Here is a 55,205-nt window from a genome sequence, read left to right as displayed (position 1 = left end):
CGATCCCGGTGCCGAGCAGGGCCCCGGCCGCCGCCGTCACGGCGACGACGGCCGGGGTGACCCGCAGTCGGACGAGGGTCGTCACTTGGCGCTGACGACCAGCGTCTTGACCACCTTGTCGTGCCAGCCCTGACGGCGCTGGTTGTCGAACAGCGGCGAGAGGTAGCACAGCAGGATCCAGATGTAGCCAAGGCACGGCACAATCCACGGACCGAACATCGTGCCGACCCGGCCGAAGCCCTTGCCAATGCCGGGAATCTGGCCGTTGTCCTCGCGGACCACGCGCACACCCATCGCCATCTTGCCCAGCGTGGCGCCCTTCATGCCGAGCATGATCGCCTCGTAGATGCACTGGAGCACGACCAGGATCACCGGGGACAGGAATGCGATGGTGAAGAAGCCCAGGCCGGCGGCCGCGGCCGCGTTGGGGTCTCCGACGTACTGCCCGGTGGTCGCGTCGTAGTGGTACTGGCTCTGGATACTTGCTGCCGCTCCGGTCGCCGCGGCGCTGATGATGAAGAACATGATGATGGCGAACGGGATGCCGACGACGAAGTTGTCGATCAGGCGGGCCAGGAAGCGGCTGCCCATCGACGCGAGAGGCACAGTGCCCACGCCCGGGATCTGGACGTAGATCCCACCAGCCTGGTACTGCAGGGGCTGGCCGCCGTAGGGCTGCTGGCCGTAGGCCGGCTGCTGCCCGTAGGGCTGCTGCGGCGTGCCGTAGGGCGGCGACTGCTGGCCGTACTGCTGCTGGTTCGGGTCGTACGGCTGCTGCGGCTGAGCCCCGTATCCCGGCTGGTTGAAACCAGGCGGCGGAGTCTGCGGCTGCTGCCCGTAGGGCTGCTGTCCGTACTGCGGCTGCTGGCCCTGGTTCGGGTCGAAGCCGGGGGGCGGTGTGGTCACTACATACTCCTGGACTGGGGTTTACCTGCCAAAGCGCACGAACTATAGGGCGCGTTACGGGTGGACCCCGGGCATTTCACGCAACTCGCGGCCAGTTCTTTATCGAGCCGCGTCGTTCCGCCCCTTGGGGCAGCCTAGAAGCCCAGACGGCGGAGCTGTTTGGGATCCCGCTGCCAGTCCTTGGCGATCTTCACGTGCAGATCGAGATAGATCCGCGAGCCGAGCAGGCGCTCGATCTGGCGGCGGGCGGTGGTGCCGACCTGCTTGAGGCGCTCGCCCTTGTAGCCGAGGATGATCGCCTTCTGGCTGGTGCGCTCCACGAACAGGTTGGCGTGCACGTCGATCAGGTCGTCGCGGCCCTCGCGCGGGCGCATCTCCTCGACCACGACGGCGATGGAGTGCGGCAGCTCGTCGCGCACACCCTCCAGCGCGGCCTCCCGGATCAGCTCGGCGACCAGGGTGGCCTCCGGCTCGTCGGTCAGCTCGCCGTCCGGGTACAGCCGCGGTCCCTCGGGCAGCCGGGCCACCAGCAGGTCGGCCAGCGTGTCGGTCTGGAAGCCGTCCTGGGCCGAGACCGGGATGAGCTCGGCGAAGTCCATCACCTTCTGCAGCGCCAGCAGCTGCTCGGCTACCTGCTGCTGGGGCACCAGGTCGGTCTTGGTGACGATGCCGATCACCGGCGTGCGCTTGCCGATCTTGGCCAGCTCCGTGGCGATGAACTTGTCGCCCGGGCCCACCTTCTGGTCGGCCGGCACGCACAGGCCGACCACGTCCACCTCCGACCAGGTCTCCATGACCAGGTCGTTGAGCCGCTGGCCGAGCAGCGTGCGGGGGCGGTGCAGGCCGGGCGTGTCCACGATGATCAGCTGCGCGTCCGGGCGGTGCACCACGCCGCGGATGGTGTGCCGCGTGGTCTGCGGCTTGCTGGACGTGATCGCCACCTTGGCCCCGACCAGCGCGTTGGTCAGCGTCGACTTGCCGGCGTTGGGCCGTCCGACGAAGCAGGCGAAACCGGAACGGTGCCCGGCAGGGGTGCTGTCGCTGGTCATCGTCCCATTCTCGCTGGTTGCCCCGGACGCGCTCAGTGGGGGCACCGCTGCCCGTGGGAAAGCGATGTGCAGAGAGCCCCGCGCCTAGACGACGGCGCCGCTGGGGTCGGCCACCAGGACGTACGCCGACGCGGTGAGGTCGCGGACGGCCGCCAGCGACTCGTCGTCGACCTTGCCGGCCTCGGTGACGACGGCGGCGGCCTCCAGGCCGAGAGCGCCGCTGGCGACAGCGGCGGCGACAGCGGCCTGCAGCGCGGTCAGACGAAGCGACGGGAGGGCCACCGTGCAGGCTGCGTAGGTGCGGCCGCCGGTGTCACGGACCGCGGCGCCCTCGGCGGCGCCGGTGCGGGCGCGGGCCGACCGGGCCAGGGTCACGATCTTGGCGTCCTCGGGGTCCAGCTCAGGCACGGTCGCCGTTCCTCTCACGTTCGCCGCGCCGCACCACCACAGTCGTGATGCGCACCCGGCCTCTGTTGTCCTTGCCGCCCTCGGCCCGCAGCCGCAGGCCCTCGATCTCGGCCTCGGCGCCGGGCAGCGGCACCCGGCCCAGCCGCTGGGCCAGCAGCCCGCCGACGGTGTCCACGTCCGAGTCGTCCAGCTCCACGTCGAACAGCTCGGCCAGGTCCTCGACCGGCAGCCGGGCGCTGACCCGGTAGCTGTCCTCGTCGAGCTGCTCCACCGGCGGCTGCTCGTCCTGGTCGTACTCGTCGGTGATCTCGCCGACGATCTCCTCCAGGATGTCCTCGATGGTCAGCAGGCCCGCGGTGCCGCCGTACTCGTCGACGGCGATGGCCATGTGGTTGTGCGAGACCTGCATCTGCCGCAGCAGGTCGTCGAGCCGCTTGGTGTCGGGCACGAAGCTGGCCGGGCGCATCAGGTCCTTGACCGACTGGTCGATGGGCTGCTGCGCGCCGCCCTCGACCGAGGCCCGGGCCAGGTCCTTGATGTTGACCACGCCGAGCACGTCGTCGACGCTCTCGCCGATCACCGGGATGCGGCTGTAGCCGGTGCGCAGGGACAGCGCCAGCGCCTGCCGGACCGACTTGGTCAGCTCGATCCAGATGATCTCGGTGCGCGGCACCATCACCTCGCGGGCGATGGTGTCGCCCAGCTCGAAGACGGAGTGGATCATCTCCCGCTCGTCCTCGTCCACCACACCGCGCTCGCCGGCCAGGTCGACCAGCTCACGCAGCTCGACCTCGGTGGAGAACGGGCCTTCGCGGAAGCCGCGACCGGGTGTGATGGCGTTACCCACCAGGATCAGCAGCCGGCTCAGCGGCCCGAGCACCCGGCCCAGCACCCGCACCGGCCCGGCGGCCAGCAGCATCACACCGTACGGATGCTGGCGGCCGATGGTGCGCGGCCCGACGCCGATCAACACGTACGAGACGACGACCATCGCCACGCCGGCCACCAGCAGCGCCACCCAGCCGGTCGCGATGGCCTGCAAGCAGAACGCCGTGATCAGCACGGTGGCCGACAACTCGCAGCCGAGCCGGAGCAGCAACAGCAGGTTGACGTGCCGGGGCCGGTCCTCGATCAGCAGCTGGAGCTGCCGGGCGCCGGCGCGGCGCTGCCGCACCAGCTCCTCGACCCGCGCCTGGGACACCGTGCCCAGCGCCGCGTCGGCGCCGCCGAACGCGCCGGCCAGCAGCACGAGCGCGATCGCGCACAACAGCATCGGGACGGCCTCGGAGCTGACCAGACCGTCGCCCATCAGCCGGCGTCGGTGTCCGGCGCGGGCTTCTCGTCTTCCTCGGCCAGGCCGACGGCGCCCAGCACGCGGTCGTCGTTGCTGCGCTGCGCGGCGGCCCGGGTGGCCGACTCCTTGGCCTCCCGGTAGTCGGCCAGGATGCGGTTCTGGAGTGTGAACATCTCCCGCTCCTCGGCCGGCTCCGCGTGGTCGTAGCCCAGCAGGTGCAGCACGCCGTGCACGGTGAGCAGGTGCAGCTCGTCCAGCAGGGCGTGGCCGGCCTTGCGGGCCTGGTCCTTGGCGAAGGCCGGGCACAGCACGATGTCGCCGAGCAGCGCCGGGCCCACGCCCGCCGCGTCGGGGCGGCGGGCCGAGTCCAGCTCGTCCATCGGGAAGGCCATCACGTCGGTCGGACCGGGCAGGTCCATCCAGCGCTCGTGCAGGTCGGACATCACGTCCAGATCCACGAGCAGCACGGAGAGCTCAGCAAGGGGGCTGACGCCCATCCGGTCCAGCGCGAAGCGGGCGACGGCGACGATGCTGGCCTCGTCGACGCCGACGCCGGCCTCGTTCGCGATCTCGATACTCACGGGCCCTATCGTCCCCGGCCACCCTGTTCGGCCCTGACACCGGGTCCGGCGTCCTGGACGTGCTGCCACTTGTCGTAGGCGTCCACGATGTCGCCGACCAGGCGGTGGCGCACCACGTCCTGGCTGGTCAGCACCGAGAAGTGGATGTCCGGCACACCGGCCAGGATCTCCTGCACGACCCGCAGGCCGCTGCGCTGGCCGCCGGGCAGGTCGACCTGGGTGACGTCGCCGGTGACCACGATCTTGGAGCCGAAGCCGAGCCGGGTCAGGAACATCTTCATCTGCTCGGGCGTGGTGTTCTGCGCCTCGTCCAGCACCACGAAGGCCTCGTTGAGGGTGTTGTGCGTGAGCAGGTAGTCCTCGGTGACGTACAGCGAGTCGGCCGCCGCCACCTGGATGCAGACCGCCTCGGTCCGCCCGGCCGGTTCGATGCTGTCGATGAACCGCATCGGACGGCCGCCGCCATTGTTGTCGGCGTACTTCTGACGCTTACGGGCCAGCCGGAACGGCTCGACACCGGCGGGAAGGCGGATGTCGACGACGTACGTGTCATGGCGATGGCCGACCAGCCGGCCCTTCGCCAGCCCAGGCCGGCGTCCCGCAGCGGGCCGGCAGCGGACGTACGCGACCCCACCGAGCGAACGGACCAGGCCGATGACGTCGTCCTTCAACGTGGGCGACGTCGTCGTGTAATGGATCCGGCAGGTTCGATCGCGTTGGGTGACCGGGCCACCGTCCGAGTCCAGCAGCCCCTGCAGGACCGCGAGGCGGACCTCGGCGGCGTTCCGCAGGTAGACGTCGGGAATGAACGTGGAGTTGGAGCGGGCGCCGAGCAACGCCAACTCGCGAAGCGCCCCAGTGACCGGGTTCTCCAAAGTGATCACTTCGCCCGGCTGGCGCACGCGGTTGAGGGTGTAGTCCACCCCGCCCCGGTGTCGAACGCGCACGCCCGGTAGCGCGGCTTCCAGCGCGATCGCGAGTTCTTCGTCGTCAGTGGCGAAGGACGGCGTGGTCGAACCGGTCAGACATCCGTCGCCGAGCAGCAGACCCAACGCGTACGGATCCATCGGCACGGACTGCTCGGGATGGCAAACCGGCGCGGTCAGCATTGGCAGCTCGTAACGACGGGCATGCGCGGCGCGGAGGTTGCCGATCATCTCCTTGGTCTCGAGGACCCGCCACGGCTTGCCCCGACGCTTGTCCGACGCCGTCCTGACCGTCCACAGGTGGTCGGCGCAGCACAACGTCGAGGCTCCATCCCCGGCCGTGACCCGATAGATCTCCTTCTCGCCCTGCGGATACACGCCGAGCACGGGCGTTGGTTCCCCGTTCGAACCGATCACGAGGTCACCGACCTGGAGCTCGCCGATGGCACGGAAGCCGTCGGGCGTGAGCACCGGGGTGAAGACCGGTTGCGCCCGGCCACGCATGTAGGCCAGCGGCGCCACCTCGATGGTGCCGGACTGCATCAGCCGCGGGATCGACTCGGGGTCGACCATGTCGTGCAGCGCGTCGTAGAGCGGCCGCAGGTACGGGTCGATCTTGTCGAACAGCGTGCCCGGCAGGAAGCCCAGCCGCTCGCCCGCCTCGACCGCGGGCCGGGTCAGGATGATCCGGCTGACCTGCTTGGCCTGCAGGGCCTGCACGGCCTTGGCCATGGCCAGGTAGGTCTTGCCGGTGCCGGCCGGTCCGATGCCGAACACGATGGTGTTGGCGTCGATCGCGTCCACGTAGCGCTTCTGGTTGAGCGTCTTGGGCCGGATCACCTTGCCGCGCCGGGACAGGATGTCCAGGCTGAGCACCTCGGCCGGGGACTCGGCCTCGCCGCCCTGCAGCATGGCGACGGTGCGGCGGACCGCGTCCGGGCCGACCTGCTGGCCGCCGCGGGCCAGCGTCACCAGCTCGGCGAACACCCGCTCGGCGAAGGCCACGTCGGCCGGTCGGCCGGTCAGCGTGACCTCGTTGCCGCGGACGTGCACGTCGGCGGTGAGCAGCTCCTCCGCGGCCCGGAGACTCTCGTCGCGCGAGCCGAGCAGGGCCAGCACCGCCTCGTCGGGCACGGTGAACCGGGACTGGGCGTCCGTCTCGGCGATGGACGCCGGCGACGAACCGTTCTTGGGTGTTGAGGCGTTCTCCCCGGAACGGGCAGCTCCGCCCTGTGCGCTTGAAGGCACCTGGCCTCGGGCCTGCTTCCTGCGCGGTCGCGCCGTGTCGGTGACTGCTGTTGGCGGTTCCGATGCTAGTCGGGGGCACCGACAGCGCGCATTCAAGTTGACCCTTCAGAGCCGGCCGAAGTGACCCAATTGTTCTCCGCCGAGCACGTGCAGGTGGGCGTGGAAGACCGTGCGGCCGGCGTCCTCGCCCGTGTTGAACACGAACCGGTAGCCGCTGTCGGCGATGCCCTCGGCCTTGGCGATCTCGGCCCCGGCGGTGAGCACCTCGGCCAGCAGCTGCGGGTCGGCGGCGGCCAGCGCGGCGGCGTCCTCGTGGTGCTGCTTGGGCACGACCAGCACGTGCACCTTGGCCTGCGGATTGATGTCGCGGAACGCGAAGGTGCGCTCCCCGTCGTGGACGACGGTCGCCGGGATGTCGCCGGCGACGATCTTGCAGAACAGGCAGTCCGCGGTCATGCCGGCAGGGTAGACGGCACGCCGAGCAGGTCGTCCAGATGCCGGTCGATCGCCGCCAGCGCGACCTCGGGGCTGATTCGCTCCGCGTAGAACACGCAGGCCAGGGTCATGCCGTCGATCACCGCGAGGTAGCGGACGGCCTCCAGGTCGGGGTTGCGGCTCTCGCTCAGCTCGCCGTGCGCGGTGGCCCGCCAGAGCACGCCGGACAGCACCGACAGCAGCGCCTCCCGGTTGTCCCGCTCGGCCCGTTGCAGGCCGGGGTCGACCTGGGCGCGGGCCAGCAGGGCCAGCCACACCTCGACCTCGATGCGGTGCTCGGTGGTCAGCGGCAGCAGGGCCTGCGCGATGCGGCGCAGCACGGTCCGGTTGTCCTGGTCGTCGATGGCCTGCAGCCGGGCCCGGGCCTTGTCGGCCAGCAGCTCCATGGCGAAGGCCAACAGCGAGTCCTGGGTCGGGAAGTAGTGCCGCAGCGAGCCGGTGGACCAGCCGGACTCGGCGGCGACGGCACGCACCGACGCGCGGTGCACACCGTCGGTGCTGATCACCCGCCACACCGCTTCGGCGAGCTCGCGGCGACGGGCCTCGTGATCGACAGCCTTGGGCACTGCACTGTTTTAACACATGTGATATAAATACGCTTGTACTAATACAGTCGTGACACATCAGAGGAGGCGCCGTGCTGCTCACACTCGTGATCGGCTCCGAGGTGGGCTTTGTCGTCCTGCTGCTCGCCGGGCTGGTCGTCCGCTACCTGCTGAAGATGCCCAAGGCCGGCGCGGTGCTGCTGGTGCTGTCGCCGCTGGGCTACGTCGTCGTGCTCGTCGCCGGCGCCATCGACCTGGCCCAGGGCGGCACCGCCGACATCGCACACGTGCTCGGGGCGATCATCATCGGCATCGTGGTCGTCTCCGGCCGCCACCACCTGCACACGATGGACGGCTGGGTCCGACGCAAGCTCGCCCGCGAGCCCAAGCCCCGGGTCAGCGGCTGGGAACACGCCCGCCAGCAGCGCTCGGGCTTCTACCGGCGGGTCGGCGAGTGGGTCGTGGTGATCGCCCTGCTCGGCGGCGGCTACGCGCTCACCGGCTTCGACCCGGTGCGTGGCGCCCAGCTGCTGGGCGGCATGGGGCTGTGGACCATCGTGCTGGGCATCGACTTCTTCTGGTCCTTCAGCTACACGCTGTTTCCCAGCTCGTCGAAGTCGTAGAAACACGAGGCAACAAAAAAACCGTGCCGCAGCGGAGCCTGGGGGTCACTCCGCTACGGCACGGCCGCCGCCGGACCGAGGGGGGAGGTGTCCGGCGGGTAGTCCCAACGTTCTCGTCGAACGTCGGAAATTCTTGGTTGCCAAAGGGTAGACCCTGCTCACGGCTTCGCGCCATACCGGAATCGGGCCGGGCCCATCTTGATCGCTCTGGTCAGCCCCATCGGGTGGACAAGGCGCCGATCGCTCCCAAAGCGACCGCCGCTGCGGTAGAAGCACGCAACACCGACGGCCCCAGCCGGACCGCGATCGCGCCGGCATCGATCAGCGCGGCCAACTCCTCGTCGCTGATGCCGCCCTCCGGGCCGACGACCAGCAGCAGGTCCCCCTGCGCCGGTAGATCGTCCAGCCGACCGGTGGCGGACTCGTGCAGCACCATCGCCTTGGCCGCGGCGCCGACCAGCTTGGCCAGTTCGGCCGTGGTGACCGGTTCCGCGACCTCCGGAACCCAGGCCCGGCGGGACTGCTTGGCCGCCTCGCGGGCCGTGCTGCGCCACTTGGCCAGCGCCTTCGCGCCGCGGGGACCTTCATCCCATCGGGCGACACAGCGCGACGCCCGCCACGGCACTATCGCGTCGACGCCGGCCTCCGTGGCCAGCTCCACCGCGAGCTCGCCGCGGTCGCCCTTGACCAGCGCCTGCGCCACGACCACCCGCGGCTGCGGCTGCTCGATGTGCGTGCGCTCCAGCACGGCCAGCCGCAGCGAGTCCTTCTCCACGGCCTCGATGCCACAGCGCACGCGACCGCCGCGGCCGTCGGCGAGCACCAGCTCCTCGCCGACGCGCAGCCGGCGCACGGACGCCGCGTGGTGGCCCTCCGGACCGTCCAGCACACCGGCGTCGCCCGTCGGCAGGCCGTCGACGAGGAACACGGGCAGCGTCGTCACCGGCGCGAGTTGCGCAGGCGCGAGAACAGGCCGTGGCCGCGACCGTTGGTCGACGACAGCTCCGGCTCCTCCTCGCCCCGCAGCCCCGCCAGCTCACGCAGCAGCTCCGCCTGCTTGGCGTCCAGCTTCGTTGGCACCTCCACCTGGAGGTGCACGTACATGTCGCCGCGGCCGTCGACGCGGCCCGAGGAGCGCAGCTTCGGCATGCCACGGCCGGTCAGCACCAGCTCCGTGTTGGGCTGCGTGCCCGGCTCGATGCGCAGCTCCTCCGTGCCGTCCAGCGTCTTGAGCTGGAGCACCGCGCCCAGCGCCGCCGTCGTCACCGGGATGCGCAGCGTGCCGTGCAGGTTCGCGCCCTCACGCTCGAACGTCTCGTGCGGCAGCTCGTCCACCTCGACGTACAGGTCGCCGGCCGGGCCGCCGCCGGGGCCGACCTCGCCCTGGCTGGCCAGGCGCACCCGCATGCCGTCGGCCACACCGGGCGGGATCTGCACGGTGATGCTGCGGCGCGCGCGGACCCGACCGTCGCCCGAGCACTGCTGGCACGGGTCCGGGATCACCTCGCCGTAGCCGCGGCAGACCGGGCACGGCCGCGCCGTCACGACCTGACCCAGGAACGAGCGCTGCACCGACTGGATCTCGCCGCGGCCGTGACACGTGTCGCAGGTCTGCGGCTGCGTGTTGGGCGCGCAGCCACTGCCCTGGCAGTGGTCGCACAGCACCGCGGTGTCGACCGTGATCTCGCGGCTGACGCCCGTGAGGCACTCGTCCAGCGTGAGCTCCATGCGCAGCAGGGCATCCGAGCCCGGCTGCACCCGGCTACGCGGTCCGCGGCCCGAGCCGCCGCCCGTCGCCGCGCCGAAGAAGGCGTCCATGATGTCGCCGAGGCCGAAGCCCGCGCCGCCGAACGGGTCCCGCATGCCGGCCCCGCCGCCCCCGCCCGGGCCGCCGCCGAGCGGGTCCCCGCCGAGGTCGACGATCTTCCGCTTCTGCGGGTCGGACAGCACCTCATAGGCGGCCGTGACCTCACGAAAGCGCTGCTGCGCCTGCTCGTCCGGGTTGACGTCCGGGTGCAGCTCCCTGGCGAGCTTTCGGTACGCGCGCTTCAGCTCCTCGGGCGTCGCGTCCTGGCCGACCCCGAGCGTGCCGTAATAATCCCTGGCCACCTTGTTTCCAGTCCTCCTGCCGGATCCCGCGAGGGTCCGGCCCGTTAGCTGTCGGGCTAGCGCCCGGTCAGGATGTCGCCCACGTAGTTGGCCACCGCGTGGACGGCGGCCATGGTGCCCGGGTAGTCCATCCTCGTCGGGCCGACAACGCCCATCCCCCCGAGCAATGTTCCCTTACCGCCATAGCCGATGGAGACCACGGAGGTGCTCCGCAGGTCCTCGGCCTCGTTCTCGCCGCCGATGCGGACCGTCACCGTGGCCGGGTCGCTCACCGCGGCCAGCAGGCGCAGCACCACCACCTGCTCCTCCAGCGCCTCCAGCACCTGGCGCAGCGAGCCCGGGAAGTCCGCCACGTTACGCGTCAGGTTCGCCGTGCCGCCCAGCAGCAGGCGCTCCTCCGGGTGTTCCACCAGCGTCTCGACCAAGACCGTCGAGATCCTCAGCATCGCGTTGCGCAGCTCCGCCGGCACCTGCGCCGGCAGCTCCGCCACCCGGGCCGAGGCGTCGGTCAGGCGCTGGCCGCACATCGCCGAGTTCAGCATGGCCCTGACCTGGGCTGTGCCGTCCTCGTCGATCACGTCGCCCAGCTCCACCATGCGCTGGTCCACCCGGCCCGCGTCGGTGATCAGCACCAGCATCAGCCGGGCCGGCGTCAGCTGCACCACCTCGACGTGCCGCACCGTCGACCGGGTCAGCGTCGGGTACTGGATCACCGCCACCTGCCGCGTCAGCTGCGCCAGCAGCCGCACGCTGCGCCGCAGCACGTCGTCCAGGTCCACCGCGCCTTCGAGGAAGCTGTGGATCGCCCGGCGCTCGGCCGGCGACAGCGGCTTCAGGTCGCTGATCCGGTCCACGAACAGGCGATATCCCTTGTCCGTCGGCACCCGGCCCGCACTCGTGTGCGGCTGCGTGATGTACCCGTCCTCCTCCAGCGCCGCCATGTCGTTGCGCACCGTCGCGCTCGACACCCCCAGGTTGTGCCGGTCGACCAACGCCTTCGACCCCACCGGCTCCTGGTTGGACACGTAGTCCGCGACGATCGCGCGCAACACCTCGAAGCGGCGCTCATCAGCATTCACGCGGCGTCACCTCCCGGCCGGTCGATATCGGTGCTCACGACAAGTTTACGGAGCGCGCCGGACTCAGGACCCACCTGTTGCCGACTTCGCAGTCCAACCGTGGTGCTACCGCCATATGCAGCAGGATGTGCGGCATACTTATGCCATGTCAACTGCGGCACGACGGGAGAGCATTCCGCTCACCGAGGACGACCTGGCCGTCCTGGAACGCCTACTGCAGAGCTCGAGCCTGGAGCGGCGCGCCTTGGAACAGCTGTCCGAGGAGGTCGGCGACTCCAAGGCGGCACTGCTGCACGCACTGTTGGTTGTGGGCATCGACGCCGTGCGGGAACGGGCGCGTGAGGATGGCTACCGCGAACTGATGGCCTCGCAGGACGCCGAGGACAAAGCCGAGATCCGCGCCGCGCGGCACCGTCAGATCGCCAGCTGGGGTGAGGAGTGACCCGGACCCATGGCGGCGTCTCCCGTATCGTCCGTGGCCGCGTGTACGGCGCGCAGCTCGGCGACCTGCCCGAGAAGTACTACCTCGCGGTGTCCAACAACCAGCGCAACCACGTGCTGGACAGCTTTCTCGCCGTACGGCTCACCACGTCGCCGAAGCCCACGCTGGACACGATCGTCGAACTGACAGCCGCGGACTCGCCGTGGACCGGGCGCATCCTGTGCGACGACATCGTGGCGGTGTATCGGGACGAGGTCACGCGCGACATGGGGGCGCTGCGCCAAGCCACCCTGCTGCAGGTGAACCAGGCCCTCCGCAACTCACTCGCGCTTTGAGACACCAGCCCGCAAGGCCACGTGCGCTTCCCACTTGCGCCTTGATGACACATAGGAAGCGCATGTGGCGTCATCGGCCCTTGGCGGAGGGCTCGCTCACGGCAGGAGGCGGTGGACGACGGCGTCGGCGAGTAGTCGGCCGCGGGGGGTGAGGATGCAGCGGCCGGAGGAGAGGGCGGAGGGGTCGAGGAGGCCGTCGGCGGCGCAAGCGGAGGCGGCGGCGAGGCCGGCGGGGTCCAAGGCCGAGGTGGGGAGGCCGGTGGCGAGGCGGAGCTCCAGGAGGACGCGTTCGACGCGGCGGTCCTCGGCCGACAGGGTCTCACGGCCGGCGGCGGGCGAGCGGCCGGCGGAGAGCTCGGCGGCGTACTTGGCGGGGTGCTTGACGTTCCACCAGCGGACGCCGCCGACATGGCTGTGGGCGCCGGGTCCGGCGCCCCACCAGTCGTGGCCCTGCCAGTAGATGATGTTGTGGCGGCACTGGGCCTCCGGCGAGGAGGCCCAGTTGGAGACCTCGTACCAGTGCAGACCGGCGGCCGAGAGGGCTGCGTCGATGGTCTCGTAATACGAAGCGAGGACGTCGTCGTCGGGGGCGGGGAGCTCGCCGCGCTTGACGCGCCGGGCCAGGGCGGTGCCGTCCTCGACGATCAGGGCGTAAGCGGACACGTGGTCGACGCCGGCCGACAGGACGGCGTCGAGGGAGGCCCGAAGGTCGGCGGGGCGCTCCCCCGGCGTGCCGTAGATGACGTCGAGGTTCACGTGCGAGAAGCCGGCGGCGAAGGCCTCGCGGGCGGCGGCGACCGGGCGGCCGGCGGTGTGCTTGCGGTCGAGGACGGCCAACACGTGCGGGGCGGCGGACTGCATGCCCAGGGACACCCGGGTGTAACCGGCGTCACGGATTCCGGCGAAGAACTCGACGGAGGTGGACTCGGGGTTGGACTCCGTCGTCACCTCGGCGCCCGGGGCCAGGCCGAAGGAAGACCGCACGGCGTCCAGAACCGAGGTCAACCCGTCGACGCCGAGCAGGGACGGGGTGCCGCCACCGACGAAGACGGTGTCCGCAGGAGGCGCGGAGCCGAGGACGGAGGCGGCCAGGTCGAGCTCGCGGCGCAGGCCGTCGAGCCAGCTCTGGGGAGAGGCGGAGGACCCGAGCTCCCCGGGCGTGTAGGTGTTGAAATCGCAGTAGCCGCAGCGCACGGCGCAGAACGGCACGTGCACGTAGACGCCGAAGGGGCGGGTGCCCAATCCGGACAGAGCGGATGAGGGCAGGGAGCCGTCGGCGGGGGCGGGATCGGCTACGGGCAGAGCTGAGGGCACACCCCCAGTCTCCCCGACGACGCAGCGCGATCGTCGCGTCACCCGCGGTCATATGTCGGGAACCGCCGCATAGCACTTCACCAGGGCCTACGTGAACCGCGTCCCACCATCCGGTTGGCGGTGGACCACTTCGTGGACGCGTGGCACGCTAGGAAACATGTCTGCGCTGGAACTCCGTCTCGTGGTCCGCCGCCACGTCGACTTCCAGCGCGTCTCCAGCGCGATGTGCGGGCTTTCCGTCAGGTAACCCGTAGCCGTTCGCTCGACCCTCGCCGGCGCGGGACACGCCGGCGATGCGTCCCCCACCACATCCGGGACCTCGTTTCAGCGTGCTCCGTGCCCTGAACCCCGGAGGACGCCAGCATGGTCCCCCCAGCAGCACCCCCGAAGCGCGGTCACGCCCGCCGGGGCGAGGGGCAGTGGGCCCTTGGCTACCGCGAGCCGCTCAACCCGAACGAGCGCAGCAAGAAGGACGACAACCCGCTCAACGTTCGCGCCCGCATCGAGAACATTTACGCGCACGCCGGCTTCGACTCCATCGACCCGGCCGACCTGCGGGGCCGGATGCGTTGGTACGGCCTGTACACCCAGCGCAAGCAGGGCATCGACGGCGGCCGCACGGCCACCCTGGAGCCGGAGGAGCTGGACGACCGCTACTTCATGATGCGGGTCCGCATCGACGGCGGCGCCCTCACCACCGAGCAGCTGCGGGTGCTCGGCGAGATCGGCGAGCTGTACGCCCGGGACACGGCGGACATAACGGACCGGCAGAACATCCAGTACCACTGGATCCGCATCGAGGACGTGCCGGCCATCTGGCAGAAGCTGGAGGCCGTCGGCCTGTCCACCACGGAGGCGTGCGGCGACTGCCCGCGCGTGGTGCTGGGCTCCCCGGTCGCGGGCATCTCCACCGAGGAGGTCCTCGACGGCACGTGGGCCATCGAGGAGATCAACCGCCGCTACATCGGCGACCCCAAGTACTCCAACCTGCCGCGCAAGTTCAAGACGGCCATCTCGGGCCTGCAGGACATCGTGCACGAGATCAACGACGTCGCCTTCGTCGGCGTCGAGCACCCCGAGCACGGCCCCGGCTTCGACCTGTGGGTCGGCGGTGGCCTGTCCACGAACCCGATGCTGGGCAAGCGCCTCGGCGCCTGGGTGCCGCTGGAGGAGGTGCCGGACGTGTGGGAGGGCGTGGTCAGCGTCTTCCGCGACTACGGCTACCGCCGCCTGCGCCACCGCGCCCGTATCAAGTTCCTCATCGCGGACTGGGGCCCCGAGCGCTTCCGCGAGATCCTCGAGACCGAGTACCTGAAGCGGTCGCTGGTCGACGGTCCCGCGCCGGAGGCCCCGGCCCTGCCCATCGACCACGTCGGCGTGCACGAGCAGAAGGACGGCAAGCGCTACGTGGGCGCGGCCCCGGTCGTCGGCCGGGTGTCGGGCTCCATGCTGGTGGAGCTGGCCAAGGCGGCCGAGCGGGCCGGCTCCGGCCGGGTCCGCCTGACGCCGCACCAGAAGGTCGTCGTGCTGGACGTCGCCGAGAGCGATGTCGAGCAGCTGACCGCCGACCTGGACAAGCTGGGCCTGCAAGTCAACCCGTCGCCGTGGCGGCGCTCCACGATGGCCTGCACCGGCATCGAGTTCTGCAAGCTGGCCATCGTCGAGACCAAGCGCCGCGCGGCCGATCTGATCACGGTGCTGGAGGACCGGCTGGCCGACCTGAACTCGCAGCTGGACGTGCCGGTGAGCGTGCACATCAACGGCTGCCCCAACTCCTGCGCCCGGGTCCAGACCGCGGACATCGGCCTCAAGGGCCAGATCGTCACCGACGCGGACGGCAACCAGGGCGAGGGTTTCCAGGTGCACCTGGGCGGCGGCCTCGGCCTCGACTCCGGTTTCGGCCGGAAGCTGCGTGGCCACAAGGTTTCCGCGGCCGAGCTGAACGACTACGTGGAGCGGGTGGTGCGCCGCTTCGTCGAGCAGCGCACCGAGGGCGAGCGGTTCGCGCAGTGGGCGACCCGCGCCGAGGAGGCCGATCTCCGATGACGGAGCGCGCCGTTCCCCTGTACTGCCCGTACTGCGGGGACGAGGACCTGCGTCCCGAGGAGGAACCGCACGCGGCATGGCGCTGTGCCGCGTGCTGCCGGGTGTTCACCGTGAAGTTCGTCGGACTGGTGGTGACCAAGTGAGCACGGATCTCAAGGAGTTCGCCGAGAAGGCGTCGGCCGAGCTGGCCGACGCGACCGCGGCCGAGGCGTTGGCCTGGACGGCGGAGCACTTCGGCGAGTCGTGGATCGTCGCGTCCAACATGCAGGACGCGGTGCTGATCGACCTGGCGGCGCAGGTGAAGCCGGACGTGGACGTGCTGTTCCTGGAGACCGGCTACCACTTCCCGGAGACCATCGGCACCCGGGACGCGGTGGCCACCGTCTACCCGAAGCTGACCATCGTCAACGCGCAGGCCGAGCAGTCGGTGGCCGACCAGGAGGCGGAGTTCGGTCTGCTCAACCAGACCGACCCGAACCGCTGCTGCTTCCTGCGCAAGGTGGTGCCGCTGCAGAAGACCCTGGCCCGCTACGACGCGTGGGTCACCGGCGTGCGTCGGGTCGACGCGCCCACCCGGGCCACCACGCCGATCGTGCAGTGGGACGACCGCAACGGGCTGGTCAAGGTCAACCCGATCGCGCCGTGGAGCGACGACGAGTTCAACGCCTACATCGCCGATCACGGCATTCTGGAGAACCCGTTGGTGAGCGAGGGATATCTGTCCATCGGCTGCGCGCCGTGCACGGCCAAGCCGCTGCCGGGCCAGGACGCGCGCAGCGGCCGCTGGGCCGGCCAGGGCAAGACGGAGTGTGGTCTGCATGGCTGAAACCCTTGCTGTCACTGACAACCTGAACGCCTTGGAGTCCGAGGCGATCCACATCTTCCGCGAGGTCGCGGGCGAGTTCGACCGGCCGGTGATCCTGTTCTCCGGCGGCAAGGACTCCACGCTGCTGCTGCACCTGGCGATCAAGGCGTTCTGGCCGGCGCCGGTGCCGTTCGCGCTGCTGCACGTGGACACCGGCCACAACTTCCCGGAGGTCATCGAGTTCCGGGACAAGGTGGTGGCCCGGCACGGGCTGCGGCTCGAGGTCGCGAACGTGCAGGAGTGGATCGACGACGGCCGGCTCCAGGAGCGCCCGGACGGCACCCGCAACCCGCTGCAGACGGTGCCGCTGCTGGACTCCATCACCGCGCACAAGTTCGACGCGGTGTTCGGCGGCGGCCGCCGGGACGAGGAGCGGGCCCGGGCCAAGGAGCGCATCTTCAGCCTGCGCAACTCCTTCGGCCAGTGGGAGCCGCGCCGGCAGCGCCCGGAGCTGTGGAACCTGTACAACGGCCGGCACCGCCCGGGCGAGCACGTGCGCGTGTTCCCGCTGTCCAACTGGACCGAGCTGGACGTCTGGCACTACATCGAGCGCGAGAACATCGAGCTCCCGCAGATCTACTACGCCCACCAGCGCGAGGTGTACCTGCGCGACGGCATGTGGCTCGCCGAGGGACCGTGGGGCGGCCCGCGGGACGGGGAGACGCTGCTGAGCAAGACCGTGCGTTATCGCACCGTGGGCGACGGCTCCTGCACCGGGGCCGTGGAGTCCACCGCCGCCACCATTGCCGAGGTCATCGCGGAGGTCGCCGCCTCGCGGCTGACCGAACGCGGCGCCACCCGCGCCGACGACCGCATGTCCGAGGCAGCCATGGAGGACCGCAAGCGGGAGGGCTACTTCTAAATGAGCCAGTTGTTGAGGTTGGCCACGGCCGGCAGTGTGGACGACGGAAAGTCCACTCTGGTCGGTCGCCTGCTGTACGACACCAAGTCGGTGCTCGCGGACACGTTGGACGCCGTGCACCGGGCCTCCGCCGACCGCGGACTGTCCACTCCGGACCTGTCGCTGCTGGTCGACGGCCTGCGCTCGGAGCGGGAGCAGGGCATCACCATCGACGTGGCGTACCGGTACTTCGCCACGCCCAGGCGGTCCTTCGTGCTGGCCGACACCCCGGGGCACGTGCAGTACACGCGTAACACCGTCACCGGCGCGTCCACCGCGCAGCTGGGCGTGCTGCTGGTCGACGCCCGCAACGGCGTGGTGGAGCAAACCCGCCGGCACGCGGCCGTGTTGGCGCTGCTGGGCGTGCCGCAGCTGGTGCTGGCCGTGAACAAGATCGACCTCGTCGACTACGACGAGCCCACCTATCGCCGCATCGCCAAGGAGTTCACCGCGCACGCGGCGGAACTGGGCTATCCCGAGGCGAACGTGGTGACCATCCCGGTCTCCGCGCTGGTCGGCGACAACGTGGTGGACCGCTCCGACCAGACGCCCTGGTACGACGGGCCGACCCTGTTGGAGCATCTGGAGACCGTGCCGGTGCACGCGGACGCCGAGGACGCGCCGTTCCGGTTCCCGGTGCAGTACGTGATCCGCCCGCGCACGCCCGAGTTCCCGGACTACCGCGGTTACGCCGGTCAGATCGCCGCCGGCCGGGTCAGCGTCGGCGACCAGATCGTGGTGCTGCCCTCGGGCATCTCCACCACGGTCACCGGCATCGACTCGCCGCAGGGTCCGAAGCAGTCGGCCGATTCCGGCGAGTCGGTGACGTTGTTGCTGGCCGACGATGTCGACATCACCCGGGGCGACCTGATCGCCGCCGCGGCGGCCCCGCCGCGGGTGTCCGACGAGTTCGACGCGACGGTGTGCTGGCTCGGCGACAAGCCGCTGCGGGCCGGTGCGCGGGTGCTTGTCAAGCACGGAGCCCGCACCGTCCAGGCCTTGGTCACCCAGTTGCGAACGCGGTTCGATGAGCAGACCCTGTCCAGTGTCGACGAACCGGAGTCGTTGTCCCTCAACGACATCGGCCGGGTGCTGATCCGCTCGGCGGAGCGGTTGCCGATCGACGACTACGCGGACAGCCGCCGCACCGGGGCGTTCCTGGTGATCGACCCGGCCGACGGCAGCACGCTGGCCGCCGGACTGGTCGGCGCGCCGCTGAACCAGCTGGACCAGACCGACATCACCGAGGCCGACCCGGCCGCCCAGGACCTCGTCTCCCCCGGCCCCTGAAAAGGACTGAACCCCCGTGAAGCGTAGAGCCCTCCTTGCCGCCGGAGTTTCCGCGTTAGCGCTGCTGTCGGCCTGCTCCCGGGCCGGCGGCAGCGACGCGCCCGCCCCGGCCGCGGCCGACCAGGGGCCGGCCACCGAGGTGCACCTCGGCTACTTCCCCAACGTCACGCACGCGGCCGCGCTGATCGGCCTGGAGAAGGGTTTCTTCGCCAAGGAACTGGGCGCGACCAAGCTGTCCACGCAGCAGTACAACGCCGGCCCGGACGAGGTGGGCGCGCTGCTGGGCAAGTCGCTGGACGCCGCCTTCATCGGCTCCGGGCCGGCCATCAACGCCTTCGCCAAGTCCGAGGGCAAGGGCGTGCGGCTGGTCGCCGGGGCCACCTCCGGCGGCGCGCAGCTGGTCGTCCGCGCCGGCATCAACTCCGCCGCCGACCTCAAGGGCAAGACGATCGCCACCCCGCAGCTGGCCAACACGCAGGACATCGCGCTGAAAAAGTGGTTGGCCGCCAACAACCTCAAGGCCGGCGACGGGGCGACCGACGTCAAGGTGACCAACGCCGACAACGCCACCACGCTCGACCTGTTCAAGAAGGGCAGCATCGACGCGGCCTGGGCGCCGGCCCCGTGGTCGTCCCGGCTGGTGATCGAGGGCGGCGCCAAGGTGCTGCTCGACGAGCGCTCGCAGTGGCCGGACGGCAAGTTCCCGACCACGGTGCTGATCGTGCGCACCGAGTTCCTCCAGCAGCACCCGGCCACCGTCGAGGCGCTGATCAAGGGCGAGCTGGACGCGGTCGACTGGGCCGGCTCGAACAAGGCCGACGCCGAGGCCGCGGTCAACGCCCAGCTCAAGAAGCTGACCGGCAAGGCGTTGGCGCAGAACGTGATCGACGACTCGTGGGGGCAGATCTCGCTGACCACGGACCCGATCGCCGCGCAGTTCCCGCAGCTGGCCAAGGACCAGGTGACCGCGGGCGTGGCCAAGACCGCGCCGGAGGTCAAGGGTTTCGCGGACTTCACGCTGCTGAACAAGGTGTTGCAGGCCGCGGGCAAGCCGGCGGTCGACGCCGGTGGACTCGACCAGAAGTGATCCGGACCGGACTTTAAGGCAGGCGAGGACATGACCGCGACGCTGGAGACCTCCGCGATGACCACAGCCGTGCGACTGAGCGGTGTGCACAAGAGCTTCGGCGCCGGCCGGTCGGCCGTGTCCGCGCTGGAGGGGGTGGACCTGTCGGTCGCGCCGGGCGAGTTCGTGTGCCTGCTCGGCGCGTCCGGCTGCGGCAAGACGACGTTGCTCAACCTGGTGGCCGGCCTGGACCGGCCGACCGCCGGCGACATCACGCTGAGCACCTCCCGCCCGGCGGTGATGTTCCAGGAGGCCGCGCTGATGCCGTGGCTGACCGCGGCCCGCAATGTGGAGCTGGCGCTGCGCTTCGCCGGCGTGCGGCGCTCTGAGCGCCGGGAGCGGGCCAGCGAGCTGCTGGAGCTGGTGCGGCTGGCCGGCCTCGGCGACAAGCGGCCGCACGAACTGTCCGGCGGCATGCGGCAGCGGGTCGCGCTGGCCCGCGCGCTGGCCTCGGCGGTGCAGGGTGCGCAGGACGGCTCGCCGGCGCTGCTGCTGATGGACGAGCCGTTCTCCGCACTGGACGCGATCACCCGCGACGTGCTCCAGGGCGAGCTGCTGCGCGTGTGGCGCTCCACCAACACCGCGGTGCTGTTCGTGACCCACGACGTGCGCGAGGCGGTCCGGCTGGGGCAGCGGGTCGTGCTGCTGTCCTCGCGGCCCGGCCGGGTGGTGCGGGAGTGGTCGGTGGACGGGCTGGACCCGGCCGCCCAGGCCGCCACCACCGAGGAGATCAACACCAGCCTGCGCGAGGTGATCAGCAGCCATGCCGCAGCCTGACGTCGTCGACGAGTCGGTCGCGGCGGTCGAGGCGGGCCTGGACGCGCTGGACACACCGACCGAGCGGCGACGGTGGACGTGGCGACGGGCGGTGGCCGTGGTGGCCCCGCCCGTCCTCGCCGTCGTGCTGCTGCTCGTGGTGTGGCAGGCCCTGTGGGCCGCCGCGTTCTGGCCGGAGTACCAGCTGCCCGCGCCGGCCGCGGTGTGGGCGGTGATCGCCGAGAACCTCCAGAACGGGCAGGCCCTCGACGTCCTGTGGAACTCGGTGCACCGTGCGGTCCTCGGCTTCGCCGCCGGCGTGCTGATCGGCACGCCGCTGGGCCTGATCGTGGCCAAGGTGCGCGTGATCCGGGCGGCGATCGGGCCGCTGCTGTCCGGCCTGCAGAGCCTGCCGTCGGTGGCCTGGGTGCCGGCCGCGGTGCTGTGGTTCGGCGTGACGCCGACGACGGTGTACTTCGTGGTGCTGATGGGATCCGTGCCATCGATCGCCAACGGCCTGGTGGCCGGTATCGACCAGATCCCGCCCATCCTGCCGCGCGTGGGCACGGTGCTGGGGGCGTCCCGGCTGGCCTCGGCGCGACACATCCTGCTGCCGGCCGCGCTGCCCGGTTATCTGGCCGGTCTGAAGCAGGGCTGGGCGTTCTCCTGGCGTTCGCTGATGGCGGCCGAGATCATCGCCGTGTCGCCGCAGCTGGGCAAGGGGCTCGGCGCGTTCCTGGAGGACGGCCGCAACCTGAGCGACATGCCGACCGTGATCGCCGCGATCTTCCTGATCCTGTTGGTGGGCATCGGCATCGAGCTGCTGGTGTTCCGTCCGCTGGAGCGCTCGGTGCTGCGGGCGCGTGGACTGAGCGGAGCTTTCTGACGATGACACCGCTGATCGCCGTCGCTCATGGCAGCCGGGATCCCCGTTCGGCCGCGACCGTGCACGAGCTGCTGGACGTCGTGCGGGCGTTGCGGCCCGGCCTGGACGTGCGCGCGGCGTTCCTGGACCTTTCCGCGCCACGATTGACCGACGTGCTGTCGGCGGTGGCCTGGGACGGCCACCGGGAGGCGGTCGTGGTGCCGCTGCTGCTCGGAAGTGCTTACCACGCAAAGGTTGACGTGCCGGCAGCCGCGCGGCACCCGCGACTGTCCATCCGCATCGCGGACGTGCTCGGCCCGGATCCGCGGTTGGAGTCGGCCGCACTGCGCCGTTTGGCCGCCGCCGGCGTGCGCCATGACGACCCGGAAGTCGGCATTGTCCTTGCCGCGGCCGGTTCTTCGCACGCACCGGCCAACGACCTGGTGCGTCGGGTCGCGCGACGCTGGGCCCGTGGCTCCGGCTGGGCCGGCGCGACGGCCGCCTTCGCCGCGGCGGCTGATCCCGGTGTGCCGGCGGCCATCGCGCGGCTGCGGGCCGCCGGCGCCAAGCGCATCGCGCTCGGATCCTGGTTCCTGGCACCGGGTCTACTGCCCGACCGGGTCATCGCGCAGGCCCGGTCGGCCGCGCCGGACGTGACGATCGCTCAGCCCCTCGGCGCCGACATCGACGTGGCCGAGCTGGTGCTGCACCGCTACTCGGCGGCAGCTCTGGGCGCGGTCGGCGTAAGGTCCGCCTGAGCATTGTTCGCCGCCACCAACGTGTAGGCCGCGACTTGCCTTTCGCGACAACGGGTTTCGCTGTGAAGTGTTAAACCTTGTCGGCCTGTTACTCGCGAGTAACGCTGTGATCGTGAACACGTTTCACGTTGACCCCGCAACCACATCGAGGTGGCTCCCGTGACGAAGACAAGCTCGCGTCTGCTGGTTGGCGCGGCCCTGGCGATCGTGCCGCTCCTGGGGCTGGCCGGCGTGGCATCGGCCGACACCCAGGCCGTCAACTACACCTGCCAGGGCAAGGCGGCCGGCCAGACGTCCAACCTGACCCTGCAGCAGAACGTCGACTCCACCGCGCCCGCGACGGTGGCGCCCGGTGGCGCGCTGACCATCACGCTCGCCCCCGGCGTCAACACCGTGCCGACGGCGGCCGGCTCGTTCACCGTCAAGTCGGTGAAGAACATGACGCTGTCCGTGCCGGTGCCCGCCAACGCCACGGTGAACTCGTTCAGCCTTTCCGGCGGCTCCGGCATCGGCAGCGCGACCGTTGCCCAGGTCGGCAACAACATCGTCACCTCGGTGACCGGCCCGATCAACGGCGGCGCGCAGTTCCAGCTGCCCGCGCTGACGCTGAACCTGACCGCCGGCGAGTCCGGCTCCATCACCACCACCCTGGCCGGCACCAGCCTTTCCGACCCGGGTCTGAAGTTCACCACCACCGTGTCGGTGTTCGGCTTCCCGATCGACGCCCCCACGGTGTGCTACCCGAACCCGGCCCCGACGCTGACGACGACCACCATCGGCTGACGGAGTCCGAAAAAAGCGTGTGCCCGGCCGTTCGTGCGGAGGCCGGGCACACGCTTTTTCAGTTCTTTCGGTTGTATATCAGGCGAAGTAGCCGAACAGGTCGACCACCACGTCCACCGAGCCCTGGAAGTTGAACAGGTTGATCGCGCCGCCGTTGGTCGGCACCACGACCGAGTTCGGGATCGTCAGCCCCGGGGTGAAGTTCAGGTTCGACGAAGACGGACGCGCGCCGCTCGACCCGTAGACCGTGATGAAGCTCGGGGCCGTCGGGTTGGTCGCCGTCACGTTCAGCACGAGCGCGCCGGCCGTGCCCAGCGGACCGTTGTTGCCGGCCGCGCCGTTCACGTTCTGGATCGCCACCTGCGTCGACACACCGGAACCGATCGGCACGCCGTTGTTGTTGATCAGGCCGGCGCCCGTGCGGCTGTCGGCCAGGCGGGCCGGGGCCGTCGGGTGGAAGCGCAGGCCGCCACCGGCGTTGGTGTAGTAGCCGAACACGTCCGCGATCACGTCGACGTTGCCGAAGTGGTTCAGGAACGCCACCGTGCCGTCCGCGCCCACCGGGACCGTCACCAGGTTGGCGATGGTCTGGCCCGGCGAGTAGTTCAGGTTGGACGAGTTCGGCGCCGTCGTACCGCCCGGGAACACCGTCAGGAAGCTGCCGTCCGTCGGGTTGGTCGCCGTCACGTTGAGCACGACCGCCGTGACACCCGTGGCCGGAATGCCCGCGGCGCCCTCGATCGGCAGCGTGCGGGTCTGCCCCGTGCCGATCGCGCCGCCGTTGTCCCGGGTGTCCATCAGCCGGGCCGGGCCCGCCGCCTTGTACAGGCTCGCCCCGTCCGTCGAGTAGTAGCCGAACACGTCAGCCACCACGTCCACGTTGCCCGACAGGTTGTAGAAGTCGACGATGCCGCTCGCGGGAACCTGCACCGTCACCAGGTTCGGGACCGTGACCCCGGCGGTGAAGTTCAGGTTCGACGAGATCGGCCGCGGCTGCCCGTCCGGGTACACCGTGAGGAAGCTGCTGGCCGACGGGTTGGTCACCGTCACGTTCAGCACCACCGCGGTCGCGCCGGTGGCCGGCACGCCGCCCACACCCGCCACCTTCAGCTGACGCGTGCCGTTGCCGTGCAGCGTCGTGTTGTCGGTCCGCGTGTCCATCAGCCGCGCCGGCGCCACCGGGCTGTACGCGCTGCCGTCCGGCCCCGCCTTCGCGTTGCAGACCGCCTCGACGACCTGCGGAGCGTGCGGCGTGCCCAGACCCGTGGTCAGGTCATAGCCGGAAGCCGCGTTGTACAGACCCGAGCCGTTGCCCGAGTCCGGCAGGTAGTTGCTGCCGCTCGTGACGTCGAAGAACGTCCCGGCCGGAGCCTGGTACAGCGCCGGGTTGGCAAAGCCCACCGGGCCGGTCGCCGCACAGGCGTGGCTGCTGTCGGCCAGCGCCATGATGCCCGCCCACAGCGGGGCGGAACCACTGGTGCCGCCGATGATCGTCCACTCCCGGTAGCGCTTGCCATCGGGATCGGGATCGGACAGGCCATAGGCGATCAGGTAGCCGGTGTTGCTGTCGGCGATCGCCGCCACGTCCGGCACCTGCCGACACGTGGCGCCGCTCGGCGCGTTGCACAGGTTCTGATAGCCCGGTCCGACCTTGCCGGCCTGGTAGTTGGCCGCACCGCTCAGGTAGCTGACCGTGGAGACGCCACCGCCGGTGCCGCCACCGATGTAGGGGCCCGAGGCCGGCGTGTTCCACACGGACTCGGCGGTGTTCGGGCCGTACTTGCGCGTGCCGCCCACGGACAGCACGTACGGCTGGCCGGCCGGGTCGCTCACGTTCAGCAGGCCCTTGTTGGGCTCCTGAGTGTCGTAGAAGCAGCCGGTCGAGCCCTGGTCACCCGAGGAGGCGACCACGGTCTGTCCCTGCGCGGCGGCCTGCGCGAAGATGTTCTTCTCGACGTTGAACAGCCCCGGCGCGTGCTGCCGGATGTCGTCCTCGCACAGGCCCCAGCTGGTGGAGATCACCTGGGCGGTGTCGTCGTTGACCATCTGCTGGTAGATCTGCGCGCCGATGTTGAGGTCACCGTTGTCCGGGCCCTGGTAGACGTTCACCGTGGCGCCGGGCGCGATGCCGTTGACGTACTCGATGTCCAGTGCCGACTCGATGCCGACGCCGCTGGAGTTCGGCGGCGTGGTCGGGCCGTGGCCCGGGAACGGCAGCTTGTTGACGTTCGAGTGGGAACCCATGCAGCGCTGGAACTCGACGATGTCGTTCCAGTCGAAGTCCTCGAACTCGATCATCGCGACGGTGACGCCGTTGCCGTTGTCGCCGTAGTTGGTCAGCAGCTGGCTGGTGTTGTACGCGTTCGACGAGCCGAGCGAACCCGGCTGCCAGTAGTCGTACGTGTCGAAGTACGGGGGTTGCTGGGACTGCCCGGAGTCCCGGATCTCCGGGCAGACGCTGGGCGTCGCCACGTTCGGCTTCGCGCCGGTCGGCGTGCCCGAGGTCTGCATGGTCTTCGTCGGCGTCGTGTGACTGGCGCTGACCTTGAGCAGGTTGTTCAGGCCCAGCACCGTCGTCACCGATGAAGCGACCGCCGCCGGCAGCTTCGGGGCCGAGGTGTTGGCAAAGGTGGTGCGGCCGTCGGTCAGCTTGTAGCCCGCGAAGTCCACACCCAGCGCCGACTTCGCCTGAGCCACCGTCGCCTTGACCGGGATGCTCAGTCCGTCCGGCGTCGCCGCACCCGGGTTGAGGCCCGCGTCCTTGAGCGCCTTGGTGACCGAGTCGATCGTCTGCTTGGTGGCGCCGAAGACGCCCCCGAACTGCCCCTTGCCGAGATAGTGCTTGTACTGCGGGGACTTCGGGTCCGACACCTGCTGCACGAAGGAGTCCAGCGCCGCCTGGTCACGCGGCGCGAGCGCCACCGACAGGTCGAGCTGGGCGTCCGATGCGGGCGCCGCCGCCGCGACCGCACCGTGTGGAATGGCGGGGGCCTTTCCGACCGCCTGCGGGACTAAGCCCGCCTGGCCGGCCTGCGCCGACGCCATCGGCGCCCCGATAACCGTGAGACTGACTGCCGCGATCGTCGCCGCCCGAAGGCCCCGACGCCACGGTGACCCGGCAGAAGATCTGCCGGCGTCCTTGTCTGACATGCATTCCTCCCTGGAACACGCTGTACGTGAACCCCGACCAAGGAGGAGTTGAGTGAGGGTGTGCACCCCCGTGACTCCCCCTTGACGGCGAGACAGTATCAGTGCAGGACCCGTTGGCGGGGCGGAAAATTCAGATCCTGACGGCTACTTCGGCCGGTGAGCGTCGCCATGTAACGCACGCCCCCTCGCCGGCGATGGGGCGGCCGATCAGCTCCCTGACCAGAGCGCTGGACTGCGTGTCCCCTGCCGTAGCACGCGGTCGACATGCCGGAGGTGGCGGGCGCAAGCCCGCACACCCCCGGACACATGTCGATCAGTCGCCGGCGCCGGCGATCCGCACCACCCGATGCCTCAGCGCAGGATTGTTGATGCTCGTCGGCTCCTGGTCGGACAAATCGTCCTCCGAGAGCCCCAGGCTTCGTGCCAGCACGTAGCCGCCGGCCAGCTCGCGCGATCGCAGCGCGAAGAGCAGACAGTCCTCGCGCGCCACCGCACCTAGCTCGGCGAGGCGCGTATCACCGGCATGGAGTACGTCGATCTCCAGGTCATCCAGGATGCTCGGCAAGCGCATCTCCTCCACCACACGGAACTGCAGATCGATCCGGGTAGCCTGCTTCGAGTCTCGAGGGGAGCGCAACAGCAGGACATTGTGAGTGACCGCAAACGACCACAGCTGAAACTGCCGCTCCAGCGATATCGGAAATACCAGATCATCCATACCAACCACCACTGTCAGTCAAACGGATTAGGTTGAAGCTTGCCTTGAATGTAAAGTCGACATACTTCAAGGCCCCCACCCTATTAAGGAACCATATCTCCAAGTCGGTAGCCGCCTATCTGCCTTACGTTACGAAGAAGCGAACGCCCAACCGCTGCCTGCACCGAGATATCAAATCCATCCATGCCGTCCAGGTGCATTGCCCAGGAAAATCAACCAGAAGCTTGGAGATCTTCATCACCTCAGTCTCCCAGATAATATCAGGATTCATAAGGTCGCGAGCTCCACGGTCCTTGGCGAACTGTTAACAGTACTTTTGAGGCCGAGCGCAATGTGGTCGATAAGTCCACCACAGGGGTCCTCCACCATCGGCGCCATGGCCTTTGCCGTCGGACAGCCCTCGGTGAGTCTGGTGAGGTTGCGGACCTCCTGCGCGAGCGCCGCCTCCGTCGCCTCCGCGTCGACACTGGCCGCTTCGAGGATCGCCTCCAGTCGTTCGGACGCGAATGCGCCGGCACCGGTGGTCCCAAGCACGATCCACGGCAGGAAGGCCTCGCCTTCCGGAATGATGGACAGCGCCATGACGCTGCAAACCAGACTGATCGAGCACAGCATGCCCGCGGTGATGCCGGCCATCACCGCCGAGAACTGCGTCATCTCGTCGACCAGGGGCATACAGCGACAACGACGCGACCGGCGCTCACTTGACCACGTCGAGCTCGCTGGAACTGCCCAACGACGGGTGGAACACGGCGTTCACTGTCGATGGCGTGCGCTCGGCCAACGGCACCGGCGAGAACGGCTGGACCAGCGCCGCCGGGGCAGCCGGTCGCACCGAATGAATCCAGCTGTCCATGATCACCGTGCTCCCGAGCACACAGGTAACGCTGTACCCGCGCGGCGACATTCGGGACGGCAGCGTCGGCTTCCCGAGCAACTTCGTTGTCGAGGGTTCGTCGGACGGCCAGCAGTGGACCCAGCTGGCCAGCGGAGCGGGCACGGCGGTCGCGGGCAGTGGGGCGCGGACGCTGACTTACCCCAGCACCACCGTGAAGTACATCAAGGTCAGCGGCAGCGGGTTCAAGCCCGACAGCCACGGCGACTACTACATGCAGTTCGGCGAGGTCGAAGTGAACTAGTTCCACGGGTGGCGGCCGGGCGAGCAGTCCGGCCGCCACCCCGTTTAGAGTGCGGGACATGGCTGACGAGCTGGTGCACTACGAGGTGCGGCGGGGGATCGCGACGATCACGCTGGACTCCCCGCACAACCGGAACGCGCTGTCCGCGCAGTTGCGACGGGAGCTGCGGGACCACCTGGCGGCCGCGATGGCGGACGATGAGGTGCGGGTGGTGGTGTTGGGGCACACGGGAACGGTGTTCTGCGCCGGCATGGACCTGAAGGAAGCGGGCGGGGCGAGCACCGAGCAGCAGGGTGTGAACGAGTTCCCGGCGATCCTGGAGCAGCTGTGGACCAGCCCGAAGCCGGTGGTGGCCAAGCTGGCGGGCCCGGCCCGGGCCGGCGGCGTGGGCATGGTGGCGGCCTGTGACATCGCGGTGGCGGTGGACACGGCGACGTTCGCCTTCTCCGAGGTGCGCATCGGGGTGGTGCCGGCGGTGATCTCCGTGACGGTGCTGCCGAGGCTGCTGCCCCGCGCGGCGCACGAGCTGTTCCTCACGGGCGAGACCTTCGGCGCGGAGCGCGCGGTCCGTATCGGCCTGATCAACGCCTCGGTGCCGGCGGACGGCCTGGACGCCGAGGTCGACCGCTACACGGAGATGCTGACCCTGGGCGCGCCGAACGCGTTGGCGGCGACCAAGGAGATGCTGCGCGAGCCCCGCACCGGCGACATGGACCAGGACTTCACGGACATGCTGGAGCTGTCGGCCAAGCACTTCGCCGGCGAAGAGGGCCAAGAGGGCATCGCGGCGTTCGTGCAGAAGCGCAAGCCGAGCTGGGTGCCCACTCAGGACAGCTGATACCTGAACTCCGGGTTCTCCTCGACGGCCTGGCCGAGGACGGCGACGATCCGCTCGTACGCGGTCGGGTCGTCGCCGCGCAGCACCTCGTGGTGCCGCCACACGAGGACGTGCTCGCCGGCGGGCAGCCAGGACAGGTCGAGCAGGCAGTCACGCAGCGCGTCGAGGTTGCGGCCGAAGTAGTCCGGGAACGACAACGTCGCCGCGATGCCGTCCAGCGCGGATCCCCGGTCGTGCAGGGCGGTTCCGTCCAGTACGTGCCGCATGCCGGTCATCGTGTCGGATCCACCACCGCGAACGAGTCGTAGTGGTCGTCGGTGTAGTACAGCTCACGTTGGGAGCCGGTGATCAGCCGCCGGCTGGCCCGGTTCTTCGCGCCGGGCGTGTCGACGGTGTACTCGTGGTAGTAGCCGTCCTTGTTGCGCGGCAACACGTTCCCGTTGTTGTGGAACACCACACCGTCGTTCTTGGGGTACGGGAACGGCCCGCCCTTCTGGATCAGCTTCCAGGTGTCGTCGACCTCCTTGGGCAGCGACGACAGCGCCTTGACCGGCAGCCCGGACGACGACCCCGGCACCGCACCGGACGAGCCGGATGGCTTCGACACGGAGGAGGTTGTCGTCGACGGAGCGCCGGTCGACCCGGTGGTCACGTCCCTGATCAGCCAGCCGGCCAGCACGAGCACGATCAGGCCGACCAGGGCGATGGTGATGCGTCGGCGCGATGTCACGCCGGTGAGCCTACGAAGGCCGGCGGGAACCCGCTTCGGCGGCCCGTTCCTTCTCCTCGCTGCCCCACAGCGTCGGCTCCGACCGGTAACGCGGCGCCAACCACGCGGCCAGCCGGTCGACCACGCGCTCGATCAGCCACGCCACGGCCCGCAGAATCGGCAGCAGCACGACCATGACCAGGGCGAACTGAAGCGGGAACCACAGCTGTGCCACCCACAGCTCGATCCCGTCCCAGGTGTTGGCAAGCCAGTCGAGCACCACCTCAGGGTATAGGTTCGGCGTATGTTCGCCGTTTACGCATCCGAGCCGAACCCCGCCGATCCGCTCGCCTCGCTGGTCATCGGCGAGCGTGACACCCCGAACCCGCCTCCCGGCTGGGTCAGCGTCTCGGTGCGCGCGGCCAGCCTGAACATGCACGATCTGTGGACGCTGCGGGGCGTGGGCATCAAGCCCGAGCAGTTCCCGATGATCCTGGGCTGCGACGGCGCGGGCGTGCTGGAGGACGGCACCGAGGTCGTGCTGCACTCGGTGATCGGCGACCCGGACTGGGGCGGCGACGAGACCCTGGACCCCAAGCGCACCCTGCTCACCGAGAAGCACCAGGGCACGTTCGCGGAGACGGTCGTCGTGCCGCGCCGCAACGCCCTGCCGAAGCCGCCCGGGCTGTCGTTCGCCGAGGCCGCGTGCATGGGCACGGCGTGGCTGACGGCGTATCGGATGCTGTTCGTGAAGTCGGGCCTGCGGCCGGGGCAGTCGATCCTGGTGCAGGGCGCTTCCGGCGGCGTGGCGACGGCCCTGATCCAGCTCGGCGTGGCCGCCGGGTTCCGGGTGTGGGCGACGGGGCGCAGCGAGGAGAAGCGGGCCCTGGCCAAGCAGCTGGGTGCGCACGAGGCGTTCGAGTCCGGCGCGCGGCTGCCCGAACGGGTGGACGGCGTGTTCGAGACCGTCGGCAAGGCGACCTGGTCGCACAGCATGAAGTCGCTCAAGCCGGGCGGCGTCGTGGTCATCTCCGGCGCCACCACCGGCGACGCCTCGGCCGCCGAGCTCCAGCGGCTGTTCTTCCTCCAGCTGCGCGTGGTCGGCTCGACCATGGGCACCCGCGAGGAGCTCGGCGACCTGCTCAAGTTCTGCGACCTGGCGGGCGTGCGGCCGCAGATCGGCGCCGAGCTGCCGTTCGAGCAGGCCGGCGACGGGCTCAAGGCCATGCTGGACGGCGACGTCGCCGGCAAGATCGTGCTCAGCCGCTGAAGTCCGGCGGGTCAGCCGAAGCGGCGGCTGACCCGCTCGATCGCCTCGCGGGCCTCACGGTCCAGCCGGGCCACCAGTTCGCCCGCTGGCAGCGCCTCGGCCAGTGGATAGGTCTGGCCGGCCCACAGGTGCACCAGCTCCTCGTCGCCGGCCTTGGCCGCGGCGGCGCGCATGGGCCGGGTCAGGTGGTGGACCTGGGGATAGCCGACCGGGGCGTCGGCGGTGTTCTCGGTGAGGAACCGGTTGACCAGGCCGCGGGCCGGTCGGCCGGTGAAGGCCCGGGTGATGGCCGTGCGCCGGCCGCCTTCGGCGAGGGCCGCCCGATGTGTCGCGGACGTGCCGGCCTCCGGGCAGAGTAGGAAAGCCGTGCCGAGCTGCGCCGCCACGGCGCCAGCCGTCAGCACCGCCGCCACGTCAGCGCCGTGCACGAGGCCGCCGGTGGCAATCAGGGGCAGGTCCGTGACGGCCTGGATCCGGCGAATCAGAGCCAGCAGGCCGAATTCCTCGCCGCCGCCGGGCGAGACGCCGTCGTCAGTCAATGTGCCGCGGTGGGCGCCGGCCTCGAAGCCCTGCGCCGCCAGCGCGTCGACGCCCAGCTGCGCCGCCTGGCGGGCCTCGGCCGGCGTCGTCACCGTGGCGACGATCTGCGTACCGGCCGCGTGCAAGCGCTCCACGTCGGAGGCCGACGGCAGCCCGAACGTGAACGACACCACTGGAACCCGTTGCGCCAGAACGATTTCCAGCTTCGCCGGGTACTCGTCGTCCTCCCAGCGCGGCTCGCCTGCCTCGACGCCCAGCCGCTCCGACTCGGCCGCCACCCGCTGCGTGTAGTCGCCCAGGTCGGGCTTGGTGTCCGTGCCCGGCACGAACAGGTTGACGCCGAACCGGCCACCGGTGAGCGCGCTCGTCCGGACGATCTGCTCGGCCATCGCCCCTGCTGTCAGGTAGCCGCCCGGTGTGAAGCCGAAGCCTCCAGCGTCGACGACCGCGGCGACCAGTTCGGGGGTGGACCCGCCGCCCGCCATCGGGGCGACGATCACGGGGACGCGCAACTGCTCGATCACCCTGCCGAGATTAGTGCGGTGGAGATCAGCGCGGCAGCAGCTGACTGGCTCCGATGACCAGCGAGCCGATGCTCACCAGTGCGAACAGTGTCACCCACAGGCCGCCGGGGACGCCGGTGATCTTGGCCAGCTGGTCCGCGTCCGAGTCCGGGGCGCGGCCCCGCCAGCGCTTGCGCTGCAGCTCGTAGACCGGGCGGACGCCGCCCAGCAGCATGAACCAGGCAATGACGTAGCCGAACACGGCTTGGATGTCGGTCGAGGCGTACCAGGACACCGCGAACACGATGCCGCCCGTGACCAGCACCGACAGCACGCCGAAGGCGTTGCGGATCATCACCAGCATCAACGCCAGCAGCACGATCGCGATCCACAGCAGCAGCGTGATCTTGCCCGCGCCCAGCAGCGCCGCCACGCCCAGGCCCAGCAGCGACGGCGTGACATAGCCGGCCGCGGCCGTCAGCACCATGCCCGGGCCGCGCGGCTTGCCTCTGGTCAGCGTCAGGCCCGAGGTGTCCGAGTGCAGCTGGATCCCCGTCAATCGGCGGCCCGTGAGCACCGCCACCAGGGCGTGGCCGCCTTCGTGCGCGATCGTGACGAGGTTGCGGGTGACCCGCCACACCTGCCACGGCAGCACGCCGACCAAGGCCACCGCGGCGGCGATCAGCACCAGTTCCAGCTGTGGGCTCGGTTGGCCGCCGAGCACCCGGTTCCAGACATCGGTGAGGTCCATCGAAGTGGTGGACGCCCAGGACCCGATCCCGTTGACTCCCGACATGACCTTCTCAGATTTCTCGGTCGCGGACGCGGTGCGGATCGCCACCGACGCGCACGAGGGGCAGATCGACAAGAGCGGCAAACCTTACATCGGGCATCCGGTGCGGGTCATGAACCGGGTCGAGGGCTCGCACGAGCAGATGGCCGCCGTGCTGCACGACGTCATCGAGGACACCCCGGTCACCGCCGAGGACCTGCGGGCCGCCGGCTGCCCCGAGCGGGTCGTCACCGCCGTCGTCGCCCTGAGTCACGAACCGGGCGAGCCGCAGGCCGAGTACCTGGCCCGGGTGGCCGCCGACCCCATCGCCGTGACCGTCAAGCACGCCGACATCGCCGACAACACGTCCGCCGTGCGGTTCGCCGCGCTGGACGAGGCCACCCAGGCCCGGCTGCGGGTCAAGTACGACACTGCGCTGCGACTGCTGGCCTCCTACGCTCGTACCTGACATGAGATGGCAGGAATGGCTCGCAGACTGGGCCCATGAGCACAGCTGAGGGCACCTTCGACATCGACCGCTGGGACGACGAGACCTATCTCGACGCCGACGGCATCAAGCTCGGGCACGTCTCCGTGGCCAAGACCTTTCGCGGCGGCCTGTCCGGCGTCAGCACCGCTCGGCTGCTCACCGCCGGCGGTCCCGTGCCCACCTCCGCCGCTTACGTCGCCATCGAGCGCTTCGTCGGCACCGTGGACGGCGTCGAGGGCTCCTTCGTCCTCCAGCACTCCGCCGTCATGGCCGGCGGTTCCGGCGACATGAGCGTGCGCGTCGTACCCGACTCCGGCACCGGCAAGCTGGCCGGCATCTCCGGCACGCTCCGTATCGACAAGGCCGCCGACGGCACGCACAGCTACCGTCTGGAGTACGAGGTCTGAACCATTGGCGTGAGCCACCCAATGGCCGTCTTCCCCATTTGCGCTGGTCCACGGCACGATCGAGAGGCCGCCCCTCGATCGAGGAGAAGACGTGATGACCAGGATCGCCATCACCGGACACCGAGGGCTCCAGGAGGCCACCCGCTCACTGGTCGACGCCGCCCTGCGGGCCGAGCTCCGCCGCCAGGCCGACGTCGCCCCCCTCGTCGGCGTCAGCTGCCTGGCCGACGGCGCCGACGCCCTGTTCGCCCAGGCCGTGCTGGACGAGGGCGGCTCCCTCGTCGCCGTCCTACCGGCCCAGCGCTACCGCGAGCGCCTTCCCACCGACTACCACCCCACCTACGACGCCTTACTCCAGCAGGCCGCCGAGGTCGTCACCATGGACTACGACCGCCCCGGCCGGGAGGCCTACATGGCCGCCAGCGTCCACATGGTCGACGTCGCCGACCGCCTCGTCGCCGTCTGGGACGGCCGCCCCGCCGCCGGCCGCGGCGGCACCGCCGACGTCGTCACCCACGCCCGCGACCACGGCGTCCCCGTCACCGTCATCTGGCCCGACGGCTGTCAGCGGGACTGATTCAGCCGCCCCAGCAGCTCCGCCGGCGCCATCCGCACCGGGAACGGTCGCTCGGCGTCATGGGCATCCTCGCCCTTGACGTCGGCGACCAGCTCATACTCGCCGCTCTCGGTCAGCTCGAACACGGTCAGCCGCGGGTCCAACGGGTCGATGACCCAGTAGCTCGCCACGCCCATGCGCTGGTAGGCGGCCTTCTTGGTGTTGAGGTCATACAGCGTGGTGCTCGGCGAGAGGATCTCCACCGCCAGCAGCGGGGCCACCGGCAGGTTCTTCTCCGTCAGGTCCTCGTCCCTGGCGACCAGCACGTCGGGCTGAACCTCGGTGTCCTTCGCCGTCCGCACTGCGAATGGGGCGGGCAGCACGTGCAGATCATCGGGGCAGGCCGACTCGAGGCGCACAATCAGCTGCGCGACCATCTTCTGGTGCCTGAACCCGGGCGCCGGGCTCACGAAGAGCATCCCGTCGATGAGCTCGTAGCGACGCCCGTCATCGGGCATCAGCTCCAGGTCCGCCACGGTGAGCGGCCCCGAGGGCGTGTACGCGTCCATGACCGTCATGGTCCCTCCTTTTCCTCACGGGGACCACCTCAGCAGACGCCCCTGACAATCCGGACCGTTGGTCCGCCACCCGAGGCTGCTTCCACCCGTTCGGGTGGCCACAGCCGTCACCGGCCGTCGTCAAGATCCACCGGTTCGGTGCTCAAGGCCGCCCCGGCCGAGACGCGCTACTTCTTGCCCTGGCCGGGCTCCGACTCGAACGCCGCGGACTCAGCCGCCAACCTTTCCGCCGCTTCCCAGGCGGCGGCGTGCAGGGCCTCGTTGCTCTCTCGACGGTCGGCGAACGCCGGGCTGTAGTGGACGACCTGTTTCAGGTCGCCGAGGCTGCGCCTGGTCAGCTCACGCAGCACCTTGATGCAGTCGATCTCGTAACACCCGGCGGCCCGCAGGATGGTCAGGACTTCGTCCACCGTCGCGCCGGCGAGCAACGCACGGCGGCCGTCCTCGACGCACTTGTCGTACCGCGACTGCTCGATCATCGATCCCCCCGGATGTGATGTCTCGCGCGGAAAGCTGCTTACCGCCCCTACCGATTCAGTCCTTTGTGGATAGTCGGGACCCGGTAGGACCGATAACGCTCCGCTGGCCGAGGCCGGCGGAGCGACTGAATTACTGCTTGCCCTTGCCGCCGGAGTCCTCGGTGGAGAGAGCAGCCACGAAAGCTTCCTGGGGGACCTCGACGCGGCCAGATCCAGCACCGTATGCGCCTCTTGCCCCCAACCGGCCCCGCTACTTCTTGCCCTTGCCGCCCGAGTCATCCGTCGAGAGAGCAGCCACGAAAGCTTCCTGGGGGACCTCGACGCGGCCGACCATCTTCATGCGCTTCTTGCCCTCCTTCTGCTTTTCGAGGAGCTTGCGCTTACGGGTGATGTCGCCGCCGTAGCACTTGGCGAGGACGTCCTTGCGGATGGCGCGGATGGTCTCGCGGGCGATGACGCGGGAGCCGATGGCGGCCTGGATGGGGACCTCGAACTGCTGGCGGGGGATGAGCTCCCGCAGCTTGGTGGCCATCTTGGTGCCGTAGCCGTAGGCGGCGTCGCGGTGGACGATGGCGGAGAAGGCGTCGACGGCCTCGCCCTGGAGCAGGATGTCGACCTTGACGAGGTCGGCGGACTGCTCGCCGGACTCCTCGTAGTCCAGTGAGGCGTAGCCCCGGGTGCGGGACTTGAGGGAGTCGAAGAAGTCGAAGATGATCTCGGCCAGCGGCATGGTGTAGCGCAGCTCGACGCGGTCCTCGGACAGGTAGTCCATGCCGCCGAGCTGACCGCGCTTGGACTGGCAGAGCTCCATGATCACGCCGATGAAGTCGCTGGGCGCGATGATGGTGCACTTGGTGATGGGCTCGAAGACCTCGGCGATCTTGCCGTTGACCCAGTCGGACGGGTTGGTCACCACGGTCTCGGCGCCGTCGTCGGAGATGACGCGGTAGACCACGTTGGGCGCGGTGGAGATGAGGTCGAGGCCGAACTCCCGCTCCAGACGGTCGCGGGTGATCTCCAGGTGCAGCAGGCCGAGGAAGCCACAGCGGAAGCCGAAGCCCAGTGCGGCGGAGGTCTCGGGCTCGAAGGTGAGGGCGGCGTCGTTGAGCTGGAGCTTCTCCAACGCCTCGCGCAGCTCGGGGTAGTCGGAGCCGTCCATGGGGTACAGGCCGGAGTAGACCATGGGCCTGGGCTCGCGGTAGCCGGCCAACGGCTCGGTCGCCCCGTGCCGCTCGGAGGTGACGGTGTCGCCGACCTTGGACTGGCGGACGTCCTTCACACCGGTGATCAGGTAGCCGACCTCGCCGACGCCGAGACCGGCGGACGGCTTGGGCTCGGGCGAGATGATGCCGACCTCGAGCAGCTCGTGGGTGGCGCCGGTGGACATCATCTTGATCCGCTGGCGGGGCGTGATCTTGCCGTCGACGACCCGGATGTAGGTGACGACGCCTCGGTAGGTGTCGTACACGGAGTCGAAGATCATGGCCCGCGGCGGGGCGTCGGCCGCGCCGACCGGGGCCGGCACCTTGCGGACGACCTCGTCGAGCAGCTCCCCGACGCCGAAGCCGGTCTTGGCCGACACCCGCAGCACGTCCTCGGGGTCGCACCCGATGATATGGGCGAGCTCCTTGGCGTACTTGTCGGGGTCGGCGGCCGGCAGGTCGATCTTGTTGAGCACCGGGATGACGGTGAGGTCGTTCTCCAGCGCCAGGTACAGGTTGGCCAGCGTCTGCGCCTCGATGCCCTGCGCGGCGTCGACCAGCAGGATCGCGCCCTCGCACGCCTCGAGGGCCCGCGACACCTCGTAGGTGAAGTCGACGTGGCCGGGCGTGTCGATCATGTGCAGCACGTGGTCCTGGCCGTCCAGCTGCCACGGCAGCCGCACGTTCTGGGCCTTGATGGTGATGCCGCGCTCGCGCTCGATGTCCATCCGGTCCAGGTACTGGGCCCGCATTGCGCGTGCGTCGACCACGCCCGTCAGCTGCAGCATCCGGTCGGCCAGGGTGGACTTGCCATGGTCGATGTGGGCGATGATGCAGAAGTTCCGGATCAGCTCCGGCGACGTGAACGTGCTGTCGGCGAACGTGCTCACTGGGGCGGTTCCTCGGGAAAGCGGACGGGGGACACACTCCATGGTCCCATGCGTCCCGGGATGGTCCGTACAGAATAGGGTGCTGGCCGTGTCCGAACACGGTCCGGTTCCCCGTCCCGCCCACGGCGCGGTGACCCAGGTGCACGGCGCCGAGCGCCTGGCCAAGCTCGACTACTCCCCCGACCCGGACGGCCTGGCCGACCCGGGCGAGGTGGTCTGGGCCTGGGTGCCCTTCGAGGACGACCCCGCGGTCGGCAAGGACCGCCCGCTGCTGGTCGTGGGCCGCACGGGCCGCTTCCTGCTGGCCCTGATGCTGTCCAGCAAGCCCCACGAGTCGCAGGACTGGCTGGACCTCGGCGCGGGTGCCTGGGACCAGGACGGCCGCCCCTCGTGGCTGCGCCTGGACCGGGTCTACGAGCTGCACGAGAACGACCTGCGCCGAGAGGGCGCCGTGCTCGCCCCGGACCGCTTCGGCGTCGTCGTCGACGCCCTGCACGCCCGCGGCTGGCGCTGATCCCCACATCACCAGTTGCGGGCGGACGTTCCAACAGCGAGGGGTTCAACGTTGGAAGTTGCACGTCAACTTCCAACGCAGCTTGCAACCACTTCTGGCTGTGTTCACCACGCGGTCGAGCCTCACGTACGGACAGTGAGCACTATCACAGGGCTCACGCCAGGCGGGTGAGCTCCACGGTGACGGTGAGGCCGGCGCCGGCGCCGCCGGTGTAGATGCCCTTGAAGGGGACGACGTCGGCGTAGTCGCGGCCGACGGCGACCCAGACGTGGCGCGGACCGACGGGGATGGCGTTGGTGGGGTCGTAGGCCCACCAACCGCCGGTCCACGCCTCGATCCACGCGTGGCTCTCGCCCTGCACGGTCTCCTTGGCGGCGCCGTCGGCCCGGGTGTGCAGGTAGCCGGAGACGTAGCGGGCGGGGATGCCCATGGCGCGCAGGAGGGCGAGGGTGAGGTGGGCGTAGTCCTGGCAGACACCCTCCCTCGCCTGCCAGGCGTCGGCGGCGGAGCTGTGCACGCCGGTGCTGCCCTGCCGGTAGGTCATCTGGGAATGAACCCAGGAGGCGGCGGCGTGGACGGCGTCGACAGGGGTGAGCCCGCGGCGGAGTTCCCGGGCCTTGGCGGCAAGTTCCCGGTCCCGGGGCACGTAGTCGGTCCAGCCGAGGTACTCGGTGTACCGGTCGAGGACGTCCTCGCCGCGAAGGTCGGTCCAGGTGGCGCCGCCGACGGGGGCGACCTCGCCACCGGTCTCGACGACGGAGGAGCCGATGACGGACAGCTCGGTGTGCGGAGCGTGCAGGTCGAAGGAGGTGACGACGGTGCCCCAGTAGTCGGTGTACCGGTAGGCGCGGGTGGCGGGATGGGTCTCCACGCGGCTGACGACGACGTTCTGCCGCCGGTCGCTGCGCGGGGTGAGCCGAACCTCGTTGTACGACTGGGTGACCGGCGAGGCGTACCGGTACTCGGTGGTGTGCGTGACGCGAAGCCGCCAACTCATGCGCCCACCTCCGTGTTGGTCCACGCGACCCAGGGCACGGAGTGGAAGTACTGCAGCGACACGGCTTCACCGACGTCACGAACGGTGGCCTGCAAGGACTTCAGCCGTCGGGGCAGGTTCTCCATGAGCTCGGAGATGCGCAGGAACTCGAGATCGCTACGGGCCTTGCCGAGCAGCCGGGAGGCCTCGGCAGTGGCGCCGACGCGACGGCCGGGCGCGTGGTCGAGGTGTTCGAGACACTGCTCGGCCTGGGACAGGGCGTGGAACACGGAGCGGGGAAAGAGCCGGTCCAGCAACAAGAACTGGACCACGCGGCTGGCGTCCATGGCCCCACGGTAGGTCCGCAGGTACGTGTCGTGCGCGCCGGCGGACCGCAGCACGGTGACCCAGCCGGGCGAGGAAGCCTTGTCACCGGAACGGGAAAGCAGCAGCCGCACGATCATGTCCACGCGTTCGACGGACCGCCCCAGCACCAGGAACCGCCAGCCGTCGTCGCGGCTCATGGTCGAGTCGGCCAGCCCGGCGAACATGGCGGCCCGCTCCTCCACGAAGGAGAAGAACGCGTGCGGCCCCACCTGCCGGGCGTAGCGCTGCCGCTCCGGCACGGCATTCCACATGCTGTTCAGGCATTCCCACATCTCCGTGGACACGACTTCCCGCGCGCCGCGGGTGTTCTCCCGCGCCGACGTCACGGAGGCGCAGATGGAGCCGGCATTGCCCAACGAGTAGGCCACCAGCTCGGTCAGCGACCACACGTCCAAGGTCGTGCCGTCGGGCGGCGTGATGCCCAGGACGGACAGCAGCTGCCGGCTTTCCGCGTCCGGATTGACGGTCGCGTCCTCCAACAACTGGTGCACGGACACGTCGAGAATGCGCGCGGTGTCGTCGGCGCGTTCGACGTAACGGCCGATCCAGTACAGGGATTCCGCGTTCCTCGCCAGCACGACGCCTCCCTCACTGCTGTTGTTGTTGCTGTTGCTGGGATGCCGTCAGTTCCGGCCCCTGCTCGGTCGCCACGCCGTTGAGCTGACTCGCCTGCACGAGCTCGGGCCCGGACAGCTCGCTCTCCACTGTGGACGATCGGGGCGCCAGCACCCAGGTGTCCTTGGAACCGCCGCCCTGCGAGGAGTTCACCACCAGGCTCCCCTCCGGCAGCGCCACCCGCGTCAGCCCGCCGGGCAGCACGAACACCGAGTTGCCGTCGTTGACCGCGAAAGGCCGCAGGTCCACGTGCCGCGGGCAGAGCTTGTCGCCGATCTTGGTCGGCACGGTGGACAGTTGCACCACCGGCTGGGCGATCCAACCGCGGGGATTGTCGCGAACCTTGCGCCGCAACGCGTTCAGCTCCTTGGCGGAGGCGTCCGGCCCGAAGACGATGCCGTAGCCGCCGGAGCCCTCGACCGGCTTGACCACCAGCTCGGACATCCGGTCGAGCACGTGGGCCCGCTCGTCCGGCAGCCAGCACCGGAAGGTGTCCACGTTGGGCAGCAACGGTTTCTCGCCGAGGTAGTACTGCACGATCTCCGGCATGTAGGTGTACACGAGCTTGTCGTCGGCCACGCCGGTGCCGACGGCGTTGGCGATCACCACGTTGCCGGCGCGGGCGGCGTTGGCCAGCCCGGCCACGCCCAGCACGGAGTCCGGCCGGAAGTGCACGGGATCCAGGTACGGGTCGTCGATGCGGCGGTAGATCACGTCCACCTGCCGCTCGCCCTCGGTGGTGCGCAGGTAGATGGTGTGGTCGCGGCAGAACAGGTCCCGCCCCTCCACCAGCTCCACGCCCATCTGCCGGGCCAGCAGGGAGTGCTCGAAGTAGGCCGAGTTGTGCACGCCGGGCGTCAGCACGACCACGTTGGGGTCGGCGGCATTGGGCGCGGCGGCGTTGCGCAGGGCTCGCAGCAGGTGCACGGCGTAGTCGCCGACGGCGCGAACCCGGTGCCGCGCGAAGAGATCCGGGAACACACGGGCCATGGTGCGCCGGTTCTCCATCACGTACGACACCCCCGACGGGCACCGCACGTTGTCCTCCAGCACGCGGAATGTGCCGGCCTCGTCGCGCACGAGGTCGATGCCGGCGACGTGGATGCGCACCCCGTTGGGCGGCACGATCCCGGCGGCCTCGCGGTGGAAGTGCTCGCACGAGGTGATCAGCCGTCGCGGCAGCACGCCGTCGCGGACGATCTGCCCGTCGCCGTAGACGTCGGCCAGGAACGCCTCCAGGGCCCGCGTCCGCTGCACGATGCCGCGCTCCAGCTTGGCCCACTCCGAGGCGGTGATCACCCGGGGCACGAGGTCGAGCGGGAACGGCCGTTCCTGACCGGACAGCGAGAAGGTGATGCCCTGATCCACGAACGCCCGCCCGAGCGCGTCGGACCGGGCGCTGAGATCGGCCACATCGGACGGTGCCAGCACCTCGTGCAGCGAGCGGTACGCGGACCGCACGGACGCGTCGGCCGAGAACATCTCGTCGTACGCGCCGGCGTGCGGCCGCGCCGGGTTCAGGTAACCGCGAAACAACTCGCCGTCGCCGCGCCCGTTCCTCGTCATGGTCGACATCTTCACCCAGCACGGTGGCCGAGGGCACTACTCCAAACCACTGGTTACCTCAACGAAACACCAGCTCAACGCTACGCAGCGCCACGGTCACCCAGCCGGCGATCAACCAGCGGCCTTCACCTGAGCCAGCAGCTCCGGGCCGCGGGTGAGCAGCCGCCGCTCGGCCAGCCGCCCCAGCCACCACGCCGCGAATCCGCCCGTGGCCAGGCCCACCGGCACGGCGATCCAGCTCAGCACCGGGTTGTGCGCGATCTGCCCGACGATCAGCAGAACCAGCGACGGCAGGGCGATGACCAGCAGAAACAGCATGGACAGCAGCCGCACCAGGCCCCGTGAGCAGCCGGGCCGGTTGCCCTGGTTGAACGGATTGCTGCCGCGCTGCACCGGCATCGGGAACGCCCAGTACACCGACAGCAGCAGCATGAAGCCGGCCCCGCCGCCGAGCATCGCCGGCAGCACGCCGAGCACCCACGGGTACGCCCACCAACTGCCGGCCACGCCGGGCAGCACCAGCCCGGCCACGATCGCGACAGGACCGATGATCAGCCCCCACGCCCACTGCCGCCCTCGCACGTCGGCCCGGGCCGCCCCGGGCGTGACGATGGTGTGCCACACCGAGGTGCCGTCGAAGCCGTACAGGTTGCTGACCTGGAGCATGGAGAAGCCGACGACCCACAGCCCGGCGAACGGCAGCATGACCAGCGCGCCGCGGCCGCCGGCCGACGAGAACACCGGGATGAACAGGCCGATCAGCACCGAGGTCAGCAGCATCGCCCGGCGCCGGGCGTCCCGCCACCACAGCCGCAGTTCCTTGCCGATCACCGCGCCGACCGGCGTCGCCGGCAGCAGGCTGCGGCCAGAGGCCTTGACCCGCCCGGCCTTCGCCGGGCCGACGTTGGTCTGGGGCGTGGTCAGCCGCAACACCAGCAGTCGCGAGTACGCCAGCAGCAGGAGACCGTCCGCCGCGGCCAACGCGAGCACCGCTCCGATCACGGCCAGCCAGTTGCCGGTGGCCGCGCCCTCGACCGCCGCCGGCGCCCAGCCGGTCGGCAGCCAGCGCAGCGTGCCGCCGAGCACCGGGTTGTTCTGGAGAATGACCGGCGCCAACGCCTCCCCCGCGTACCGCAGCGGCAGGTAGGACAGGCCGGCCAACGCCGCGAGCAGCACGCCGAGATCCTTGCCGCGGCGGGATCCCAGCACCGCCCCGAGCGCACCGACGACCACACGCGACAACAGCACGGTCAGCGCCAGCGCCAGCACGGCCGTGACCACGGCGACGATCGCCGGCAGCGCGCCGAGCCACAGCGCCCCGACCACCAGGCCGAGGAACGCGATCACCGTCGCCACCGGCGGCACGCCGGCCAGCGACGCGCCCAGCAGACCGAAGGCCAGCTTCGTCGGCGACAAGGGCAGCAGGGCGAAGTTCTCCGGGCGGAGCGTCTCGTCGCCGCCGCCCATGATGATCGGGCCGATCAGCCAGCCGATCGTCCACAGCAGCATCATCACCGAGGCGACGGTGGTGCCGATGGACACGCCGTTCTGGTAGCCGAGCATCACCAGGAACAGCGACGCGCCGCCGGCCGCCAGGCCGACCAGCGCGCCGAAGGCGAAGCTCGCCGCCCGCGCCCCGCCGAGCGAGTGCGACAGCACCCGCAGCTTCATGCGGATCAGGACGCCAACCACGACAGCCCTTCCCCGCCGCCGGTGCGGCCGCCGACCAGGTGCACGAACGCCTGCTCCAGCGACTGTCCACCGCGGACCTGCTCCACCGGCCCGCTGGCCACGACCCGCCCGCGGGTGATCACGGCGACGTGGTCGCAGAGCTTCTCGACCAACTCCATCACGTGGCTGGACAGCACGACCGCGCCGCCGGAGGCGACGAACCGCTGCAGGATCGTGCGGATCGTGGACGCCGACACCGGGTCGACGGCCTCGAACGGCTCGTCCAGCACCAGCAGCTTCGGGGCGTGCAGCAGCGCGGTGGCGAGGCCGATCTTCTTGCGCATACCGGCCGAGTAGTCGATCACCAGCGTGCGCTCGGCGTCGAGCAGCTCCAGCACGCCCAGCAGCTCGGCCGCGCGCGCGGCGACCGTGGCCTGGTCGAGGCCGCGCAGCAGACCCGTGTACGTGAGCAGCTCACGCCCGGTGAGCCGCTCGGGCAGCGCCATGCCGTCCGGCAGCACGCCGACCAGGGACTTGGCCCGCTCCGGCGACTCCCACACGTCCACGCCGAAGATGCGCACGGTCCCGGCGTCCGGGCGCAGCAGCCCGACGGCCATGGACAGCGACGTGGTCTTGCCGGCGCCGTTCGGGCCGACCAGGCCGAAGAACGAGCCGCGCGGCACGACCAGCTGCACGTCGTCCACCGCGACTGTGGTGTTGAACGCCTTGCGCAGACCGGTGATCTGTAGCGCCGGGGCCTGTTCCGCCGACTGTTGCTGCCCGTACGCCGGCAGCCCTCCCGTGTCCAACTCGTTCCCCTCCCGGCCGGTGCGGATCACCCCATCATGCTCCTCGCGACGTCGCCGCGCTGGCGTTTCACCGTGGTACGGTTCTGATATCACATTGATAGTTGAAGGAGGGGGCCATGAGCGAGATCCCGACGCCGGATCCGACGATCGCCGAACGGCCGGCGAACCGGCTGCCCGGCGGGTTCGCCCTGCTGCTCGCGCTGGCGCTGCTGGCCGCGGGCATCGCGGTGGCGGCGACCACCCAGCAGCTGTGGTGGATCGTGCTCTCCGTGCTCGGCCTGATCATGTTCCGCGGGCTGTTCGTGCTGCCCCCGGGCGTGGCCGCGGTGATCCAGTTCTTCGGCCGCTACGCCGGCACCGTGCGCACGCCCGGCCTGCACTTCGTGAACCCGCTGAGCAACCGGCAGCGGCTCTCGGTCCGGATCCGCAACCACGAGACCGCGGTGGCAAAGGTCAACGACGCCGAGGGCAACCCGATCGAGATGGCCGTGGTGGTCGTCTGGCAGATCGAGGACACCGCCCGGGCCGCGTTCGAGGTCGACGACTTCGTCCGCTTCGTCGGCATCCAGACCGAGACCGCGGTGCGGCACATCGCCACCAGCTACCCGTACGACAACCACACCGAGGACGACCGGCTGTCGCTGCGGGAGAACGCCGAGGAGATCACCGGCAAGCTGTCGGCCGAGATCTCCGAGCGAGTCCGGTCGGCCGGCGTGAAGGTCATCGAGTCCCGGCTCACGCACCTGGCCTACGCGGCGGAGATCGCCGGCGCCATGCTCCAGCGGCAGCAGGCCGGCGCGGTCGTCGCGGCCCGCCAGCGCATCGTCGAGGGCGCGGTCGGCATGGTCGAGCTGGCCCTGGCCCGGCTGGCCGAGCGGGACGTCGTCGAGCTGGACGAGGAGCGCAAGGCGGCCATGGTCAGCAACCTGCTGGTGGTGCTGTGCGGCGACCGCGCCACCCAGCCCGTGGTCAACGCCGGCAGCCTGTACTGAGCTCCCCGTTTTGCCACATGCGCTTCCCACTTGCGCTCAGGTGCCACGTGGGAAGCGCATGTGGTGCAACCGTCAGCCGAAGTGGACGTCGCGGGTGACGTAGCCGTGGGCGGTGTCGATGTCGTGGGAGTAGAAGCGACCGGTGTCGGCCAGGCCGCTCCACCGCTCGCTGGACTGCCCGTCGGCGTAGCTGAGGACACCGTTGGTGCGGCCGAATCCGCCGCTGGTGTCGATGGTGTCCACGCTCAGCGCGGCCGGCCCGCCGCCGACCGTCCACAAGCGACGTCCCTGGTGGACGGTCGCGTCGATCCGGTAGTTGTTGTCGTCCACGATGTGCTGGGTGACGTCGGCAGTCAGCGAGAAGTCGAAGCCATTGGTCCCGTAGTTGCCGAGCACCCGCTGGTCGGTGGTCTGCTTCGCCCCCGAGTCGGCCAGGGTCGTGGTGTTGTCGAAGGTCCACTGCCCGGTCGAGTTCACCGGCACGAAGCCGGCCGAGGTGTGCAGCACGCCGGTGGTGCGCCACGACCGCTGGACGTGCGTGACGACCTTGTTGTCGAGGCCGGTGCCGTTGGTGGTGGTCCGCACATCAGCGTCCGGCACGATGTCCTGCAACAGCGTGCCGGTGACCCGCTTGACGTGTGGATCGGTGGTGGCGAACAGGTTTCCGCCCAGCGTCCACAGGTCGACGATGCCCTTCGGCGGGATCAGCTGCACGGTGTGCGGCTTGCCGTCGGTGAGCAGACCGATGAAAGGGCTCAGGTCGATCGTGTACGGCAGCGTGACGATGGAGTCGATCGCGGTGATCGGCCGCCACAGCATGGGCGCCACACCGCCGGTGTAGATCACCGAGTACGGCGACACGACCCCGGCGGGCCGGCCGTCGACGGTCACCTCGACCTCACGGTAGGCCCCGCCGCCGCACAGCCCGGCCGAGGGATTGGCCTGCACCAGGGAATCCGGCACGTTCGACCACCAGAACTCCTCGCAGCCGCCGCCCCGCGCGTAGATCTCGGCGGTCAGCTTCGCGGTGTTGGCCGGCACGGTCACCTGCGCGGTGTAGTTCTTGCCGGCCGCCAGGTCCTGCCAGCCCGGTTTCGAGGCGTCGGCGGCCAGCGGCACGACGGTGTCGGCCTGCTTCGGCGCCGGATGGGCCCGGTCGGCCTGGTAGTAGGTGATCGTGACGGTGATGTCGTAGGGCCCGGTGTAGGTGTCGTTGACGACGTTGCCCAGGTCCACCACGAACGGCTGCGGCTGGTGCAGCAGCGGCGAGAACTCGGTGATGTCGCGGTCGAAGCTCCAGGTGATGCCGGACGGGTCCGGCTCCGGCGTCGAGGTCCGCAGCACCTCGGCCCCGCCGATCCACAGGCCGGCGAGCCGGTCGTACTGGCGGCCCTGGCTCTTGCCGGTCCAGCTCAGCACCACCTTGGTCCACGGCCCGGCGCACTCGGCCGGCGGCGTCAGCGTGCCGACGTAGGGCTGGCCGTAGGAGTTGGCGAACACGTGCTGCATGGCGGTGACCGCGCAGTGCGGGGTCGGCGGTCTGCTGACCGGCGGCAGCGCGGTCAGCGGATCCTGGTAGTCGGTGACGACACGATCGGCGGCGCTCGCGGGCGCGGCCGTCACCACGCTCAACGCGGCAACGGCGACTAGCAGAGCGGTGAGATATCGGCGCACCACCGGACGCTAGCGCCCGGTCGAGTGTTCGCGTGACCCCCCGGACGGCGGTAATCGTTCACAACCATGGATGCCCGAACCGCGCCACGTTCACATCCGTGACCAGATGCTGGGACGTTCAGGAACCGTGTCCAATCGCGCGCTCAGCTGCGGAAATCCGTCCCCTCCCGGCACCGCTCACGGCTACCCGTGTGACGATCACCCGCGTTGTCCGAACCACCGTGACGCAAGGAAAGTCCTTGGCAGCACTGTAAAAACTCTGAAACACGTCACTGTGTGTGCCCAGATCGCGGGATGGGAGCGCTTCCAAATCCCCCGATCGGCGCTACTGGTCACGGGGCCTCTCGGACAAAGGTGACAACTGCGTTACCAGCCAGAACAGGAGGCACAGTGGCCCGAATCCGCCCCGGTATCCGCGCCGCCCTCGCGATGACGGCCGTCATCGCGCTGACCACGGCGCTGGCCCAGTCCAGCGGCCAGGCGTCGCCCAGCGGACCGACCGGCTCCGACGACCACGGCAGACCCATCTACCTCAACCCCGCGGTGCCGGCCCAGTACCGCGTGAACGACCTGCTGCGCCGGATGACGCTGGCCGAGAAGGTCGGCCAGATGGCGCAGATCAGGGTGGGCAAGCTGCGCGGCGACTGCAACAACGCCAACGGCCCGCTGGTGGCCTCCTGCGAACAGCAGGTGCTGGTGGACGCGCACGTCGGCTCGATCCTGTCCGGCGGCGGCGACTACCCGGTGGACAACACCGCCAAGGGCTGGGCCCAGATCACCAACGGCATCCAGCACTACGCGCTGGACAACAACCGCCTCAAGATCCCCGTGCTGTACGGGGCCGACGGCGTGCACGGCGACAACAACCTCGTGACCGCCACGATGTTCCCGCAGCAGATCGGCGTCGGCGCCACCTGGGACCCGGCGCTGGCCGAGAAGATGGGCGAGTCCACCTCGGCGACGATGCGCGCGACCGGCGTGTTCTGGGACTTCGCGCCCGTCTCCGACATCTCCCGCGACACCCGCTGGGGCCGCTACTACGAGACGCTGAGCGAGGACCCGCTGCTGGCCGGCTCCCTGGCCGGCTCGCTGGTCACCGGTCTGCAGGCCTACGACGGCAAGGGCGCCACGGCCAAGCTGGCCGCCACGGCCAAGCACTTCGCCGGCTACTCGGCCCCGGCGAACGGCCACGACCGGGTGCCGGCGCAGATCCCCGTGCGTGAGCTCCAGGACGTGTTCCTGCCGGCCTTCCAGCCGCAGATCGACGCCGGCGTGCTGACCGCGATGGCCAACTCCGGCGCGGTCAACGGCATCCCCGTGCACGCGTCGAAGTTCATGCTCACCACCGAGCTGCGCCAGCGCATGGGCTTCACCGGCGTGACCGTCAGCGACTGGTCGGACATGGCCAGCCTGGTCACCAAGTACCACGCCGCGCCGGACTACCCGACCGCCATCGCGATGAGCGTGAACGCGGGCGTGGACATGGCGATGGAGCCCTCCGACGCCGCCGGCTACACCAAGGCGCTGACCGACGACGTCCACAACGGACTGATCAGCCAGCACCGCATCGACGAGGCCGTCGGCCGCATCCTCAAGCTCAAGTTCGAGCTGGGCCTGTTCGACAAGCCGTTCGTCGACGAGAACGCGGCCGACGGGATCGTCAACGGGGCCGGCGCCGACCTCGCGCGGCAGGCCGCCACCGAGTCGACCGTGTTGCTGCGCAACGACAACAAGACGCTGCCGCTGTCCACCGGCGTGCACAAGATCGTCGTCGCCGGCGACAGCGCGGACAACCCGGCCCAGCAGTTCGGCGGCTGGACCGTGAACTGGCAGGGCGTCGACCCCAAGGGCCCGGTGCCGCCGGTGGTCACGCCGTTGCAGGGCATCAAGGAGGCCCTGCCCAACGCCACCGTCGTCGGCGCGACCGACGACACCGCCGTGGCACAGGCGGCGGACGCCGACGCCGTGGTCGTGGTGCTGGGGGAGAAGGCCGGCGCCGAGGGCACCAACGACAAGGAGAACCCGACGCTGACCGCCGCCCAGCAGTCCCTGGTGGACTCGCTCAAGGCGACCGGCAAGCCGGTGGTCGTGGTGCTGATGACCGGCCGGCCGCTGGTGCTCGGCTCCGTGGCCACCGCGCCGACCCTGCTGCAGTCCTGGCTGCCCGGCTCCGAGGGCGGGCACGCGCTGGCCGACGTCCTGTTCGGCAAGGCCAACCCCAGCGGCAAGCTGCCCATCTCGTGGCCCAAGACCGTCGGCGACCTGCCGATGTCCTACGACCAGCTGCCCGGCACCAACAGCGGCGCCAGCTCCGGCTACGACCCGCTGTTCCCGTTCGGCTTCGGCCTGTCCTACACGACCTTCGCCACCTCCACGCCGACCGTGAGCGCCGCCACCGTGCGGACCGACGGCAAGGAGACGGTGTCGGTGACGGTGACCAACAGCGGCACGGTCGCCGGCAGCACGGTCGTGCCTGTGTACGTGCACCAGGCGGTCAGCCCCGTGCTCGTGCCGGACAAGCGGCTGGTCGGCTACGCCCGGGTCGACCTCAAGCCCGGCGAGTCCAAGACCGTCCAGGTCAAGTTCAACGTCAGCCAGCTCGCGATCACCCCGGGCGACGTGGACGCCGCTGGCCGGCGCGAGGTGGAGAAGGGCGCGTATGCCGTGGTCGTGGGCACCGCGCAGGCGCCGTTCACGGTGCGTTAGACTGGCTGTTCGTGTCGTGCGGCGTTCCGTCGTGGAGGAAGACCCGGTGCTGTCCCGGACCGGGTGCCGTGTGAAGTGCGACACGACCCAGACGCAGTGAACTGAGAGGCAGTCGCGTGGCGAACATCAAGTCGCAGCAGAAGCGGATCAAGACCAACGAGGCCGCTCGCCTGCGCAACAAGGCGGTCAAGTCCGGTGTGAAGACCGCCGTCCGCAAGGTCCGCGAGGCTGTCGCCGCCGGCGACAAGGACAAGGCCCTCGAGCTGGTCCGGGTCGCCTCCCGCAGCCTGGACAAGGCCGCCAGCAAGGGCGTCATCCACGCCAACCAGGCGGCCAACAAGAAGTCCGCGCTCGCCGCGGCCGTGAACAAGATCGGCTGAGCACGCCGCTTCGCACGAAACGCCCCGCCCACGCTTCGTGGGCGGGGCGTTTCGCTGGTGCTAGCCGCCGGTCACCGTGCCGGTGATCTCGGTGTGCAGGTTGATCTCCGGCGGGTAGGCCTCGACCTTCAGCCGCACATGCTTGTCCGGCCCGGCCGGGGTGTGGGCAACGGTCGGAATGGTGAAGTCGGCCGCGACCTGCCCGGCGAGCAGCAGCGGGGCCAGCCAGAACCCGGTCACCTGGGACAGCGGCCGGGCCGGCGCCGGGTCGACGCCCAGCGAGCGCAGCCAGGCCGGGTCCACGTCCGCGGTCGACAGCTCGGGCCCGGTCGCCGGGACCAGGGCGTCGCCGATCACGTAGATGTCCGAGTCGGCCGGCGCGGACAGTGAGATGTGCCAGTTCAGGGCGCCGCCGGCGGCCGTGGACGCGGTCGGCGCGACGGTCACCGTCGGCACCGGGTCGTCGTTGGTCACCGTCACGCCGCCCTGGTAGGAGCCGACGACGGTGCCCTTGGCCGCCTTGATCTGCGCGCCGACGGTGTAGTCCGCGCTCCAGCGGGTGTTCCCGACCACGATCGCGGGCACGTCCACCGTGTGCTGCCCGGGCGCCAGCGTCAGCGCCTGCTCGGTGTAGTTCCGGCCGCTCGCGTCGGCCCGGAACAGCTTGAGCGTGCCGCCGGCCTCGCCGGTCACCGTCACCGGAATCTGGTACGTCTTCGAGCCCGAGTCGCCCTCCGCGGCCTTGAGCGTGCCGAGGTCGACTCGGGTCAGCTTGGCCGGAGCCGGTTCGGGCAGGCCGGGACGCCAGCCGTGGGCGTCGAGCAGCCAGGCCTCGCCGCTGCCGGTGGTCGGCGCCAGTTCGAGCTCGGCCACCTGGAGCACCGGCGGCACCGGGACCCGCACTTCCTGGGCCCAGTACGAGAAGGTGCGGTCCTGGCCCGGCAGGCCGTCGAGCGTGATCTTGCCGAGCGCGGTCCGCCCGCCGCTGCTGTTCACGGCCGTGACGTCGAACGAGGTGCCGGCCGAGTTGGGCGGCACGATCATCCGCAGCGCCAGGGACTGGTTGCCGACCAGCAGCACCGGCTTCGGCGGCTCGATCACCGCCACCGTGCCGGCCGACGACCAGCGCACGTCGATCGCCTCGCGACCGGCCTCGGTCGAGGACGAGTTGAGCGCCACGGTGTGCGGCGACTGGAACTGGGCCCGCCCGGTCAGGCAGGCGGTGGCGGTGTTGATCTCGTCGCACAGCTTTCCGCTGCCGGAGATCTTGGTGTTCCCATCGGGGATCACCACCGGTGTGCGCTCCGCGCCGAGGGCCGCGCTCAGCACGTGAGCCGGGTCGGCCGACGGCGCCCGCACCCCGGACCCGTCCAGCAGCGGCTGCACACGCAGGTCGTGGTCGAGGAACAGGTGCGCGGCCGCGGCGACGTAGGTCGCTCCGACCGCCCGTTGCTGCGGCGCGGTCAGGCGGGCGGGCTGACCGGGGTCGCACAGCGGATTCGGCGTGGGGCCGGCGTGGTAGTCGTCGACCGACGGGGCGGTGGAGACACCGGGCGTCCACTCGGAGTTGAAGAAGTTGTGGTTGGCGCCGGCGATGTACAGGGCACTGTGCAACGCCTTGCCCTTGCTGACACCCCGGGTCGAGTCGACGTACTGCTGCCCCTGGAGGTTGTAGACGTCGCCGTCACAGGCGGGCAGGAAGGTCACCGACGGCACGTCCGGGGTCGGGTTCTGGCCGAAGATCGTCGGCGCGATGAACACGTTTCCACGGATCGTCCAGCGGACCGGGCCCGAGTAGCCCGAGTCGAACGGCGGCGGGGCCAGGCTGTCCAGCGCCGCCTGGTTGACGCCTTCGCCCCCACGGGAATGCCCGACCAGCAACACCTTCGACATGTCCGCGACGGGAGCGTCCTTGACGATCTGCGGCGCCGAGCCGCGACCAGAGCCGGCCCAGTCCGCCCAGTGCTCCAGGTGCAGCCGGACCAGTGAGGAGCGCGCCTGCGCGCCACCGTCGGCGACCTGGTAGTCGAGGGCGTTGATAGCGTCCGCGGAGATGGAGACCGTCACGTATCCCTGCGATGCCAACAACTGCTGGGTCTGGAGATAGCCGCGATAGCTCGGCACCGGCAGGGAGCCGGCCGGGCACGGCCAACCCACGGGATCGGCTTCGGGGTCGGTCGGGCTGTAGCAGGCCTGGTGCCGGCCGTGCAGGAACAGCACCAGCGGGCGGTTGCCCGGGGCGTTCTTCGGGGCCACGACGACGGCCTGCATCTCGGTCGACCCGTTCAGCCCGGGCAGCGGCACCGGGTCGAGCGTGTACTCGCCGGTGCTCGTCTGGTAGCGGCCGGGAGTGCCGGAGTCCACGGATCCCTTGGGCAGCAACGGCGGCAGCGCGGCCGGCGCCCGGGAGTCGGCCTTGGCCTTCGGGTCCGGGGCGTCCAGCCGCTGGCCGCCGGCCCGGACCTCGATCTTGCTCGGATCGCCGATCGCCTTGCCGGGCAAGGAGAACGTACGGTTGTCGCGGCTCGGGCTGGCCCGGCCCAGCAGCTTGCCGCCGGACCAGAACTCCACCGGCGCGTCGCCGGTCAGCGGCTTCGGCGACGTCCAGACAACCTGGCCGTCCACCACCCGCCAGCCCACGGCGCTCGGGGTCTCCGCGATTCGGGCCTGGGCCGTCGGCCCCAGGGCGATCACTGTGAACACGGCCAACAGCAATGGTAAGAGCTTGCGCATCCGACCTCTATCCGTGGTCGCGACCCTGGTTTCCCCCAGTCGGATCCCACGGGTCGTCGAAGCATCCCCGCCACGGTAGGAGATCGCTGCGCGTCGGCGCAGCGATTCGAGCAGAACTCGGCTCTCACCGCCCGCTCGCGCGTCGGCGCTGCCCGACCGGTCAGCCCATCTGGTGCGCCGCGACCACCTTGAGCACAGCCCGCTCCAACGCGTAGTCCGCGTCGGCCGCCACACCCTTCACGTCGGCGTTGAGCGCGGCCACGACCTGCATCGCCGCCGCCAGCCCGGCCGGCGACCAGCCGCGGGCCTGGCCCTGCGCCCGCTTCACCTTCCACGGCGGCATGCCCAGGTCGCCGGCCATCCGGAACGGGTCGCCGCGACCGGCCGAGGCCACCTTGGCCACCGTCCGCACGCCCTCGGCCAGCGCGTCGGCCACCAGCACGTGCGGCACGCCGAGCAGCATGGCCCAGCGCAGCGCCTCCATCGCGCCGGCCCGATCCCCCACGACCGCCAGGTCGGCCACGGCGAAGCCGGTCACCTCGGCCTTGCCCTGGTGGTAGCGGCGCACCGCCGCCTCGTCGACCTTGCCGTCGTTGTCGGTGACCAGCTGCGAGGCGGCCGCGGCCAGCTCACGCAGGTCGTTGCCGACGGTCTCGACCAGCGCCGCCAGCCCGGCCGGATCGATCTTGCCGCCGGCCCGCCGCACCTCGTCCTTGACGAACGCGTCCCGATCGGCCGGCTTGGTGATCTTCGAGCACTCCACCACCGCCGCGCCGGCCTTCTTCAGCGCGCCCGGCAGGTCCTTGGCCACCTTGGCCCGGCCGCCGCCGGTGTGCAGCACGATCAGCACGATGCCGTCGGACGGCGCCTTGGCGTAGGACAGGACCGCGTCGGCGATCTCCTTGCCCACCTCCTGCGCGCCCTCCAGCACCACCACGCGGCCCTCGGCGAACAGCGACGGGCTCAGCAGCTCGGCCAGCTCCGGAGGGGTGAGGTCAGTCACCCGCTGGCGGGTCAGATCGGCGGTCGGGTCGACCTCGCGGGCCTGCGCCAACGCGGCCCGCACGGCCCGTTCGACCAGCAGTTCCTCGTCGCCGAGCACGAGCAGCAGCGGTTCGGGGGCGGCACTCACCCGACCATCCTTCCACGTCCCGCATGGTGGGCGATTGAGTGGCGATGCCAGGTCGAGGTGCCGTACCGTGCAGGTCACAACTGAATACCGCTCATCCAGAGGGGCAGAGGGAACGGCCCGTTGAAGCCCCGGCAACCGGCGACGCACGCTTTGTGGTGCGTCGATCACGGTGCCAATTCCGACCCACACGTGGGAAAGATGAGGAGATACCTCCCATGACCTCGACCGTCGACGCCCGCACCGCCGCCGCCTTCAACCTCGGCCCCGCGCGTGCCCTGAGCTGTCGCGAGTGCGGCCACCAGATCCCGCTGGCCGCCGAGTTCGCCTGTAGCGAGTGTTTCGGCCCCCTCGAAGTGGCCTACGACTTCGGCCGGGTGCGCCGCGAGGACATCGAGGCCGGCCCCAAGTCCATCTGGCGCTACCGCAACCTGCTGCCCGTGCCCACCGACGTGCAGGCCTACCCCAACACCGACCCCGGCCTCACCCGCCTGGTCAAGGCCGACCGCCTCGGCGCCGCCCTGGGCGTGCGCAACCTGTGGGTCAAGGACGACACCGGCAACCCGACGCACTCGTTCAAGGACCGCGTCGTCGCCGTGGCGCTGGCCGCCGCCCGCCAGCTCGGCTTCAAGGTGCTGGCCTGCCCCTCCACCGGCAACCTGGCCAACGCCGTGGCCGCCGCGGCCGCCCGCGCCGGCTGGGAGTCGGTCGTGCTCATCCCGTCCTCGCTGGAGAAGGCCAAGATCCTCACCACCGCGGTCTACGACGGCGCGCTGATCGCCGTGGACGGCAACTACGACGACGTGAACCGGCTGGCCACCCAGCTCGCCGCCGAGCACGAGGACTGGGCGTTCGTGAACGTCAACGTCCGCCCGTACTACGCCGAGGGCTCCAAGACCCTGGCCTACGAGGTCGCCGAGCAGCTCGGCTGGCGGCTGCCCGGGCAGATCGTGGTGCCGGTCGCCTCCGGCTCGCAGTTGACCAAGGTGGACAAGGGTTTCCGCGAGCTGGGCGAGCTCGGGCTGGTCGACGCCACCCCGTACCGCGTGTTCGGCGCCCAGGCCACCGGCTGCTCGCCGGTCGCCTCCGCCTACAAGGCCGGCACCGACGTCGTGACGCCGGTCCGCCCCGACACCATCGCCCGGTCGCTGGCCATCGGCGCCCCCGCCGACGGCCCGTACGTGCTGGACACCGTGCGCCGCACCGGCGGCGCCGTCGAGGACGTCACCGACGAGGAGGTCGTCGAGGGCATCCGGCTGCTGGCCCGCACCGAGGGCATCTTCGCCGAGACCGCCGGCGGCGTGACCGTCGCGACCGCGAAGAAGCTCATCGAGACCGGCCAGCTCGACCCCGACGCCGACACCGTGCTGCTGATCACCGGCGACGGGCTCAAGACCCTCGACGCCGTGGCCGACCACATTGGGCCCAAGGCCACCGTGCCGCCCAACGCCGCCGCCGTCATCGAGGCCCTGGGTCTCTAAGGCATCACCAGCACTATCGGGGCGTCTCCACAGCGACGAACGCCGGCGCGCGCCTGTGCGCCGGCGTTCCACCACGCCGGCACGTCCGCGTCCCGCATCAGCGATCCCGTCGGCGATTTCGCGCTGTTGGAGACGATCACCCGGCCCTGGGCGTTCACGAGGGCCGCTCGCGATCCCAGGCTCCTGAGCTTCGGCTGCAGCACGTGCTCGAACTCCCGCACGAACACGTCCGCCCCCACCACTCCCGCGAACGCGCCGTTCCGCTGCGCCGGCACCGTGAACGTGAGTGTGTACTCGTCCGTGCAGAGGTAGTCCACGTACGGCCCGTTCACGTGCCGCCGGCCCGTGTCCCTTGACGCCGTGAACCAGGATTGCCTTGTGTAGTCCAGGAAGTTCGCGCTGCCCGGCTCCAGGCTGATGAACAGCTGCGCCGGCTCCGCGCTCGTGGCCGTCCACCACTCGAACCCGTACTCCTGGTCCGTCAGCACGTGCGGCGCCGCCACATAGCCCGCCCCGATCACCAGACCGCCCAGCGCGTCCACCACCTGCGGCCTGATGTGCTCCAAGTCCTCGGCTCTGGGCTCCGC

General features: G+C 70.3%; 58 protein-coding genes, 3 pseudogenes and 1 riboswitch (2 of these 62 only partly in view). Of the genes and pseudogenes, 25 read left to right on the top strand and 36 right to left on the bottom strand.

The features are described from left to right. From AB0M73_RS11875 to AB0M73_RS11825, 11 genes and pseudogenes are all read right to left on the bottom strand, one after another. A protein-coding gene (locus tag AB0M73_RS11875) for a DUF2752 domain-containing protein (RefSeq protein WP_363890098.1) crosses the window boundary here: on the bottom strand, nucleotides 1-85 show its 5' portion. 299 nt of this gene lie to the left of the window's left edge; only the first 85 of its 384 coding nucleotides appear in the window; its start codon is at nucleotides 83-85; the stop codon falls past the left edge of the window. Then, nucleotides 82-906 (bottom strand): RDD family protein, encoded by an 825-nt coding sequence (locus tag AB0M73_RS11870; protein WP_363890097.1) that lies wholly within the window; start codon nucleotides 904-906, stop codon nucleotides 82-84. The genes AB0M73_RS11875 and AB0M73_RS11870 overlap by 4 nt, the downstream gene beginning before the upstream one ends. 134 nt (nucleotides 907-1,040) lie before the next feature. After that, a complete protein-coding gene (gene era, locus AB0M73_RS11865; protein ID WP_363890094.1) occupies nucleotides 1,041-1,955 on the bottom strand; it encodes a GTPase Era in 915 nt (304 codons plus the stop codon). Between the two features lie 84 nt (nucleotides 1,956-2,039). Next, nucleotides 2,040-2,363, bottom strand: coding sequence for a cytidine deaminase (locus AB0M73_RS11860; RefSeq protein WP_363890092.1), 324 nt, complete (start codon nucleotides 2,361-2,363; stop codon nucleotides 2,040-2,042). Further along, nucleotides 2,356-3,672, bottom strand: a complete 1,317-nt coding sequence (locus AB0M73_RS11855; RefSeq protein ID WP_363890090.1) for a hemolysin family protein — start codon at nucleotides 3,670-3,672, stop codon at nucleotides 2,356-2,358. Before AB0M73_RS11855 ends, AB0M73_RS11860 begins: the two co-directional genes overlap by 8 nt. Next, on the bottom strand, nucleotides 3,672-4,238 hold the full coding sequence (gene ybeY, locus AB0M73_RS11850; RefSeq protein WP_363890087.1) for an rRNA maturation RNase YbeY: 567 nt from the start codon (nucleotides 4,236-4,238) through the stop codon (nucleotides 3,672-3,674). Before ybeY ends, AB0M73_RS11855 begins: the two co-directional genes overlap by 1 nt. Nucleotides 4,239-4,243: 5 nt before the next feature. Continuing rightward, a pseudogene (locus tag AB0M73_RS11845) lies at nucleotides 4,244-4,576 on the bottom strand (PhoH family protein); the annotation flags it as partial. A 267-nt stretch (nucleotides 4,577-4,843) separates the two neighbouring features. Further along, nucleotides 4,844-5,305, bottom strand: a pseudogene (locus AB0M73_RS11840) (LAGLIDADG family homing endonuclease); the annotation flags it as partial. Nucleotides 5,306-5,656: 351 nt separating this feature from the next. After that, a pseudogene (locus AB0M73_RS11835) lies at nucleotides 5,657-6,331 on the bottom strand (PhoH family protein); the annotation flags it as partial. A 186-nt stretch (nucleotides 6,332-6,517) separates the two neighbouring features. Then, nucleotides 6,518-6,868 (bottom strand): histidine triad nucleotide-binding protein, encoded by a 351-nt coding sequence (locus tag AB0M73_RS11830; RefSeq protein ID WP_363890084.1) that lies wholly within the window; start codon nucleotides 6,866-6,868, stop codon nucleotides 6,518-6,520. Beyond that, nucleotides 6,865-7,473 carry a TetR/AcrR family transcriptional regulator gene (locus AB0M73_RS11825; protein ID WP_363890083.1) on the bottom strand — a complete coding sequence of 203 codons (609 nt, stop codon included), beginning with the start codon at nucleotides 7,471-7,473 and terminating at the stop codon, nucleotides 6,865-6,867. The genes AB0M73_RS11830 and AB0M73_RS11825 overlap by 4 nt, the downstream gene beginning before the upstream one ends. Nucleotides 7,474-7,544: 71 nt before the next feature. Between AB0M73_RS11825 and AB0M73_RS11820 the strand changes: the two genes are divergently transcribed. Next, on the top strand, nucleotides 7,545-8,075 hold the full coding sequence (locus AB0M73_RS11820; RefSeq protein ID WP_363890080.1) for a hypothetical protein: 531 nt from the start codon (nucleotides 7,545-7,547) through the stop codon (nucleotides 8,073-8,075). A 211-nt stretch (nucleotides 8,076-8,286) separates the two neighbouring features. Here the strand turns inward: AB0M73_RS11820 and AB0M73_RS11815 are convergent, their stop codons facing one another. The 3 genes from AB0M73_RS11815 to hrcA are packed head-to-tail and all read right to left on the bottom strand — an operon-like array spanning nucleotide 8,287 to nucleotide 11,263. Further along, nucleotides 8,287-9,018 carry a 16S rRNA (uracil(1498)-N(3))-methyltransferase gene (locus AB0M73_RS11815; RefSeq protein ID WP_363890079.1) on the bottom strand — a complete coding sequence of 244 codons (732 nt, stop codon included), beginning with the start codon at nucleotides 9,016-9,018 and terminating at the stop codon, nucleotides 8,287-8,289. Continuing rightward, nucleotides 9,015-10,184 (bottom strand): molecular chaperone DnaJ, encoded by a 1,170-nt coding sequence (dnaJ, locus tag AB0M73_RS11810; RefSeq protein ID WP_363890078.1) that lies wholly within the window; start codon nucleotides 10,182-10,184, stop codon nucleotides 9,015-9,017. The genes AB0M73_RS11815 and dnaJ overlap by 4 nt, the downstream gene beginning before the upstream one ends. Nucleotides 10,185-10,240: 56 nt before the next feature. Further along, a complete protein-coding gene (hrcA, locus tag AB0M73_RS11805) occupies nucleotides 10,241-11,263 on the bottom strand; it encodes a heat-inducible transcriptional repressor HrcA (protein ID WP_363890075.1) in 1,023 nt (340 codons plus the stop codon). Nucleotides 11,264-11,408: 145 nt separating this feature from the next. On the opposite strand from hrcA, the gene AB0M73_RS11800 reads away from it, so the two are divergent. Then, nucleotides 11,409-11,705 (top strand): hypothetical protein, encoded by a 297-nt coding sequence (locus AB0M73_RS11800; protein WP_363890072.1) that lies wholly within the window; start codon nucleotides 11,409-11,411, stop codon nucleotides 11,703-11,705. Continuing rightward, nucleotides 11,702-12,040, top strand: a complete 339-nt coding sequence (locus tag AB0M73_RS11795) for a type II toxin-antitoxin system PemK/MazF family toxin (RefSeq protein ID WP_363890071.1) — start codon at nucleotides 11,702-11,704, stop codon at nucleotides 12,038-12,040. Before AB0M73_RS11800 ends, AB0M73_RS11795 begins: the two co-directional genes overlap by 4 nt. A gap of 96 nt (nucleotides 12,041-12,136) precedes the next feature. On the opposite strand, the gene hemW is transcribed toward AB0M73_RS11795, so the two are convergent. After that, complete coding sequence (hemW, locus tag AB0M73_RS11790; protein ID WP_363890068.1) at nucleotides 12,137-13,354, bottom strand: radical SAM family heme chaperone HemW; 1,218 nt, start codon at nucleotides 13,352-13,354, stop codon at nucleotides 12,137-12,139. A 157-nt stretch (nucleotides 13,355-13,511) separates the two neighbouring features. On the opposite strand from hemW, the gene AB0M73_RS11785 reads away from it, so the two are divergent. From AB0M73_RS11785 to AB0M73_RS11735, 11 genes are all read left to right on the top strand, one after another. Next, the gene (locus AB0M73_RS11785; protein WP_312890013.1) at nucleotides 13,512-13,601 is read left to right on the top strand and encodes a putative leader peptide; all 90 of its coding nucleotides are present in this window, start codon (nucleotides 13,512-13,514) and stop codon (nucleotides 13,599-13,601) included. Between the two features lie 116 nt (nucleotides 13,602-13,717). After that, nucleotides 13,718-15,400, top strand: coding sequence for a nitrite/sulfite reductase (locus tag AB0M73_RS11780; RefSeq protein ID WP_363890066.1), 1,683 nt, complete (start codon nucleotides 13,718-13,720; stop codon nucleotides 15,398-15,400). Further along, nucleotides 15,397-15,543, top strand: a complete 147-nt coding sequence (locus AB0M73_RS11775) for an Insertion element protein (RefSeq protein WP_198047198.1) — start codon at nucleotides 15,397-15,399, stop codon at nucleotides 15,541-15,543. The genes AB0M73_RS11780 and AB0M73_RS11775 overlap by 4 nt, the downstream gene beginning before the upstream one ends. Further along, nucleotides 15,540-16,226, top strand: coding sequence for a phosphoadenylyl-sulfate reductase (locus AB0M73_RS11770; RefSeq protein WP_363890063.1), 687 nt, complete (start codon nucleotides 15,540-15,542; stop codon nucleotides 16,224-16,226). Before AB0M73_RS11775 ends, AB0M73_RS11770 begins: the two co-directional genes overlap by 4 nt. Further along, nucleotides 16,219-17,127, top strand: coding sequence for a sulfate adenylyltransferase subunit CysD (gene cysD / locus AB0M73_RS11765; protein WP_363890061.1), 909 nt, complete (start codon nucleotides 16,219-16,221; stop codon nucleotides 17,125-17,127). The genes AB0M73_RS11770 and cysD overlap by 8 nt, the downstream gene beginning before the upstream one ends. Then, nucleotides 17,128-18,456 (top strand): GTP-binding protein, encoded by a 1,329-nt coding sequence (locus tag AB0M73_RS11760; RefSeq protein ID WP_363890059.1) that lies wholly within the window; start codon nucleotides 17,128-17,130, stop codon nucleotides 18,454-18,456. It begins immediately after the preceding gene. Between the two features lie 16 nt (nucleotides 18,457-18,472). Continuing rightward, the gene (locus AB0M73_RS11755) at nucleotides 18,473-19,543 is read left to right on the top strand and encodes an ABC transporter substrate-binding protein (protein WP_363890057.1); all 1,071 of its coding nucleotides are present in this window, start codon (nucleotides 18,473-18,475) and stop codon (nucleotides 19,541-19,543) included. A gap of 30 nt (nucleotides 19,544-19,573) precedes the next feature. Continuing rightward, nucleotides 19,574-20,359: an ABC transporter ATP-binding protein gene (locus tag AB0M73_RS11750; protein ID WP_363890055.1), complete on the top strand. Its 786-nt coding sequence runs from the start codon at nucleotides 19,574-19,576 to the stop codon at nucleotides 20,357-20,359. Beyond that, nucleotides 20,346-21,224 carry an ABC transporter permease gene (locus tag AB0M73_RS11745; RefSeq protein WP_363890052.1) on the top strand — a complete coding sequence of 293 codons (879 nt, stop codon included), beginning with the start codon at nucleotides 20,346-20,348 and terminating at the stop codon, nucleotides 21,222-21,224. Before AB0M73_RS11750 ends, AB0M73_RS11745 begins: the two co-directional genes overlap by 14 nt. 2 nt (nucleotides 21,225-21,226) lie before the next feature. Continuing rightward, nucleotides 21,227-21,961, top strand: coding sequence for a sirohydrochlorin chelatase (locus tag AB0M73_RS11740; protein WP_043717908.1), 735 nt, complete (start codon nucleotides 21,227-21,229; stop codon nucleotides 21,959-21,961). 159 nt (nucleotides 21,962-22,120) lie between these two features. Beyond that, nucleotides 22,121-22,744 carry a hypothetical protein gene (locus tag AB0M73_RS11735; RefSeq protein ID WP_043729620.1) on the top strand — a complete coding sequence of 208 codons (624 nt, stop codon included), beginning with the start codon at nucleotides 22,121-22,123 and terminating at the stop codon, nucleotides 22,742-22,744. A 78-nt stretch (nucleotides 22,745-22,822) separates the two neighbouring features. Here the strand turns inward: AB0M73_RS11735 and AB0M73_RS11730 are convergent, their stop codons facing one another. From AB0M73_RS11730 to AB0M73_RS11715, 4 genes are all read right to left on the bottom strand, one after another. Continuing rightward, nucleotides 22,823-25,789, bottom strand: a complete 2,967-nt coding sequence (locus tag AB0M73_RS11730) for a protease pro-enzyme activation domain-containing protein (protein WP_363890048.1) — start codon at nucleotides 25,787-25,789, stop codon at nucleotides 22,823-22,825. Between the two features lie 418 nt (nucleotides 25,790-26,207). Beyond that, entirely contained in the window at nucleotides 26,208-26,612 is a 405-nt protein-coding gene (locus AB0M73_RS11725; protein WP_363890045.1) for a hypothetical protein, read from the bottom strand. Between the two features lie 267 nt (nucleotides 26,613-26,879). Continuing rightward, nucleotides 26,880-27,287, bottom strand: a complete 408-nt coding sequence (locus AB0M73_RS11720; protein ID WP_363890042.1) for a hypothetical protein — start codon at nucleotides 27,285-27,287, stop codon at nucleotides 26,880-26,882. A 25-nt stretch (nucleotides 27,288-27,312) separates the two neighbouring features. After that, nucleotides 27,313-27,468 (bottom strand): hypothetical protein, encoded by a 156-nt coding sequence (locus AB0M73_RS11715; RefSeq protein WP_363890040.1) that lies wholly within the window; start codon nucleotides 27,466-27,468, stop codon nucleotides 27,313-27,315. On the opposite strand from AB0M73_RS11715, the gene AB0M73_RS11710 reads away from it, so the two are divergent. After that, nucleotides 27,467-27,751, top strand: coding sequence for a discoidin domain-containing protein (locus AB0M73_RS11710; protein ID WP_363890039.1), 285 nt, complete (start codon nucleotides 27,467-27,469; stop codon nucleotides 27,749-27,751). The two genes, AB0M73_RS11715 and AB0M73_RS11710, sit on opposite strands and share 2 nt — an antisense overlap. 58 nt (nucleotides 27,752-27,809) lie before the next feature. Further along, nucleotides 27,810-28,589 carry an enoyl-CoA hydratase family protein gene (locus AB0M73_RS11705; protein ID WP_363890038.1) on the top strand — a complete coding sequence of 260 codons (780 nt, stop codon included), beginning with the start codon at nucleotides 27,810-27,812 and terminating at the stop codon, nucleotides 28,587-28,589. On the opposite strand, the gene AB0M73_RS11700 is transcribed toward AB0M73_RS11705, so the two are convergent. The 3 genes from AB0M73_RS11700 to AB0M73_RS11690 are packed head-to-tail and all read right to left on the bottom strand — an operon-like array spanning nucleotide 28,577 to nucleotide 29,578. After that, entirely contained in the window at nucleotides 28,577-28,855 is a 279-nt protein-coding gene (locus AB0M73_RS11700; protein WP_363890036.1) for a barstar family protein, read from the bottom strand. The two genes, AB0M73_RS11705 and AB0M73_RS11700, sit on opposite strands and share 13 nt — an antisense overlap. 5 nt (nucleotides 28,856-28,860) lie before the next feature. Further along, entirely contained in the window at nucleotides 28,861-29,319 is a 459-nt protein-coding gene (locus AB0M73_RS11695) for a ribonuclease domain-containing protein (protein ID WP_363890033.1), read from the bottom strand. Nucleotides 29,320-29,329: 10 nt separating this feature from the next. Then, the gene (locus tag AB0M73_RS11690) at nucleotides 29,330-29,578 is read right to left on the bottom strand and encodes a hypothetical protein (RefSeq protein ID WP_363890031.1); all 249 of its coding nucleotides are present in this window, start codon (nucleotides 29,576-29,578) and stop codon (nucleotides 29,330-29,332) included. Nucleotides 29,579-29,602: 24 nt separating this feature from the next. Between AB0M73_RS11690 and AB0M73_RS11685 the strand changes: the two genes are divergently transcribed. Further along, the gene (locus AB0M73_RS11685; RefSeq protein WP_363890028.1) at nucleotides 29,603-30,568 is read left to right on the top strand and encodes a zinc-binding dehydrogenase; all 966 of its coding nucleotides are present in this window, start codon (nucleotides 29,603-29,605) and stop codon (nucleotides 30,566-30,568) included. An 11-nt stretch (nucleotides 30,569-30,579) separates the two neighbouring features. On the opposite strand, the gene AB0M73_RS11680 is transcribed toward AB0M73_RS11685, so the two are convergent. Continuing rightward, a complete protein-coding gene (locus tag AB0M73_RS11680) occupies nucleotides 30,580-31,632 on the bottom strand; it encodes a nitronate monooxygenase (protein ID WP_363890025.1) in 1,053 nt (350 codons plus the stop codon). A 25-nt stretch (nucleotides 31,633-31,657) separates the two neighbouring features. After that, complete coding sequence (locus tag AB0M73_RS11675; protein ID WP_363890024.1) at nucleotides 31,658-32,362, bottom strand: M50 family metallopeptidase; 705 nt, start codon at nucleotides 32,360-32,362, stop codon at nucleotides 31,658-31,660. A 43-nt stretch (nucleotides 32,363-32,405) separates the two neighbouring features. Between AB0M73_RS11675 and AB0M73_RS11670 the strand changes: the two genes are divergently transcribed. From AB0M73_RS11670 to AB0M73_RS11660, 3 genes are all read left to right on the top strand, one after another. Then, complete coding sequence (locus AB0M73_RS11670) at nucleotides 32,406-32,852, top strand: phosphohydrolase (RefSeq protein WP_363890021.1); 447 nt, start codon at nucleotides 32,406-32,408, stop codon at nucleotides 32,850-32,852. Between the two features lie 35 nt (nucleotides 32,853-32,887). Beyond that, nucleotides 32,888-33,280, top strand: coding sequence for a DUF3224 domain-containing protein (locus tag AB0M73_RS11665; RefSeq protein ID WP_363890019.1), 393 nt, complete (start codon nucleotides 32,888-32,890; stop codon nucleotides 33,278-33,280). A 94-nt stretch (nucleotides 33,281-33,374) separates the two neighbouring features. Continuing rightward, nucleotides 33,375-33,857, top strand: coding sequence for a hypothetical protein (locus tag AB0M73_RS11660; RefSeq protein WP_363890016.1), 483 nt, complete (start codon nucleotides 33,375-33,377; stop codon nucleotides 33,855-33,857). Here the strand turns inward: AB0M73_RS11660 and AB0M73_RS11655 are convergent. From AB0M73_RS11655 to lepA, 3 genes are all read right to left on the bottom strand, one after another. Further along, nucleotides 33,845-34,414 (bottom strand): Uma2 family endonuclease, encoded by a 570-nt coding sequence (locus tag AB0M73_RS11655; protein WP_363890013.1) that lies wholly within the window; start codon nucleotides 34,412-34,414, stop codon nucleotides 33,845-33,847. The genes AB0M73_RS11660 and AB0M73_RS11655 overlap by 13 nt on opposite strands. A 167-nt stretch (nucleotides 34,415-34,581) precedes the next feature. Next, nucleotides 34,582-34,893 carry a hypothetical protein gene (locus AB0M73_RS11650; RefSeq protein WP_363890011.1) on the bottom strand — a complete coding sequence of 104 codons (312 nt, stop codon included), beginning with the start codon at nucleotides 34,891-34,893 and terminating at the stop codon, nucleotides 34,582-34,584. A gap of 250 nt (nucleotides 34,894-35,143) precedes the next feature. After that, on the bottom strand, nucleotides 35,144-36,985 hold the full coding sequence (gene lepA / locus AB0M73_RS11645) for a translation elongation factor 4 (protein ID WP_043717938.1): 1,842 nt from the start codon (nucleotides 36,983-36,985) through the stop codon (nucleotides 35,144-35,146). 88 nt (nucleotides 36,986-37,073) lie between these two features. Between lepA and AB0M73_RS11640 the strand changes: the two genes are divergently transcribed. Continuing rightward, nucleotides 37,074-37,499, top strand: a complete 426-nt coding sequence (locus AB0M73_RS11640) for a type II toxin-antitoxin system PemK/MazF family toxin (protein WP_363890007.1) — start codon at nucleotides 37,074-37,076, stop codon at nucleotides 37,497-37,499. Between the two features lie 154 nt (nucleotides 37,500-37,653). Here the strand turns inward: AB0M73_RS11640 and AB0M73_RS11635 are convergent, their stop codons facing one another. The 5 genes from AB0M73_RS11635 to AB0M73_RS11615 form a co-directional block, all read right to left on the bottom strand. Further along, complete coding sequence (locus AB0M73_RS11635) at nucleotides 37,654-38,496, bottom strand: transglutaminase family protein (RefSeq protein ID WP_363890005.1); 843 nt, start codon at nucleotides 38,494-38,496, stop codon at nucleotides 37,654-37,656. Next, entirely contained in the window at nucleotides 38,493-39,440 is a 948-nt protein-coding gene (locus AB0M73_RS11630; RefSeq protein WP_363890003.1) for an alpha-E domain-containing protein, read from the bottom strand. Before AB0M73_RS11630 ends, AB0M73_RS11635 begins: the two co-directional genes overlap by 4 nt. A gap of 10 nt (nucleotides 39,441-39,450) precedes the next feature. Further along, a complete protein-coding gene (locus tag AB0M73_RS11625) occupies nucleotides 39,451-41,043 on the bottom strand; it encodes a circularly permuted type 2 ATP-grasp protein (RefSeq protein WP_363890002.1) in 1,593 nt (530 codons plus the stop codon). Between the two features lie 111 nt (nucleotides 41,044-41,154). Then, nucleotides 41,155-42,735 (bottom strand): hypothetical protein, encoded by a 1,581-nt coding sequence (locus AB0M73_RS11620; protein ID WP_363890000.1) that lies wholly within the window; start codon nucleotides 42,733-42,735, stop codon nucleotides 41,155-41,157. Then, a complete protein-coding gene (locus tag AB0M73_RS11615) occupies nucleotides 42,720-43,553 on the bottom strand; it encodes an ABC transporter ATP-binding protein (RefSeq protein WP_363889997.1) in 834 nt (277 codons plus the stop codon). Before AB0M73_RS11615 ends, AB0M73_RS11620 begins: the two co-directional genes overlap by 16 nt. Nucleotides 43,554-43,639: 86 nt before the next feature. On the opposite strand from AB0M73_RS11615, the gene AB0M73_RS11610 reads away from it, so the two are divergent. Beyond that, complete coding sequence (locus tag AB0M73_RS11610) at nucleotides 43,640-44,515, top strand: SPFH domain-containing protein (protein ID WP_363889996.1); 876 nt, start codon at nucleotides 43,640-43,642, stop codon at nucleotides 44,513-44,515. Nucleotides 44,516-44,587: 72 nt separating this feature from the next. On the opposite strand, the gene AB0M73_RS11605 is transcribed toward AB0M73_RS11610, so the two are convergent. After that, nucleotides 44,588-46,189 (bottom strand): peptide-N4-asparagine amidase, encoded by a 1,602-nt coding sequence (locus tag AB0M73_RS11605; RefSeq protein ID WP_363889993.1) that lies wholly within the window; start codon nucleotides 46,187-46,189, stop codon nucleotides 44,588-44,590. Nucleotides 46,190-46,579: 390 nt separating this feature from the next. On the opposite strand from AB0M73_RS11605, the gene AB0M73_RS11600 reads away from it, so the two are divergent. Together AB0M73_RS11600 and rpsT are read left to right on the top strand one after the other, a co-directional pair. After that, the gene (locus tag AB0M73_RS11600) at nucleotides 46,580-48,895 is read left to right on the top strand and encodes a glycoside hydrolase family 3 N-terminal domain-containing protein (RefSeq protein WP_363889990.1); all 2,316 of its coding nucleotides are present in this window, start codon (nucleotides 46,580-46,582) and stop codon (nucleotides 48,893-48,895) included. 116 nt (nucleotides 48,896-49,011) lie between these two features. Then, entirely contained in the window at nucleotides 49,012-49,275 is a 264-nt protein-coding gene (rpsT, locus tag AB0M73_RS11595; protein WP_043717948.1) for a 30S ribosomal protein S20, read from the top strand. A 60-nt stretch (nucleotides 49,276-49,335) separates the two neighbouring features. Here rpsT and AB0M73_RS11590 read toward each other — a convergent pair whose 3' ends face one another. Next, entirely contained in the window at nucleotides 49,336-52,008 is a 2,673-nt protein-coding gene (locus AB0M73_RS11590; protein ID WP_363889987.1) for a hypothetical protein, read from the bottom strand. 160 nt (nucleotides 52,009-52,168) lie between these two features. Next, nucleotides 52,169-53,140, bottom strand: a complete 972-nt coding sequence (gene holA, locus AB0M73_RS11585) for a DNA polymerase III subunit delta (protein ID WP_043717953.1) — start codon at nucleotides 53,138-53,140, stop codon at nucleotides 52,169-52,171. 88 nt (nucleotides 53,141-53,228) lie between these two features. Further along, nucleotides 53,229-53,345: riboswitch (SAM riboswitch) on the top strand. A 10-nt stretch (nucleotides 53,346-53,355) separates the two neighbouring features. On the opposite strand from holA, the gene thrC reads away from it, so the two are divergent. Next, nucleotides 53,356-54,618, top strand: coding sequence for a threonine synthase (gene thrC, locus AB0M73_RS11580; protein WP_043717956.1), 1,263 nt, complete (start codon nucleotides 53,356-53,358; stop codon nucleotides 54,616-54,618). Here thrC and AB0M73_RS11575 read toward each other — a convergent pair. Continuing rightward, nucleotides 54,615-55,205: the 3' portion of a cache domain-containing protein gene (locus tag AB0M73_RS11575; protein WP_363889986.1), read on the bottom strand. It continues 114 nt past the right edge of the window; the window shows 591 of its 705 coding nt (coding positions 115-705); the start codon falls outside the window, past its right edge; the stop codon is at nucleotides 54,615-54,617. The two genes, thrC and AB0M73_RS11575, sit on opposite strands and share 4 nt — an antisense overlap.

Origin of the sequence: Kutzneria sp. NPDC051319, from assembly GCF_040682195.1 — a bacterium.
Lineage (GTDB): Bacteria > Actinomycetota > Actinomycetes > Mycobacteriales > Pseudonocardiaceae > Kutzneria.
This window is presented reverse-complemented; position numbering and strand designations above follow the sequence as displayed.

Excerpts from the sequence above, each read along its gene's own strand:
- AB0M73_RS11780 (WP_363890066.1), top strand. The coding sequence starts at position 13,718 with ATGGTCCCCCCAGCAGCACCCCCGAAGCGCGGTCACGCCCGCCGGGGC.
- AB0M73_RS11775 (WP_198047198.1), top strand. The coding sequence starts at position 15,397 with ATGACGGAGCGCGCCGTTCCCCTGTACTGCCCGTACTGCGGGGACGAG.
- AB0M73_RS11660 (WP_363890016.1), top strand. The coding sequence starts at position 33,375 with ATGACCAGGATCGCCATCACCGGACACCGAGGGCTCCAGGAGGCCACC.
- AB0M73_RS11655 (WP_363890013.1), bottom strand. The coding sequence starts at position 34,414 with ATGACGGTCATGGACGCGTACACGCCCTCGGGGCCGCTCACCGTGGCG.
- AB0M73_RS11685 (WP_363890028.1), top strand. The coding sequence starts at position 29,603 with ATGTTCGCCGTTTACGCATCCGAGCCGAACCCCGCCGATCCGCTCGCC.
- AB0M73_RS11855 (WP_363890090.1), bottom strand. The coding sequence starts at position 3,672 with ATGGGCGACGGTCTGGTCAGCTCCGAGGCCGTCCCGATGCTGTTGTGC.
- AB0M73_RS11650 (WP_363890011.1), bottom strand. The coding sequence starts at position 34,893 with ATGATCGAGCAGTCGCGGTACGACAAGTGCGTCGAGGACGGCCGCCGT.
- era (WP_363890094.1), bottom strand. The coding sequence starts at position 1,955 with ATGACCAGCGACAGCACCCCTGCCGGGCACCGTTCCGGTTTCGCCTGC.
- AB0M73_RS11705 (WP_363890038.1), top strand. The coding sequence starts at position 27,810 with ATGGCTGACGAGCTGGTGCACTACGAGGTGCGGCGGGGGATCGCGACG.
- AB0M73_RS11665 (WP_363890019.1), top strand. The coding sequence starts at position 32,888 with ATGAGCACAGCTGAGGGCACCTTCGACATCGACCGCTGGGACGACGAG.
- AB0M73_RS11725 (WP_363890045.1), bottom strand. The coding sequence starts at position 26,612 with ATGGATGATCTGGTATTTCCGATATCGCTGGAGCGGCAGTTTCAGCTG.
- thrC (WP_043717956.1), top strand. The coding sequence starts at position 53,356 with ATGACCTCGACCGTCGACGCCCGCACCGCCGCCGCCTTCAACCTCGGC.
- AB0M73_RS11760 (WP_363890059.1), top strand. The coding sequence starts at position 17,128 with ATGAGCCAGTTGTTGAGGTTGGCCACGGCCGGCAGTGTGGACGACGGA.
- AB0M73_RS11720 (WP_363890042.1), bottom strand. The coding sequence starts at position 27,287 with ATGCCCCTGGTCGACGAGATGACGCAGTTCTCGGCGGTGATGGCCGGC.
- AB0M73_RS11730 (WP_363890048.1), bottom strand. The coding sequence starts at position 25,789 with ATGGCGTCGGCGCAGGCCGGCCAGGCGGGCTTAGTCCCGCAGGCGGTC.
- AB0M73_RS11785 (WP_312890013.1), top strand. The coding sequence starts at position 13,512 with ATGTCTGCGCTGGAACTCCGTCTCGTGGTCCGCCGCCACGTCGACTTC.
- AB0M73_RS11700 (WP_363890036.1), bottom strand. The coding sequence starts at position 28,855 with ATGCGGCACGTACTGGACGGAACCGCCCTGCACGACCGGGGATCCGCG.
- AB0M73_RS11800 (WP_363890072.1), top strand. The coding sequence starts at position 11,409 with ATGTCAACTGCGGCACGACGGGAGAGCATTCCGCTCACCGAGGACGAC.
- AB0M73_RS11745 (WP_363890052.1), top strand. The coding sequence starts at position 20,346 with ATGCCGCAGCCTGACGTCGTCGACGAGTCGGTCGCGGCGGTCGAGGCG.
- AB0M73_RS11635 (WP_363890005.1), bottom strand. The coding sequence starts at position 38,496 with ATGAGTTGGCGGCTTCGCGTCACGCACACCACCGAGTACCGGTACGCC.
- AB0M73_RS11590 (WP_363889987.1), bottom strand. The coding sequence starts at position 52,008 with ATGCGCAAGCTCTTACCATTGCTGTTGGCCGTGTTCACAGTGATCGCC.
- AB0M73_RS11740 (WP_043717908.1), top strand. The coding sequence starts at position 21,227 with ATGACACCGCTGATCGCCGTCGCTCATGGCAGCCGGGATCCCCGTTCG.
- AB0M73_RS11715 (WP_363890040.1), bottom strand. The coding sequence starts at position 27,468 with ATGGACAGCTGGATTCATTCGGTGCGACCGGCTGCCCCGGCGGCGCTG.
- AB0M73_RS11830 (WP_363890084.1), bottom strand. The coding sequence starts at position 6,868 with ATGACCGCGGACTGCCTGTTCTGCAAGATCGTCGCCGGCGACATCCCG.
- AB0M73_RS11670 (WP_363890021.1), top strand. The coding sequence starts at position 32,406 with ATGACCTTCTCAGATTTCTCGGTCGCGGACGCGGTGCGGATCGCCACC.
- AB0M73_RS11625 (WP_363890002.1), bottom strand. The coding sequence starts at position 41,043 with ATGACGAGGAACGGGCGCGGCGACGGCGAGTTGTTTCGCGGTTACCTG.
- AB0M73_RS11675 (WP_363890024.1), bottom strand. The coding sequence starts at position 32,362 with ATGGACCTCACCGATGTCTGGAACCGGGTGCTCGGCGGCCAACCGAGC.
- AB0M73_RS11750 (WP_363890055.1), top strand. The coding sequence starts at position 19,574 with ATGACCGCGACGCTGGAGACCTCCGCGATGACCACAGCCGTGCGACTG.
- AB0M73_RS11610 (WP_363889996.1), top strand. The coding sequence starts at position 43,640 with ATGAGCGAGATCCCGACGCCGGATCCGACGATCGCCGAACGGCCGGCG.
- cysD (WP_363890061.1), top strand. The coding sequence starts at position 16,219 with ATGGCTGAAACCCTTGCTGTCACTGACAACCTGAACGCCTTGGAGTCC.
- AB0M73_RS11710 (WP_363890039.1), top strand. The coding sequence starts at position 27,467 with ATGATCACCGTGCTCCCGAGCACACAGGTAACGCTGTACCCGCGCGGC.